61 protein-coding genes and 1 tRNA gene (1 of these 62 cut by a window edge) are annotated in these 54,439 nt (G+C 66.7%); 29 read left to right on the forward strand and 33 right to left on the reverse strand.

All coding sequences use genetic code 11. The annotated features are described in order from the left end of the window. A protein-coding gene (locus MUB46_RS13395) for a DUF1194 domain-containing protein (RefSeq protein WP_261616424.1) crosses the window boundary here: on the forward strand, positions 1–640 show its 3' portion. The gene continues 92 nt to the left of window position 1, outside the view; only the last 640 of its 732 coding nucleotides appear in the window; the start codon falls outside the window, past its left edge; it ends in the stop codon at positions 638–640. Positions 641–698: 58 nt separating this feature from the next. On the opposite strand, the gene MUB46_RS13400 is transcribed toward MUB46_RS13395, so the two are convergent. The 13 genes from MUB46_RS13400 to pcaB all read right to left on the reverse strand — a co-directional run bounded on the left by MUB46_RS13400 (position 699) and on the right by pcaB (position 12,688). Beyond that, a complete protein-coding gene (locus MUB46_RS13400) occupies positions 699–1,802 on the reverse strand; it encodes a branched-chain amino acid ABC transporter substrate-binding protein (RefSeq protein WP_261616425.1) in 1,104 nt (367 codons plus the stop codon). 124 nt (positions 1,803–1,926) lie between these two features. Then, a complete protein-coding gene (locus MUB46_RS13405) occupies positions 1,927–2,286 on the reverse strand; it encodes a DUF6867 family protein (RefSeq protein ID WP_261616426.1) in 360 nt (119 codons plus the stop codon). Between the two features lie 10 nt (positions 2,287–2,296). Then, the gene (locus tag MUB46_RS13410; RefSeq protein ID WP_261616427.1) at positions 2,297–3,052 is read right to left on the reverse strand and encodes an ABC transporter ATP-binding protein; all 756 of its coding nucleotides are present in this window, start codon (positions 3,050–3,052) and stop codon (positions 2,297–2,299) included. Further along, positions 3,049–3,951 carry an ABC transporter ATP-binding protein gene (locus MUB46_RS13415; RefSeq protein ID WP_261616503.1) on the reverse strand — a complete coding sequence of 301 codons (903 nt, stop codon included), beginning with the start codon at positions 3,949–3,951 and terminating at the stop codon, positions 3,049–3,051. Before MUB46_RS13415 ends, MUB46_RS13410 begins: the two co-directional genes overlap by 4 nt. 17 nt (positions 3,952–3,968) lie before the next feature. After that, positions 3,969–5,342, reverse strand: coding sequence for a high-affinity branched-chain amino acid ABC transporter permease LivM (livM, locus tag MUB46_RS13420; RefSeq protein ID WP_261616428.1), 1,374 nt, complete (start codon positions 5,340–5,342; stop codon positions 3,969–3,971). Beyond that, complete coding sequence (locus tag MUB46_RS13425; protein ID WP_261616429.1) at positions 5,339–6,274, reverse strand: ABC transporter permease subunit; 936 nt, start codon at positions 6,272–6,274, stop codon at positions 5,339–5,341. The genes livM and MUB46_RS13425 overlap by 4 nt, the downstream gene beginning before the upstream one ends. A gap of 137 nt (positions 6,275–6,411) precedes the next feature. Beyond that, positions 6,412–7,734: a TRAP transporter large permease gene (locus MUB46_RS13430; protein ID WP_261616430.1), complete on the reverse strand. Its 1,323-nt coding sequence runs from the start codon at positions 7,732–7,734 to the stop codon at positions 6,412–6,414. A 13-nt stretch (positions 7,735–7,747) separates the two neighbouring features. Then, complete coding sequence (locus MUB46_RS13435) at positions 7,748–8,323, reverse strand: TRAP transporter small permease (protein WP_261616431.1); 576 nt, start codon at positions 8,321–8,323, stop codon at positions 7,748–7,750. A 114-nt stretch (positions 8,324–8,437) separates the two neighbouring features. Next, on the reverse strand, positions 8,438–9,469 hold the full coding sequence (locus MUB46_RS13440) for a TRAP transporter substrate-binding protein (protein ID WP_261616432.1): 1,032 nt from the start codon (positions 9,467–9,469) through the stop codon (positions 8,438–8,440). A 219-nt stretch (positions 9,470–9,688) separates the two neighbouring features. Further along, on the reverse strand, positions 9,689–10,063 hold the full coding sequence (locus MUB46_RS13445) for a helix-turn-helix domain-containing protein (protein ID WP_261616433.1): 375 nt from the start codon (positions 10,061–10,063) through the stop codon (positions 9,689–9,691). A gap of 90 nt (positions 10,064–10,153) precedes the next feature. Next, on the reverse strand, positions 10,154–10,543 hold the full coding sequence (gene pcaC / locus MUB46_RS13450; RefSeq protein ID WP_261616434.1) for a 4-carboxymuconolactone decarboxylase: 390 nt from the start codon (positions 10,541–10,543) through the stop codon (positions 10,154–10,156). A 5-nt stretch (positions 10,544–10,548) separates the two neighbouring features. After that, a complete protein-coding gene (pcaD, locus tag MUB46_RS13455; RefSeq protein WP_261616435.1) occupies positions 10,549–11,328 on the reverse strand; it encodes a 3-oxoadipate enol-lactonase in 780 nt (259 codons plus the stop codon). A 16-nt stretch (positions 11,329–11,344) separates the two neighbouring features. Further along, positions 11,345–12,688, reverse strand: coding sequence for a 3-carboxy-cis,cis-muconate cycloisomerase (gene pcaB, locus MUB46_RS13460; RefSeq protein ID WP_261616436.1), 1,344 nt, complete (start codon positions 12,686–12,688; stop codon positions 11,345–11,347). Positions 12,689–12,816: 128 nt separating this feature from the next. Between pcaB and MUB46_RS13465 the strand changes: the two genes are divergently transcribed. The 12 genes from MUB46_RS13465 (at position 12,817) to MUB46_RS13520 (ending at position 24,431) form a co-directional block, all read left to right on the forward strand. Then, on the forward strand, positions 12,817–13,281 hold the full coding sequence (locus MUB46_RS13465; protein WP_261616437.1) for an SRPBCC family protein: 465 nt from the start codon (positions 12,817–12,819) through the stop codon (positions 13,279–13,281). 204 nt (positions 13,282–13,485) lie between these two features. Further along, a complete protein-coding gene (locus MUB46_RS13470) occupies positions 13,486–13,977 on the forward strand; it encodes a (2Fe-2S)-binding protein (RefSeq protein ID WP_261616438.1) in 492 nt (163 codons plus the stop codon). A 33-nt stretch (positions 13,978–14,010) separates the two neighbouring features. After that, positions 14,011–16,374 carry a xanthine dehydrogenase family protein molybdopterin-binding subunit gene (locus MUB46_RS13475; protein ID WP_261616439.1) on the forward strand — a complete coding sequence of 788 codons (2,364 nt, stop codon included), beginning with the start codon at positions 14,011–14,013 and terminating at the stop codon, positions 16,372–16,374. 12 nt (positions 16,375–16,386) lie between these two features. Then, a complete protein-coding gene (locus MUB46_RS13480; RefSeq protein ID WP_261616440.1) occupies positions 16,387–17,178 on the forward strand; it encodes an FAD binding domain-containing protein in 792 nt (263 codons plus the stop codon). Between the two features lie 94 nt (positions 17,179–17,272). Then, positions 17,273–18,199, forward strand: coding sequence for an AAA family ATPase (locus MUB46_RS13485; RefSeq protein ID WP_261616441.1), 927 nt, complete (start codon positions 17,273–17,275; stop codon positions 18,197–18,199). A gap of 6 nt (positions 18,200–18,205) precedes the next feature. Next, the gene (locus MUB46_RS13490; RefSeq protein ID WP_261616442.1) at positions 18,206–19,456 is read left to right on the forward strand and encodes a vWA domain-containing protein; all 1,251 of its coding nucleotides are present in this window, start codon (positions 18,206–18,208) and stop codon (positions 19,454–19,456) included. Positions 19,457–19,604: 148 nt separating this feature from the next. Next, a complete protein-coding gene (locus MUB46_RS13495; protein ID WP_261616443.1) occupies positions 19,605–19,940 on the forward strand; it encodes an XdhC family protein in 336 nt (111 codons plus the stop codon). A gap of 2 nt (positions 19,941–19,942) precedes the next feature. Beyond that, complete coding sequence (locus MUB46_RS13500; protein WP_261616444.1) at positions 19,943–20,572, forward strand: LysE family translocator; 630 nt, start codon at positions 19,943–19,945, stop codon at positions 20,570–20,572. A 7-nt stretch (positions 20,573–20,579) separates the two neighbouring features. After that, entirely contained in the window at positions 20,580–21,263 is a 684-nt protein-coding gene (locus MUB46_RS13505; RefSeq protein ID WP_261616445.1) for an XdhC family protein, read from the forward strand. 2 nt (positions 21,264–21,265) lie between these two features. Next, on the forward strand, positions 21,266–22,885 hold the full coding sequence (locus MUB46_RS13510; RefSeq protein ID WP_261616446.1) for an NTP transferase domain-containing protein: 1,620 nt from the start codon (positions 21,266–21,268) through the stop codon (positions 22,883–22,885). Between the two features lie 150 nt (positions 22,886–23,035). Then, positions 23,036–23,305 (forward strand): usg protein, encoded by a 270-nt coding sequence (locus MUB46_RS13515; protein ID WP_261616447.1) that lies wholly within the window; start codon positions 23,036–23,038, stop codon positions 23,303–23,305. A gap of 145 nt (positions 23,306–23,450) precedes the next feature. Beyond that, the gene (locus tag MUB46_RS13520) at positions 23,451–24,431 is read left to right on the forward strand and encodes a DMT family transporter (protein WP_261616448.1); all 981 of its coding nucleotides are present in this window, start codon (positions 23,451–23,453) and stop codon (positions 24,429–24,431) included. Here MUB46_RS13520 and MUB46_RS13525 read toward each other — a convergent pair. From MUB46_RS13525 to map, 6 genes are all read right to left on the reverse strand, one after another. Beyond that, positions 24,416–25,159, reverse strand: a complete 744-nt coding sequence (locus tag MUB46_RS13525; RefSeq protein ID WP_261616449.1) for a proteasome-type protease — start codon at positions 25,157–25,159, stop codon at positions 24,416–24,418. The genes MUB46_RS13520 and MUB46_RS13525 overlap by 16 nt on opposite strands. Positions 25,160–25,225: 66 nt before the next feature. Beyond that, positions 25,226–26,044: a transglutaminase family protein gene (locus MUB46_RS13530; protein WP_261616450.1), complete on the reverse strand. Its 819-nt coding sequence runs from the start codon at positions 26,042–26,044 to the stop codon at positions 25,226–25,228. A 17-nt stretch (positions 26,045–26,061) separates the two neighbouring features. Further along, positions 26,062–27,003, reverse strand: a complete 942-nt coding sequence (locus tag MUB46_RS13535; protein ID WP_261616451.1) for an alpha-E domain-containing protein — start codon at positions 27,001–27,003, stop codon at positions 26,062–26,064. 39 nt (positions 27,004–27,042) lie between these two features. Beyond that, positions 27,043–28,467, reverse strand: coding sequence for a circularly permuted type 2 ATP-grasp protein (locus MUB46_RS13540; RefSeq protein ID WP_261616452.1), 1,425 nt, complete (start codon positions 28,465–28,467; stop codon positions 27,043–27,045). A 160-nt stretch (positions 28,468–28,627) separates the two neighbouring features. Further along, positions 28,628–29,332 carry a RadC family protein gene (gene radC / locus MUB46_RS13545; RefSeq protein ID WP_261616453.1) on the reverse strand — a complete coding sequence of 235 codons (705 nt, stop codon included), beginning with the start codon at positions 29,330–29,332 and terminating at the stop codon, positions 28,628–28,630. A 3-nt stretch (positions 29,333–29,335) separates the two neighbouring features. Further along, positions 29,336–30,163 carry a type I methionyl aminopeptidase gene (gene map, locus MUB46_RS13550; protein WP_261616454.1) on the reverse strand — a complete coding sequence of 276 codons (828 nt, stop codon included), beginning with the start codon at positions 30,161–30,163 and terminating at the stop codon, positions 29,336–29,338. 153 nt (positions 30,164–30,316) lie between these two features. Between map and MUB46_RS13555 the strand changes: the two genes are divergently transcribed. After that, entirely contained in the window at positions 30,317–31,180 is an 864-nt protein-coding gene (locus tag MUB46_RS13555) for an FkbM family methyltransferase (RefSeq protein ID WP_261616455.1), read from the forward strand. 56 nt (positions 31,181–31,236) lie between these two features. Here the strand turns inward: MUB46_RS13555 and sfsA are convergent, their stop codons facing one another. Beyond that, positions 31,237–31,950, reverse strand: a complete 714-nt coding sequence (gene sfsA / locus MUB46_RS13560) for a DNA/RNA nuclease SfsA (RefSeq protein WP_261616456.1) — start codon at positions 31,948–31,950, stop codon at positions 31,237–31,239. A gap of 123 nt (positions 31,951–32,073) precedes the next feature. Here sfsA and MUB46_RS13565 point away from each other — a divergent pair, with 123 nt between their 5' ends. From MUB46_RS13565 to MUB46_RS13580, 4 genes are all read left to right on the forward strand, one after another. Next, on the forward strand, positions 32,074–32,838 hold the full coding sequence (locus MUB46_RS13565) for a competence/damage-inducible protein A (protein WP_261616457.1): 765 nt from the start codon (positions 32,074–32,076) through the stop codon (positions 32,836–32,838). 13 nt (positions 32,839–32,851) lie between these two features. Then, positions 32,852–33,358, forward strand: a complete 507-nt coding sequence (gpt, locus tag MUB46_RS13570; protein WP_261616458.1) for a xanthine phosphoribosyltransferase — start codon at positions 32,852–32,854, stop codon at positions 33,356–33,358. Between the two features lie 10 nt (positions 33,359–33,368). Next, complete coding sequence (locus MUB46_RS13575) at positions 33,369–33,863, forward strand: MgtC/SapB family protein (protein WP_261616459.1); 495 nt, start codon at positions 33,369–33,371, stop codon at positions 33,861–33,863. A gap of 339 nt (positions 33,864–34,202) precedes the next feature. Beyond that, positions 34,203–34,290 (forward strand) — tRNA-Phe (locus MUB46_RS13580). Positions 34,291–34,386: 96 nt separating this feature from the next. Here the strand turns inward: MUB46_RS13580 and MUB46_RS13585 are convergent. The 8 genes from MUB46_RS13585 to MUB46_RS13620 all read right to left on the reverse strand — a co-directional run bounded on the left by MUB46_RS13585 (position 34,387) and on the right by MUB46_RS13620 (position 41,319). Next, the gene (locus tag MUB46_RS13585) at positions 34,387–35,181 is read right to left on the reverse strand and encodes an FkbM family methyltransferase (RefSeq protein WP_261616460.1); all 795 of its coding nucleotides are present in this window, start codon (positions 35,179–35,181) and stop codon (positions 34,387–34,389) included. Positions 35,182–35,210: 29 nt separating this feature from the next. Beyond that, complete coding sequence (locus tag MUB46_RS13590) at positions 35,211–36,512, reverse strand: cytochrome P450 (protein WP_261616461.1); 1,302 nt, start codon at positions 36,510–36,512, stop codon at positions 35,211–35,213. Then, positions 36,512–37,255: an iron-containing redox enzyme family protein gene (locus MUB46_RS13595; RefSeq protein ID WP_261616462.1), complete on the reverse strand. Its 744-nt coding sequence runs from the start codon at positions 37,253–37,255 to the stop codon at positions 36,512–36,514. The genes MUB46_RS13590 and MUB46_RS13595 overlap by 1 nt, the downstream gene beginning before the upstream one ends. Before the next feature lie 44 nt (positions 37,256–37,299). Beyond that, positions 37,300–37,950, reverse strand: a complete 651-nt coding sequence (locus tag MUB46_RS13600) for a DUF6445 family protein (protein ID WP_261616463.1) — start codon at positions 37,948–37,950, stop codon at positions 37,300–37,302. Between the two features lie 23 nt (positions 37,951–37,973). Then, positions 37,974–39,740 (reverse strand): carbamoyltransferase family protein, encoded by a 1,767-nt coding sequence (locus tag MUB46_RS13605; protein ID WP_261616464.1) that lies wholly within the window; start codon positions 39,738–39,740, stop codon positions 37,974–37,976. Between the two features lie 98 nt (positions 39,741–39,838). Next, positions 39,839–40,150, reverse strand: coding sequence for a hypothetical protein (locus MUB46_RS13610; RefSeq protein ID WP_261616465.1), 312 nt, complete (start codon positions 40,148–40,150; stop codon positions 39,839–39,841). Positions 40,151–40,272: 122 nt separating this feature from the next. Next, positions 40,273–40,761, reverse strand: a complete 489-nt coding sequence (locus MUB46_RS13615; RefSeq protein WP_261616466.1) for a hypothetical protein — start codon at positions 40,759–40,761, stop codon at positions 40,273–40,275. A gap of 144 nt (positions 40,762–40,905) precedes the next feature. Then, positions 40,906–41,319, reverse strand: coding sequence for a hypothetical protein (locus MUB46_RS13620; protein ID WP_261616467.1), 414 nt, complete (start codon positions 41,317–41,319; stop codon positions 40,906–40,908). 351 nt (positions 41,320–41,670) lie between these two features. On the opposite strand from MUB46_RS13620, the gene MUB46_RS13625 reads away from it, so the two are divergent. After that, positions 41,671–43,116, forward strand: a complete 1,446-nt coding sequence (locus MUB46_RS13625; protein ID WP_261616468.1) for a TrkH family potassium uptake protein — start codon at positions 41,671–41,673, stop codon at positions 43,114–43,116. Between the two features lie 58 nt (positions 43,117–43,174). Here the strand turns inward: MUB46_RS13625 and MUB46_RS13630 are convergent, their stop codons facing one another. After that, positions 43,175–43,879, reverse strand: a complete 705-nt coding sequence (locus MUB46_RS13630) for a hypothetical protein (protein WP_261616469.1) — start codon at positions 43,877–43,879, stop codon at positions 43,175–43,177. A gap of 18 nt (positions 43,880–43,897) precedes the next feature. On the opposite strand from MUB46_RS13630, the gene MUB46_RS13635 reads away from it, so the two are divergent. From MUB46_RS13635 to MUB46_RS13650, 4 genes are read left to right on the forward strand one after another with little or no spacing between them, the layout of a single operon-like run. Then, positions 43,898–44,089 carry a hypothetical protein gene (locus MUB46_RS13635; RefSeq protein WP_261616470.1) on the forward strand — a complete coding sequence of 64 codons (192 nt, stop codon included), beginning with the start codon at positions 43,898–43,900 and terminating at the stop codon, positions 44,087–44,089. Then, complete coding sequence (locus tag MUB46_RS13640; protein ID WP_261616471.1) at positions 44,083–45,036, forward strand: ABC transporter substrate-binding protein; 954 nt, start codon at positions 44,083–44,085, stop codon at positions 45,034–45,036. The genes MUB46_RS13635 and MUB46_RS13640 overlap by 7 nt, the downstream gene beginning before the upstream one ends. Before the next feature lie 56 nt (positions 45,037–45,092). Continuing rightward, complete coding sequence (locus tag MUB46_RS13645; protein ID WP_261616472.1) at positions 45,093–45,974, forward strand: ABC transporter permease; 882 nt, start codon at positions 45,093–45,095, stop codon at positions 45,972–45,974. Then, on the forward strand, positions 45,971–46,765 hold the full coding sequence (locus tag MUB46_RS13650) for an ABC transporter ATP-binding protein (RefSeq protein WP_261616473.1): 795 nt from the start codon (positions 45,971–45,973) through the stop codon (positions 46,763–46,765). Before MUB46_RS13645 ends, MUB46_RS13650 begins: the two co-directional genes overlap by 4 nt. A 24-nt stretch (positions 46,766–46,789) precedes the next feature. On the opposite strand, the gene MUB46_RS13655 is transcribed toward MUB46_RS13650, so the two are convergent. Both MUB46_RS13655 and MUB46_RS13660 read right to left on the reverse strand, forming a co-directional pair. Further along, positions 46,790–48,034, reverse strand: a complete 1,245-nt coding sequence (locus MUB46_RS13655) for an FAD-dependent monooxygenase (protein WP_261616474.1) — start codon at positions 48,032–48,034, stop codon at positions 46,790–46,792. A 25-nt stretch (positions 48,035–48,059) separates the two neighbouring features. Beyond that, positions 48,060–48,305 carry a zinc-finger domain-containing protein gene (locus MUB46_RS13660; protein ID WP_261616475.1) on the reverse strand — a complete coding sequence of 82 codons (246 nt, stop codon included), beginning with the start codon at positions 48,303–48,305 and terminating at the stop codon, positions 48,060–48,062. Positions 48,306–48,507: 202 nt separating this feature from the next. On the opposite strand from MUB46_RS13660, the gene MUB46_RS13665 reads away from it, so the two are divergent. From MUB46_RS13665 to MUB46_RS13680, 4 genes are all read left to right on the forward strand, one after another. After that, entirely contained in the window at positions 48,508–49,266 is a 759-nt protein-coding gene (locus tag MUB46_RS13665; protein ID WP_261616476.1) for an alpha/beta fold hydrolase, read from the forward strand. Between the two features lie 7 nt (positions 49,267–49,273). Next, positions 49,274–50,149, forward strand: a complete 876-nt coding sequence (locus MUB46_RS13670; RefSeq protein ID WP_261616477.1) for an alpha/beta fold hydrolase — start codon at positions 49,274–49,276, stop codon at positions 50,147–50,149. Between the two features lie 302 nt (positions 50,150–50,451). Then, a complete protein-coding gene (gene cysE / locus MUB46_RS13675; RefSeq protein WP_261616478.1) occupies positions 50,452–51,288 on the forward strand; it encodes a serine O-acetyltransferase in 837 nt (278 codons plus the stop codon). A 72-nt stretch (positions 51,289–51,360) separates the two neighbouring features. Continuing rightward, positions 51,361–51,570 (forward strand): DUF3126 family protein, encoded by a 210-nt coding sequence (locus MUB46_RS13680; protein ID WP_261616479.1) that lies wholly within the window; start codon positions 51,361–51,363, stop codon positions 51,568–51,570. 259 nt (positions 51,571–51,829) lie between these two features. On the opposite strand, the gene MUB46_RS13685 is transcribed toward MUB46_RS13680, so the two are convergent. Beyond that, positions 51,830–52,522 carry a hypothetical protein gene (locus MUB46_RS13685; protein ID WP_261616480.1) on the reverse strand — a complete coding sequence of 231 codons (693 nt, stop codon included), beginning with the start codon at positions 52,520–52,522 and terminating at the stop codon, positions 51,830–51,832. A 212-nt stretch (positions 52,523–52,734) separates the two neighbouring features. Between MUB46_RS13685 and MUB46_RS13690 the strand changes: the two genes are divergently transcribed. Both MUB46_RS13690 and MUB46_RS13695 read left to right on the forward strand, forming a co-directional pair. Beyond that, positions 52,735–53,052 carry a DUF6949 family protein gene (locus tag MUB46_RS13690; protein ID WP_261616481.1) on the forward strand — a complete coding sequence of 106 codons (318 nt, stop codon included), beginning with the start codon at positions 52,735–52,737 and terminating at the stop codon, positions 53,050–53,052. Between the two features lie 69 nt (positions 53,053–53,121). Further along, positions 53,122–53,649, forward strand: coding sequence for a gamma carbonic anhydrase family protein (locus MUB46_RS13695; protein WP_261616482.1), 528 nt, complete (start codon positions 53,122–53,124; stop codon positions 53,647–53,649). Positions 53,650–53,793: 144 nt separating this feature from the next. On the opposite strand, the gene MUB46_RS13700 is transcribed toward MUB46_RS13695, so the two are convergent. Beyond that, the gene (locus tag MUB46_RS13700) at positions 53,794–54,432 is read right to left on the reverse strand and encodes a transglutaminase-like cysteine peptidase (RefSeq protein ID WP_261616483.1); all 639 of its coding nucleotides are present in this window, start codon (positions 54,430–54,432) and stop codon (positions 53,794–53,796) included. Between the last annotated feature and the right edge of the window lie 7 nt (positions 54,433–54,439).

Below are 54,439 nucleotides of genomic sequence, written 5' to 3' on the forward strand. Positions count from 1 at the left end.
GCTCGCCGATGCCTCGGGCTCGATCGATACCTCGGAGATACGCTTCCAGCGGCGGGGCTACGCGGCCGCCATTACCCATCCGGAGGTGCTCAACGCCATCGCGGGCGGCCTCCTGCAAAAAATCGCGGTCACCTACGTGGAGTGGGGCGACCATACCTCGCAGGCGGTGGTCGTGCCTTGGACCGTGATCGACGGCGCCGACGCTGCCCAGGACTTCGCCGACGCGCTCCTGTCGACGCCGCGGCTCGCCTACGGGCGAAACGCCATCGGCAGCGCGATCCGAAAGGGGCTCGCGCTGATCGAAGGCAACGACATCACGGGCCTGCGGAAGGTGATCGACATCTCCGCCGACAGCGCCAACAGCTGGAGCGGTCCTTCGATCGAGACGACACGCCAGGAGGCACTGGCGGCCGGCGTGACGATCAACGGCCTGGCGATCCTGTGCCGCTTGCAGGGCTGCGGCGGACGGCCGGTCGGCTACGATCTGGAGCGCGCTTTCGCGACCCGGATCATCATCGGGCCGGGCAGTTTCGTCGTGACCGTCGACGGGGAGACGAGCTTTGCGGAGGCTGTGCGGCGCAAGCTGGTGCTGGAGATCTCCGACCGGGGCGATGGTTTCACCGGAATGACGATCGAGTAGCGCAAAAAGAAAGCCCGGCGCGAGGCCGGGCTTTCCGTATCGGTTGTGGCAGTGCCGATTACTGCATGTAATCGTACTTGCCGTCCTTCCACTCGTAGAACACGTAGCCCGGCAGGGTCACGTCGCCCTTGTCGTTGAAGGACAGCTTGCCGAGGACGGTGTCGAAGTCGCCGGCGTTGAGCTTCTCGATGACCGCATCATAGTCGGTCGAACCGGCGGCTTCGGCGGCCTGCGCCCATGCCTGGATCGCGGCGTAGGTGTAGAGTGCGTAGCCCTCGGCCGTCTTGCCGGCCTTCTCCAGTGCCTCGACGACCGGCGCGGCTTCCGGATTCTTGCGCGGATCCGGCGAGAAGGTCATCAGCGTGCCCTGGCCGGCGTCGCCGGTGATCTGCCAGTACTCGTCGGTCACCAGCGCGTCACCCGAGACGAGGACGGTATCCATGCCCTGGTCGCGCATCTGGCGGGCCATGAGGCCGGCCTCGGTGTGGTAGCCGCCGACATAGAGAACGTCGATGTTCTCCTGCTTCAGCTTGGAGACGAGAGCGGTGTAGTCCTTTTCACCGGCCGTGTAGGCCTCGTAAAGGGCTTCCTGCTTGCCGGCCTCGTTCATGTACTTCTTGGTCTCGTCGGCAAGCCCCTTACCGTAGGCGGTCTTGTCGTGAACGATGGCGATGTTCTTGTCCTTGAAGTGTTCGGCCAGGAACTTGCCGGCGGTCTCGCCCTGCTGGTCGTCACGGCCGCAGACGCGATAGGTGCCCGGGCCGGGGCGATTGTCGGTATAGCTCGGGTTCGTCGAAGCCGGGGAGATCTGGATGATCCCTTCCTCGGAATAGACCTGGCTGGCGGGGATCGACGAGCCGGAGCAGAAGTGACCGGCCATCAGCGCGATGTTCTTGCCGACCATCTGGTTGGCGACGGCCACGGCCTGTTTCGGGTCGCAGGCGTCGTCGCCGACTTCCAGAACCAGCTTCTCGCCATTGACGCCACCGGCGGCGTTTATGTCCGCGACGGCCTGCTCGGCACCGGCCTTCATCTGCGCGCCGAAGGAGGCGTACTGGCCGGTCATCGGGCCCGTCGTGGCGATCGTGATATCGGCAAGAGCGGTGCCGGACATGAGGACGCCGAACGAAAGCGCCACACCGGTCAACAGATGTTTCTTCATCAGTTTACTCCCTCTCAAAATTTGGGCCGGGTTCGGCCCCTCGGTTTGTCCGGGACGAAGCCCGGTTAAGAATTTTATTACACGGATCAGAAGCAAAAACCACGGTCTGAGTGCCGCGGCGGAATCAAATGGCGTCCGTTACGCCGGGGCGTTTCTTCCAACCCAAGAAACCGGCCCGCTCATACAGCCAGCGATACTGGGTGACCATCTGGCGCGCGCGCGTTACGCGAAATCCAAGCCCGGCGATCGCGAGAAGAATCGCCAGATTGACCAGGTAGTAGTGAAGCGACAGCAGGGTTTCCTGAAACAGCGCGAAATAAAGAAAGCGAACCGCCGAGGTGAGCAGGATCATGTAGAGGACGATCTGCGCGACCGGACGCCAGGTGATGGCGATCGCGCGGCCCGACAACCACGCGGCGCCGCCGCCGAGGAACACGGTCATAAAGAGGAAAACGCCGAACGAACTTTCCCAGAGAATGCCCATCGTCCGCTCCTCAGTGCCGTCCGCCTTCGAGGTAGGCCGCCCGGACTTCCTCGCGTGCCAATAGTTCCTTGCCGGTGCCGCTCATGGTGATTGCGCCGTTGACCATGACATAGCCGCGATGCGCGAGCTTCAGCGCGTGGTAGGCGTTCTGCTCGACGAGGAAGACGGTCAGGCCCTCATTCCGGTTCAGCTCGCCGATGACCTCGAAGATCTGCTTGACGATCAACGGGGCGAGGCCGAGCGAAGGCTCGTCCAGAAGGAGCAGCCGCGGCCGGCCCATCAGCGCCCGGGCGATCGCCAGCATCTGCTGCTCGCCGCCCGACAGCGTGCCGCCGCGCTGGCTTTGACGGGACTTCAGCACCGGAAACAGCGCGAAGACGCGCTCGAGGTCCTCGTCGAAATGATCCAGATCCGCGGTGATCGCCCCCATCTGCAGGTTTTCCAGCACCGACATGCGCGGAAAGATGCGCCGGCCCTCGGGCGACTGGGCGATCTTCCTGCGGATGATCTCGTGCGTGGCCATCCGCGTGATGTCGACCCCGTCATAGGTGATGGTCCCGTTGCGCGCCTGCGGGTCGCCGCAGATCGTCATCATCAGGGTCGACTTGCCGGCGCCGTTGGCGCCGATCAGCGTGACGATCTCCCCCGGATTGACGTCGATATCGACGCCGCGAAGGGCGACGATCTTGCCGTAGTAGGTCTCGACTCCCCTGATCGACAGGAGCGGGGCCGAAGCGTCGCGAGTGGACTGGCCGTTGCCGATCATGCGTCTTCGGGCCCCTTGGTTACCGTCTCCACTTCGCGTTCGACCTCTTCGACCTCCTCGTCCTCGACGCCAAGGTAGGCGGCGATGACGGCTGCATCGTTGCGGATGTCCTCCGGCGAGCCGTCGGCGATCTTCTTGCCGTAGTCCAGCACGATCACATGGTCGGAAATCTCCATGACCACCGACATGTCATGCTCGATCAGGAGCACCGAGGTGCCGTGCTCGTCACGGATGAAGCGCAGCAATTCGTTCAGTTCGGCCGATTCCCGCGGGTTCAGGCCGGCCGCCGGCTCGTCGAGGCACAGAAGCTCCGGACGCGTGCACATGGCGCGCGCGATCTCGAGCCGGCGCTGGGCGCCGTAGGGCAGGTCGGCTGCCGGATCGTCGGCGCGGTCGACGAGCCGGATCCGTTCCAGCCAGTACTTGGCGAACTCCACGGCATCGCGCTCGGAGTGGCGGAAATGGGACAGGCCGAGCACGCCGCCGAAGGTGAAGTAGGAGGCCAGCATCAACGGATTGTGCTGGGCGACCATGAGGTTCTCCAGCACGGTCATGCCGCCGAACAGCCGGATGTTCTGGAACGTCCGGGCGACCTTCGCCTTGGCGGCGATCTTGAAGTCGGGCAGGCGTTCGAGCAGGTAGGTGTCGCCGTCGGCAAGGCGCATGGACAGCATGCCCTCGGTCGGCTTGTAGAAGCCGGTGATGCAGTTGAACACCGTGGTCTTGCCGGCGCCGTTGGGGCCGATGAGCGCGGTGATGTCGCCGCGGCCGGCGAGGAAGCTCAAATCGTCGACGGCGACGAGGCCGCCGAAGCGCATGGTCAAGTGGTCGACGGTCAGGATCGGCGTGATCTCCGGGCCCGCTGCTGTTGCGGCGTTCGCGCCGTTCGAAGGGGCCATGGTGGCTTGCGTCGCGCTCATCCGTGACCCTCGCCAACATAGTCGCCGGAGATCGCCTTGCGCTGGCCAAGCGATATGGAGGGCTGTCGCGTCGATATCAGCCCGCGCGGTCGCCACACCATGATGACGACCATGGCGAGGCCGAAGATCAGCATGCGGTAGTTCGTCGGGTCGAAGTTCTCGCCGAAGATCGCTTTCAGGAAACTCAGTTCGCGCAGGACCTCGAGACCGCCGATCATGACGACGGCGGCGATGACGACGCCGATCTGGCTGCCCAGGCCGCCGAGCACGACGATCGCCAGGATCAGCGCGGACTCGATGAAGGTGAAGGATTCCGGGCTGATGAAACCCTGTCGGGTGGCGAAGAACGATCCGGCGAAGCCGCCGAACATGGCGCCCGTGGCAAAGGCGGTGAGTTTCGTGCTGGTAGTGTTGATGCCCAGCGATCGGCAGGCGATCTCGTCCTCGCGCAGGGCCTCCCAGGCCCGCCCGACCGGCAGCCGGCGCAGCCGGAGCGTGACGAAGTTGGTGATCAGGGCGAGGATAAGGATCAGGTAATAGAGGAAGATGATGCGGTGCATCGGGCTGTAGTCGAGCCCGAAGAAGGCCGCGAAGCCGTCGTCGCCGCGCGTGAATTCCAGGCCGAAGAAGGACGGCCGCGGAATCCCCGAAATGCCGTCCGGGCCGTTGGTGAACTCGTACCAGTTGAGCAGCACGACGCGGATGATCTCGCCGAAGGCGAGCGTAACGATGGCGAGGTAGTCGCCGCGCAGCCGCAGGACCGGGAAGCCGAGGATGATGCCCCAGAACGCGGCGAGGATGCCGGCGAGCGGCAGACAGATCCAGAAGCCGAGGTCGAAGTAGTGGGCCAGCAGAGCGTAGGAATAGGCGCCGACGGCGTAGAAGGCGACGTAGCCGAGGTCGAGCAGGCCGGCGAGGCCGACGACAATGTTCAGGCCCCAGCCCAGCATCACGTAGGTGAGGACCAGGATCGACATGTCCATCATGTAGCGATCGGACATCGGCAGGAACGGAAGCACGATCGCGGCGGCGAGGAGGGCCGGGCCGACGACGCTGCCCAGGCGTTCGGCGTGCCGGGCGAGCGGCCGGCCGCCCGGTCGGCGGTACCACTTTTCCCCGATCGGGAAACGGACGATCTTGCGCCAGACGAAGACGTCGAGCAGCAGTCGCCCCACGAACACGACCGCGACGGCGCCGATCACCACCGGCCAGTCGGTGATAATGACGAGGCCGCTGCCGCCGGGCTCGACGGTGGTGCGGAGGCCCATGATCGGTGCGGCCAGCGCAAGGGCGACGAGTGCGGCAAGCCCCGCGTCCTTGACGGAGTCGGCTATTCCGCGCTCCGGCGGCGGCGAAGAGACCGTCGTCATACCTTCTCCACCTCCGGCTTGCCGAGGATGCCGGAGGGAAGGAAGATCAGCACGATCGCGAGGATGGAGAAGGCCGCCACATCCTTGTATTCGATGGAGAAATAGGCAGACCAGAAAGTCTCGATCAGGCCGATCAGCAGCCCGCCGAGCATCGCGCCCGGCAGCGAGCCGATGCCACCAAGCACGGCGGCGGTGAACGCCTTAACGCCGGCGACGAAGCCGATATAGAAGTCGATGACGCCGTAGTAGAGCAGGTACATCATGCCGGCGACGGCGGCGAGCGCCGCGCCCATGACGAAGGTCAGCGAGATGGTGCGGTCGACATTGACGCCGATCAGGGCGGCCATCTTGCGGTCCTGCTCGCAGGCGCGCTGGGCGCGGCCCAGAGAGGTCTTCGCGATGATCAGCGAGAAGGCGACCATGAGAATGAGGGTCGTCGCCACGATCAGGATCTGGATATAGGACAGGTTGACGGCGAAATTGCCCTCGGGGGAAACCTTTTCCATGATCGTGAAGTTGCCGGAAATCAGCGGCTGCAGCGGCTTCACGCGCGCGCCCTGGACGACCTGCACGTAATTCTGCAGCACGATAGACATGCCGATCGCCGTGATAAGCGGCGCCAGACGGAACGAGGTGCGCAGAGGCCGGTAGGCAAGGCGCTCCACGGTCCAGCCGTAGGCGGCGGTCAGCGCCATGGCGATCATGAGGACGAGCAGCAGCGCGAAGATCAGAAGCAGAAACGAACTGCCGGCGGTGACACCCAGCAGGATGATGAAGATCAGTGCGATAAACGCGCCGATCATGAAGATGTCGCCATGGGCGAAATTGATCATGCCGATGATCCCGTAGACCATCGTGTAGCCGATCGCGATGAGCCCGTAGATCGAGCCCAGGGTCACCCCGTTGATCAGCTGCTGGAGGAAGTACTCCATACCGCTTCTAACCCCCCTGTGTACGTCGCGCTGTTTGTTGGTGCGCTTACGCAAGTTCAGCCTGTTTGTAGGCCGTAGTACCTCTTATCAAGGCTGCAGGGAGGTGACAATCACACAACTGCCACGGGCCGAGAAAATCAGCCGAGCATCCGTGGCAGGAACAGTATGATCGCCGGAACTAGCGCGAGTAGGGCGATACGGATTATCTCGGCGATCAGGAACGGCACGACGCCGCGATAGGTCTGGCTCAGCGGAATATCCGGCGCCAGCGAGTTGATGATGAAGATGTTCATCCCCACCGGGGGCGTCACAAGCCCCAGTTCGACCGTGATCAGGACCAGGATGCCGAACCAGATGGCGGTCTCTTCGGGCCCCATGCCGAAGTCCAGCGTCATGATCAGGGGGAAGAAGATCGGGATCGTGAGCAGGATCATGGACAGGGAGTCCATGACGCAGCCGAACACCAGATAGGCGAGGAGGATCAGGACCAGCACGATCCAAGGGCTGAACCCGGCTGCGGCGACCCATTCCGCGGTGGTCTGGGGCAACTGCGCGAACGCCAGGAAGGTGTTGTAGACCTGAGCCCCGAAGATGATGAAATAGATCATCGCCGTCGATGTCGCGGTGGCGAGCAGGCAGTGCTTGAGGCCCTTCCAGTCGAGCTCGCCGGAGCGCAGCGCCAGCAGACCGGTGCCGGCGGCGCCCACCGCGGCCGCCTCCGTCGGCGTGAACCAGCCGACGTAGATCCCGCCGATGACGAGCAGGAAGATCAGCGCCACCGGCCAGACGTCCAGGATGGCGGCGATGCGGCCGCGCAGTCCCACCCGTTCGCGGATCGTGGCGGCCGAGGGGTCGAGGCGCACGTAGATCGCGACCACGATCATGAAGCCGACCGCGGCCATGATGCCGGGAACGACGGCGGCAATGAACATCGTGATGATGTTCTGCTCGGTGAGGATCGCGTAGATCACCAGCACGATCGAGGGCGGAATCAGGATGCCGAGCGTCCCGCCGGCGGCCAGCGAGCCGGTCGACAGGGCGCCCGAGTAGCCGTAGCGGCGCATTTCCGGCAGCGCGACCTGAGACATGGTCGCGGCGGTGGCCAGAGACGAGCCGCAGATGGCCCCGAACCCGGCGCAGGCGCCGATGCCGGCCATGGCGATGCCCCCCCGGCGATGCCCGAGAAAAGCCGCGGCCGCCTTGAACAGCGATTCCGACATGCCGCCCTTGGTGGCGAACTGGCCCATCAGCAGGAACAGCGGGATGATCGACAGGCTGTGACCGGAGAAGACGTCGTAGGTCAGCGACTTCAGGCTCGCGAGGATCGGAACCCAGCGGTCGGTGACGATCGCGGTGCCGCCTACGCCGCACAGCAGCATGGCCAATCCGATCGGCACGCGCAGGAAGATCATCCCGAGCAGGATGGGGATCGAGATCAGGGCGATTTCGAAGCGGTCCATCGGCGCTCTTCCCCTACCGGTCCTCGCGGCCGGCGGCGACCTCGTTGATCGAGCGCCACACGGTGTAGAGCGACGTTGCCGCGAAGACCCAGAGGCCGACGGCGGCCCCGGCATAGCCGTACCAGACCGGCATCTGAAGGATCATGGTCGTTTCGTTGTAGCTGAGCTTGTCGGCGAGGCCGAGCTGCAGGCGCCACGCGATCAGGACGGCGGCGCCGGTCATCAGCACGTTGCCGACAAGGGTCAGCGCCGCCTTGGCGCGGTCTCCCAGCCGGGTCAGGAAGACGTCGACGGTGACGTGACCCCGGTTCAGCTGGCACCAGGGCAGGAAGGCGCAGACGGCAACGGCGCAGCCGGCGGAGACCATCTCGAAATCTCCGGGAACCGGTCCCAGTCTGTCGAAGGGATAGACATCGAAGACACCGACCAGAGCGCGGCCGGTGATGCTGAACACCGTCATGATCACCAGCGCCAGCAGCAGGAGGCCTCCAAGCAGGGCCAGCGTTGCTGTAATCGCTCTGACGATCCGTCCGACACCGGCTTCGAGCCCCGGCGCCAGACCGGGCATGGATTCCGCGTCCCTCGCCATGATGCCGTTTATCCCCACCGCCCGACGGGGCGGGCAGTCGAGCCGCCCCGTCGTAGTTCCTGTCGTAGTCTACGCCACCGTTTCGCGAACGGCGGGATTATTCGAGCGTGGTCGTCAGTTGCTGTACTTCTCGATCAGCGCCTTGGCGTCGTCGTACATCGCCTGACCGTCATAGCCCTTTTCATTCATCTCGGCGATCCAGCCTTCGACGACCGGCTGGGAGGCTTCCTGCCAGCGGGCGACCTCGGCCTCGTCGAGCTCGATCATCTTGTTGCCGCGCTCGGTGGCGATCTTCAGGCCCGGCGCGTCGCCTTCGTCCATGACGCGGCCGACCCACTTGGATGCCTCGCGGCCCGAGTTGGCATCGACGATCTTTTTCAGGTCGTCCGGCAGGTTGTCATAGGTGTCCTTGTTCATCGCGAAAACGAAGAAGCTCGTGTAGAAGCCGCGATCGCCCGCGAACGAGGTGTGGGTATCGACGAGCTCGGCCACCTTGAGCGGCGCGGTCACCTCCCACGGGATCACCGTGCCGTCGATGACGCCCTTGGAGAGGGCCTCTGGAACCGCGGGTACCGGCATGCCGACAGGCGTCGCGCCGAGGTTCTCGATGAGCTTGTTGACCATGCGGGTGGGGCCGCGCAGCTTCATGCCCTTCAGATCCTCGAGCTTCTGGACGCCATCGCCCTTGGCGTGGATCAGGCCGGGGCCGTGGGTGTGGACGGCGATGATGTGGACGTCCTTGAATTCGTCCTTCAGGTATTTCTCGTAGTAGTCCCAGGCGGCCTGCGACGTGGCCTCGGCACTCGTCGGCATGAACGGCAGCTCGAAAGCCTCGGTGCCGGGGAAGCGGCCCGGGGTGTAGCCGGGCAGGGTCCAGATCACGTCGGCGACGCCGTCGCGCACCTGATCATAGAGAGCGGGCGGGGAGCCCCCGAGCTGCATGGAGGGATAGAACTCATAGTCGATGCGGCCGTTCGACTCTTCCTTGAGCTTCTCGGCCCAGGGAACGATAAAGTTCTTCGGCACCGGCGCCGGTGCCGGCAGGAACTGGTGGATCTTAAGCACGACGTCGGCGGCCGAAGCCGGCAGGGCCGGCGCGGTCATCATCGCGACCGCGGCCGCGATGGCGAAAACAGCACGTTTCATGATGTCCTCCCAAATCAATCGTCGAACATCCGCGCGGGACGCTGCGTGGGCGACGATTTCCTGACGGGAAGGCTAGTTGGCGGGACCAACCATCGCAAGCGACACGGCGGCTCACCCACCGGAATTTGGTCGGAAACCGATCATTTGTTCGAATTGCGGACAATGCAGGCGGCAAAAAGGCCCTGTTTTTGCATTGAAATTAAAGAAAGAGGGAGTCCGCTAGCTGTCCTGTTCGGTCTTCTGCGCCAGCATGTCGAGGCTGAATTCGATCCGCTCGATCAGACGGCCCATCTCATCGTGGTGGCTGCGCAGCCGTTTGAGTTCGCCCTTCAGGAGCGCGATCTCGTGGCGGCCGCCCGGCGGGACGGTGCCTTCACCGCCGATCAGCCAGGTCGGCGTGACGTCGAGGACCCCGGCCAGCATGAACAGGCGGTTGGCCCGCGGGGCGCTGCGGCCGTTCTCCCAGGAGGCGAGGGTGCGGGTGGTGACTCCGAGACGACGCGCGACCTGAGCCGTCGAAAGGCCGGCGGCTTCGCGCGCGCTCTTCACCCGGTCCGCGGTGGTCGATGGTTTGGACGCCTTCCTGCGGGCCATCACAAACTCCTCGTCTTGTGTCGCGGCCGGATGACCGCCACTTCGCCAATAGCATTCACGGGATGCGGGCTTGCGACCGTTTGCGGCGTTTCATGAGCCGGATGCGTCCATTTCGGCAAAGACTTCCTTGGCGGCCTTGAAGGCGGCGTTGGCCGCCGGCACGCCGCAATAGATCGCCGATTGCAGGAGCGCCTCGATCACCTCCTCGCGCGGCACGCCGCAGTTCACGGAGGCGCGCAGGTGCATCTTGAGCTCCTCGTGATGGCCAAGAGCGAGCAGCATGACGATGGTCAGCAGGCTGCGGGTGCGCCGGTCGAGGCCGGGGCGTTCCCAGATCTCGCCCCAGGCATAGCGGGTGATCAGGTCCTGGAAATCCCGGTCGATGTCGCTGGTGCGGGCGATGGCACGGTCGACGTGGGCGTCGCCGAGCACGGCGCGGCGGTTCGTCATGCCGTTCGCGTGGCGGGTCTTGTCATCCATCGTTGTCAGGCTTTCAGAAAGGTCGAGACGGTTTCGTTGAATTCGGCTTCCTGCTCGATGTTGGACAGGTGGGCGGCGTCCAGCACGACGAGGCGCGATCCCTTGATCGCGGCGTGGATCTCCTCGGCGTTGGCGACCGGCGTCGACGGATCGTGCCGGCCGGCGACGACCAGCGTCGGCAGATCGATCGCCGCGATCGCGTCGCGCAGGTCGATGTCGCGCAGGGCGGCGCAGCATCCCGCGTAGCCGGCGCCCGGCGTCGCCTTGATCATCGCGCGGATGCGGTCGACGGCGGCCGGCTGCTCGTCTTGGAACCGCCTGGTGAACCAACGGTCGACGACCGGCTCGACAAGCGGAGCCATGCCGGTGGACAGCACCGTGTCGATGCGCTGCTGCCATGTTTCGATGTCGCCGATCTTGGCGCCGGTGTTGCAAAGGACCAGCTTCTCGAAGCGCTCGGGCGCGTTCACGCCGAGCCACATCCCGGTGACCCCGCCCATCGAAAGCCCGCAGAAATACGCCTCGTCGACGCCGGCAGCATCCATCACCGCGAGGGCGTCGCGGCCGAGGTCGTCGAAGCTGTAGTCCCCCGACGGCGCGTCCGACTGCCCGTGGCCGCGGGTGTCATAGCGCAGGATCCGGAAATCGCGGCCGAACATGGCGGTCTGCGCATCCCACATCCGTAGATCGGTGCCCAGCGAGTTCGAGAACACCAGCCACGGCCCGTCCGGGCTGCCGGAGATTTCGTAGTGGATCGTTGCCCCGTTCGCGGCGGTCTCGGGCATGGCTGGCCTCCTTTTGTCAGTTTCGTATTGTCTTCCAGCGCGAGACGACCGTGTCGACCGTCGCTTCGGCGATGCCGAGATAGGTGGACGGATCGAGCGCGGTTGCGATCCCCTCCAGACCCAGACCGTCGACGATCTCGTCGGTCTCCCGGCAGATGTCCGCAAGTGGGCGATTTTCCGCGATGGCGCGCCTGGCGGCGGCCTCGACGACGTGATGGGCCTCCTGCCGGCCGAGCGTCGGCGCCAGCGCCATCATCAGCGCCTCCGACATCAGAGTGCCGTTGCCGATGTCGAGGTTGGCGCGCATGCGCTGCGGCCGCACCTCGAGATCGGCGATCGTCTCGGTGACGTGGCCGAGCGCGCCGGCGGCGATTTCGAACAGATCCGGCAGGATGGTCCATTCCGCGTGCCAGCCGCCGGCGCCGCGCTCGTGCTCCTGGGGCATGGCCGAGAGGAGGGCGGAGGCGAGGCCGCTCGCCCGCATCGCATTGGCGCGCACGGCGGGAGCGGCCACCGGATTGCGCTTCTGCGGCATGGTCGAGGAGCCGCCGCGGCCGGATCCGGCCGGCTCGGCGGCCTCGCCGACCTCGGCCTGCATCAGCAGGGCGATGTCGCCGGCGATCTTGGCGAGGGCTTCGGTGAGGATCGCGAGTTCGGCGCCGATCCGGGCGCCGCGGTCGCGAGCGGTGTGCCAGGCGATGTCGGGAACCGGCAGATCGAGCCGACGCCCGAGCTCTTGCCGCACCGTGGTGGCCTTGCTCCCGATCGCCGCGAGAGTGCCGACGGCGCCGCCGAACTGCAGGACTAGTCCCTGCTCGGCAGCGGTTTTCAGGGCCGCGCGGCAGCGCATCACCATGTCGAGCCAGCCGGCGACCTTGAAGCCGAACGTGATCGGCAACGCCGGTTGCAGCAGCGTGCGGCCCGGCATGACCGTGGAGCGATGGGCCTCGGCCTGGGCGGCCAGCGCATCGCCGAGCGCCAGCGTTTCCCTGTCGATCAGCGCCATGGCCTCGCGGAACATCAGCGCATTCGCCGTGTCGATCACGTCCTGGCTGGTGGCGCCCCAGTGGACGCAGCCGCGGCCGGGTTCGGCACAGTGGGCGGTCAGCGCCTTGACGAAGGGGATGGCCGGATTGCCGGCGCGCCGGGTCGCATCGCCGATTGCCGCCATGTCCGGTTCGAAGCTGGCGCAGGCAGCTGTTATCGCGGCGGCCGCGTCGGCGGGGATCAGGCCGGCGTCCGCCTCGCTTGCCGCCAGCGCCGCCTCGAAGGCGAGCATGGCACGAACGCGTTCTCGGTCCGAGAGCACGGTCTGCATCTCGGCGGAGGCGAAGAGCGGGGACAGCAGATCGGATCGCACGGGCGCCGCCGGACTGATCGGGACAAGGTTGGCGGACTTTAGTCGCAGGCGGGCGCGAATGTCACCCGTCGACTTCCTTTCGCGGCGGTTCGCGCTAAACTCCGCGCCAAAGAGGGAGGTTTGCACACATGGCTATGACGATGACTGGCGAGTACACGATTCCTGCCGACCGGCAGACCGTGTGGAACGCGCTCAACGACCAGGACGTGCTGGCCGCCAGTATTCCCGGTTGCGAGAGTTTCGAGAAAAAGAGCGATACCGAGTTCAGCGCTGTGGCGACCGTCAAGATCGGCCCGGTGAAGGCGAAATTCAAAGGCGACGTCACGCTGTCGGATATCGACGCGCCGAACAGCTACAGGATATCCGGCCAGGGGCAGGGCGGGGTCGCCGGCTTCGCCAAAGGCGGCGCCACCGTCTCGCTGAAGGATGGCGAGGACGGCGGCACGGTCCTCACGTACGACGTGGAAGCCCATGTCGGCGGCAAGATCGCGCAGGTCGGCCAGCGCCTCATCAACGGTGCGGCGAAGAAGACCGCCGACCAGTTTTTCGAGAATTTCCGCAACCGGTTAAGCCCGGACCAGAATGCGGCCTGACGCGCCGCAGCGTCACCCTTGACCATTTGTCGGCTTGACCGGCTTCTGGAATGGGTAAAAAATCGGCGCAAAACAATATGCGTAGCAGGGAGGCCAACAAAAAATAAGCAAGATTCGCGGGATTTACCCGCATTCTCATTGAATATTTTCCCGGCACACACACGGAGTTCAGGCCGGTTTCCGACCGCCTGAGGGAGGAACGAAATGCCGAAAATATCGATGACCGTGAATGGTCAGGCGGTCTCCGCCGATGTGGAGGCCCGCATGCTTCTCGTGGACTTCATCCGCGAGCGACTCAGACTTACCGGTACACATGTCGGTTGCGATACCAGCCAGTGCGGCGCCTGCGTCGTCCACGTGGACGGACGCGCGCTGAAATCGTGCACGACGCTCGCCGCCCAGTGCGACGGCGCTTCGGTGACGACGATCGAGGGGCTCGCCAAGGGTGACCAGCTTCACCCGATGCAGGAAGCCTTCCGCGACAATCACGGCCTGCAATGCGGGTTCTGCACGCCGGGCATGATCATGTCGGCCGTCGACATGGTGAACCGGCACGGCGGCAAGCTCGACGAGGCGACGATCCGCCACGAGCTCGAAGGCAACCTGTGCCGCTGCACGGGCTACCACAACATCGTCAAGGCAATTGCTCAAGGCTGCGAGGCGATGGCCTCAAGCGGCCGTATCGCAGCTGAATAATATCGATAATTCAAGTCTCTGGGAGGAGACGTCATGAGTGCGACCGGAATCGGTGCCCGTGTGAAACGGGTCGAGGACCAACGCTTCATCACCGGCAAGGGCCATTATGTCGACGACGTGAACCGGGAAGGGCAGACCTACGCCTATTTCCTGCGCTCGCCGCACGCCCATGCCCGGATCAAGGGGATCAACGCGAGCCAGGCGACCGCCATGGCCGGAGTGCGCGCCGTCCTGACCGGCGAGGATCTCGCCGCCGACGGGATCGGCCCGCTGCCGTGTGGCTGGATGATCCATTCCAAGGACGGATCGCCGATGGTCACGCCGGGCCATCCGTGCCTGGCCCAGGGTAAGGTGCGCTATGTCGGCGACCCGGTCTGCGTCGTCATTGCCGACTCCATCGAGCTTGCCCGTGACGCGGCCGAGCAGATCGACGTCGACTACGAGGTGCTGCCGGCCGTCGTCGACGTGGCCAAGTCGCAGGAGTCAGGCGTCGTCGTCCATGACGAAGCGCCGCGCAACACCGCCTTCGAGTGGGAGCTCGGAGACAAGGGGGCGGTCGAGGCGGCCTTTGCCAAGGCGCATCACGTCACCAAGATCGATCTCGTCAACAACCGCCTGATCCCGAACGCGATGGAGCCGCGGGCGGCCGTTGCCGAATACGATTCCGGTGCCGGCCACACAACCGTGTGGACCACCAGCCAGAACCCGCATGTGGCGCGTCTGGTCATGTCGGCGTTCCTCAACGTCTCGCCGGAACACAAGCTGCGCGTGATCGCGCCGGACGTGGGCGGCGGGTTCGGCTCGAAGATCTACGTCTATCCGGAAGAAACGGTGTGTGCCTGGGCGTCGAAGAAGATCGACAAGCCGGTCAAGTGGACGGCCGATCGCACCGAGGCGTTCCTGTCGGACGCGCACGGGCGCGACCACGCCACCCGCGCCGAGCTGGCAATGGACGAGCGGGGGCGGTTCCTGGCGATGCGGGTGAAGACGCTGGCCAATGTCGGCGGCTACATGAACCTGTTCGCCTCCTCGGTGCCGACCTACCTGTACGCCACGCTGCTGTCGGGCCAGTACGATATTCCGGCGATCTACGCGGAAGTGGACGCGGTCTACACCACGACGACGCCGGTCGATGCTTATCGCGGCGCCGGACGCCCGGAGGCGACTTTTGTGGTCGAGCGGCTGGTGGAGGTTGCCGCCCGTGAGATCGGCGTGGACCCAGCGACGCTGCGCAAGCGCAACTTCATCCGCAAGTTCCCGCATCAGACGCCGGTGATCATGGCCTATGACATCGGCGACTATAACGCCTCGCTCAGCAAGGCGATGGAGGTCGCCGACTACAAGGGCTTCGGCAAGCGCAAGCGCGAGGCGGCACGGCGCGGCAAGCTGCGGGGTATCGGCTTCTCGACCTATATCGAGGCCTGCGGCATCGCGCCTTCGCAAGCGGTCGGATCGCTTGGCGCCGGCGTCGGCTTGTGGGAATCCGCCGAGGTCCGGGTCAACCCGGTCGGCACGGTCGAGGTCCTGACCGGCTCGCACAGCCACGGCCAGGGTCACGAGACGACCTTCGCCCAGCTGGTCGCCGACCGTCTCGGCATTCCCTTCGAGAACGTCTCGATCGTCCATGGCGACACCGACAAGGTGCAGTTCGGCATGGGCACCTACGGCTCGCGCTCCGGCGCGGTCGGCATGTCGGCGATCTCCAAGGCGCTCGACAAGGTCGTGGCCAAGGGCAAGAAGATCGCCGCCCACCTGCTCGAGGCGGCGGAAGCCGACATCGACTTCAAGGACGGCAACTTCACCGTGAAGGGCACCGACAAGGCGATCGACTGGACGTCGCTGGCGCTCGGCGCCTATGTGGCGCACAGGTTCCCGCCCTCGGAGATCGAACCGGGCCTGAAGGAGACGTCGTTCTACGACCCGACGAACTTCACGTTCCCGGCCGGTTGCCACGTCTGCGAGGTGGAGATCGACCCCGACACCGGGGTCACCGATATCGTCAACTGGGTCGCCGTCGATGATTTCGGCACGGTCATCAATCCGATGATCGTCGAGGGTCAGGTGCATGGCGGGATCGCACAGGGGGTCGGCCAGGCGCTGCTGGAAGGTACCCGCTACGACAGCGACGGCCAGCTGCTTTCGGGCTCGTTCATGGACTACACCATGCCGCGCGCCGACAACCTGCCGAGCTTCACCGTGGACACGACCGTCACGGAGTGCCCGTCGAACCCGCTTGGGATGAAGGGGTGCGGCGAGGCCGGGGCCATCGCGGCGCCGGCGGCCGTCGTCAACGCCGTCACCGACGCGCTCGGCCACGAGGACCTGGCAATGCCCGCAACGCCACAGGCTGTCTGGCGGGCGGCCCGGAAAACCGCGCAGCGCGCGGCCGCCGAATAAGGAGGATCGCAGATGTATCCGTTCAACTATCATCGGCCGGCGACGGTCCGTAAGGCGGCCGGGCTGTTGGCCAAGATGGAGGACGCCAAGGTCCTCGCCGGTGGCCACACATTGCTGCCGACCATGAAGCAGCGGCTGGCCTCGCCGTCGGATATCGTCGATCTCGGCGGTATCGAAGGGCTGGCGGGAATAGAGCAGAAAGGCCGCAAGATCCACATCGGGGCGATGACGCCGCATGCCGACGTCGCCAATTCCGATGTCGTCAGGGAGGCGATCCCGGCGCTTGCCCAGCTTGCCGGCGGCATCGGCGATCCGCATGTGCGTGCCCGCGGCACCATCGGCGGCTCGATCGCCAACAACGATCCGAACGCCGACTACCCAGCCGCCTGCCTGGGCCTCGGCGCGACGATCGTCACCAACAAGCGCAAGATCGAGGCCGACGATTTCTTCGTCGACATGTTCGAGACGGCGCTGGAGCCCGGCGAGATCGTCACCAAGGTGATCTTCCCGATCCCGCGCAAGGCCGGCTACGCGAAGTTCCCGAACCCGGCCTCGCGCTACGCGCTCGTCGGGGTCTTCGTGTCGAAGCGCGGCAAGGAGGTCCGTGCGGCGGTGACCGGCGCCGGCTCGTGCGTGTTCCGCTCCAAGGACCTGGAAGCCGCCCTGTCGACCCGGTTCGCGCCGAAGTCACTCGAAGGGGTGAGCGTCCCCTCCGACGGCCTCAACAGCGACATCCACGCCAGCGCGGACTACCGGGCGAACCTGATCGCCGTGATGGCGCGGCGCGCGGTGGCGGCGGCGTGAGCCGCCGACAAACGCGACCTATGTGCTAGATTGCGGTCGGCGTCCACACGGACGCCGGCCGTTTCACACTTCGCCGAACAGTCGGGAGCCCGCCGTGGCCGACCAGAGTCCCGAGATTCCGCAGTCCATCGATGCGACGCTGACGCTGCTTGCCTCGGCCGACTATGTCGCCGACCGGTCGCTGGCGACCGTCCTCTATCTGGCGTTGAAGATGGGGCGGCCGCTGTTTTTGGAAGGCGAGGCCGGCGTCGGCAAGACCGAGATCGCCAAGGTGCTGGCCAAGGCGCTCGGCCGGCGGCTGATCCGGCTGCAGTGCTACGAGGGCCTCGATGTATCGTCGGCCGTCTACGAGTGGAACTATGCCGCCCAGATGATCGAGATCCGGGTGGCGGAAGCCGAGGGCGTCGTCGACCGCGCCCGGCTCGGCGAGGACGTGTTTTCCGAACGGTTCCTGGTCAAGCGGCCGCTGCTGGAGGCCCTGGAGCCGGACACCGCGGGGCCGCCGGTGCTGCTGATCGACGAGCTCGACCGCACCGACGAGGCCTTCGAGGCGTTCCTGCTGGAGGTTTTGTCCGATTTCCAGGTGACGATCCCGGAGATCGGCACCGTGACGGCCGCGCGGCCGCCGATCGTCGTCATCACCTCCAACCGCACCCGCGAGATCCACGACGCGCTGAAGCGGCGCTGTCTCTACCACTGGGTCGACTATCCCGATGCCGCCCGCGAACTCTCGATCGTCAAGGCGAAGGTGCCCGAGGCGCCGCAGAAGCTAAGCCGCGAGGTCGTCGCCTTCGTCCAGGCGATCCGCAGGGAGGACCTGTTCAAGGCGCCCGGCGTGGCCGAGACGCTCGACTGGGCGACGGCACTGACCGAGCTGAACGCCGTGGCGCTCGATGCCGCCACCATCTCCGATACGCTCGGTGTCCTGCTCAAGTATCAGGACGACATCCAGCGGATGCAGGGCTCCAAGGCCAAGGAACTGCTCGACCAGGTGCGCGCGGAGTTGCGCGCCGCGGGGTAGACGAGGATGACGGACCGCCCCGATACGACATCCCTTTCGGCCGACGAGGCCGAAGCCTTCGAAGGCCGGCTTGCCGACAATATCGTTCATTTCGCCCGGGCACTGCGGACCGCCGGTATGCGCGTCGGGCCGGGCAGCGTGGTCGACGCCATCCGGGCGGTGGAGACCGCGGGCATCGGCGAGAAAGCCGATTTCTACTGGGTGCTGCATTCGGTTCTGGTCAAGCGGCACGAGGACCACGACCTGTTCGACCAGGCGTTCCGGCTCTACTGGCGCAAGCGCGCGCTGCTCGAACGGCTGATGTCGCAGCTCCTGCCGCCGTCGCCGCCGGTGCCGCGCGACGACGCCGAGGAGGTCCGCTCGCGTGTCGCCGAGGCGCTTTTGAAGAACGAGCAGAAGCCGGAGGCGCCGAAGCCCAAGCTGGAAATCGACGCCAAGATGACGCTGTCGAGCCAGGAAGTTCTTCAGCGCAAGGATTTCGAGCAGATGTCGGCTGCCGAGATTGCGCAGGCGCGGCAGATGATCGCCCGCATGATTCTGCCGTTCGACAAGGTGAAGACGCGGCGGCTGGAGCCGTCGCCGCGCGGCCGGCAGATCGATCTGCGCCGTTCGCTGCGATCCAGCATCCGTGGCGGCTCGCACGGCATGATCGACCTGAAGCGCCTGGCGCCGGCGCGCAAGCATCCGCCGCTGGTGGCGATCTGCGACATTTCCGGGTCGATGACCCAGTACAGCCGGATGTTCCTGCATTTCCTGCACGCGCTGACGGAAGCGCGCGGGCGGGTGTTCAGCTTCGTGTTCGGCACGCGGCTCACCAACATCACCCGACAGCTCAAGGCGCGCGATCCCGACGAGGCGCTGGAGCGCTGCTCCGACATCGTCGAGGACTGGGCCGGCGGCACGCGCATCGCCACCTGCCTGCACGCGTTCAACCGCGACTGGTCGCGCCGGGTGCTGGGGCAGGGCGCGGTGGTGCTGCTCGTCACCGACGGGCTGGAGCGTGACGGGCGGGAGGAGCTGGCCTTCGAGATGGACCGGCTGCACCGCTCCTGCCGGCGGCTGATCTGGCTCAATCCGTTGTTGCGCTACGACGGCTTCGAGGCGAAGGCGGCCGGCATCGTCACCATGCTGCCGCATGTCGACGAGTTCCGCACGATCCACAATCTCAATGCGATGGCCGACCTCGTGCATGCCCTGGACGCGCGCCGGCCGGGCGGGGCCGATCCCATGCGCTGGCTCAGGGGAGAGGCGGCGTGACGTGCCTTCGTCGGTGCGGTGCCCTTGAGTGCCGAAGGGTAGGACGGCCGGATGGAACCGGGATCGACCTGTCAGCCCGACGGGCAGGGCCCTATTTCATGGTCGTGCCGCAACGGCATTTCCGCGCGTGTCCCGTCAGGAGGTCCCCATGAGCGAACTTTCCATCAATCCGCTCGACGATCCGCTCGCCATCGCCGAGGCTTGGCGCAAGGCCGGCCGCAACGTCGCTCTTGCCACCGTGGTCGAAACCTGGGGCTCTGCGCCGCGTCCCGTCGGCAGCCATCTCGTGATCGACGCCGACGGGAATTTCGAAGGCTCGGTGTCGGGCGGCTGCGTCGAAGGCGCGGTGATCGCCGAAGCCGTCGACGTGATCGGGAGCGGTGAGCCCAGAACCCTCGAATTCGGTGTCGCCGACGAGACCGCCTGGCGGGTCGGCCTGTCCTGCGGCGGGCGGATCAAGGTCTTCGTCGAGAAGGTCGACTGATCATGCCTTCGACCGAGTTGCTGATCGCCTTTGCGCTGGCGACAGCCATCTTCGCCTACATGCCCGGTCCGGCGATGCTCTATACCGCCGCGCAGACGCTGGCCCGGGGTAAGCGGGGCGGCCTCATGGCCGCGCTCGGCATTCACGTCGGTTGCTATGTCCACGTTCTGGCAGCGGTTTTCGGACTGGCGGCGTTGATGAAGCTCGTGCCCGAGCTCTATGTCGGGCTGAAGCTTGCCGGCGCGCTGTACCTCGCCTGGCTCGGCGTCGCGATGATCCGTGGCGCAAAGGGCGAGAACCCCGCGGTCACGATCACCGCGCGCTCACCGCGCAGGGCCTTCGTCGACAGCATGTTGGTCGAGATCCTCAATCCGAAGACCGCGGTGTTCTTCGTGGCCTTCCTGCCGCAGTTCGTCGATCCGGCCGCGGGCCTGCCCGTCTGGGCGCAGCTTCTGGTCCTCGGAACGATCGTCAACTTCGCCTTTTCCTCCGCCGATATGGTCGTCATCGCGCTTTCGTCGGTGGCAATGGCCCGCCTGAAAGCAAGCCGGCGCGCGCAGAGCGTCGGCCGGGCGATCGGCGGAACGATCCTGATCGGGCTCGGGGCCCGGCTCGCGATGGAACGGAGTTGAGGGGCATATGAAACTGGACCTTCTCGCCCAGCTGAACGCCGACCGCGCCGCGCGCAGGGCGGTGATCTTGATCACCGACACGGAGACGGGCGAACAGCGGCTCATCCGCGAGGACGATATCGCCGGATCCGACCGCGCCGATCTCTATCGCGGCCTGATCCGCTCCGGCCGCTCGCGGCCGCTGAAGCAGGAGGAAGGCGGCGGATTCGCGAACGTGCTGGTGCCGCCGGCCAAGCTCGTGCTGATCGGCGCCGTCCATATCAGCCAGGTGCTGGCGCCGATGGCCGGCATGCTGGGCTACGACGTCACCATCGTCGATCCGCGCACGGCGTTCGCCACCATGGAGCGATTTCCGCAGGTCGATCTGGTGGCGGAATGGCCGGACGCGGCGTTGCCGGACGTGGGCGTCGACCGCTGGACGGCCTTCTGCGCGCTGACCCATGATCCGAAGATCGACGATCCCGGCCTCCTGCACGCGCTGGAGAAGGGCTGTTTCTATATCGGTGCGCTCGGCAGCAAGAAGACCCACGCCCGCCGGGTCGAGCGGCTGACCGGGGCGGGGATCGCGGACGCCGACATCGCGCGCATTCACGCGCCGATCGGGCTGGCCATCGGTGCCCAGAGCCCGGCGGAGATCGCCGTGTCGATCATGGCGCAGATCACCGCCGCGCTCCGGCTCGGGGAGGGGTAGACATGCTGTTCGGCCCATTGGGGCTGTCGGACGCCGAAGGCGCGATCCTCGCGCACTCCCAGCGGACCGGCTCGGGAACGATCAAGAAGGGCACCGTTCTTTCGGCCGATCACATCGCCGCCCTTCGGGCCGCCGGTCTGACGGAGGTCGTCGCCGCCCGCCTGGAGGCTGGCGACGTGCACGAGGACGAGGCGGCGGCGCGGCTGGCCGAGGCGGTTGCCGGGGTCAATGTCCGCGTCGACCGGGCCTTCACAGGGCGCGCCAATCTGTTTTCGCAGAAACCCGGCATATTGACCGTCGACCGCGCCGCGATCGACGCGTTCAACCGTATCGACGAGGCGATCACAGTCGCGACGCTCGACGCATTCGCCCCGGTCGTGGACGGAACGATGATCGCGACGGTGAAGATCATTCCGTTCGCGGTTCCAGGCCCGTCGGTTGAAAAGGCGCTTCGGACCGTTCCGCCGCGCGGCCTTTTCTCGGTCGCGCCCTACAAGCCGACGACGGTTGGCGTCGTTTCGACGGTTCTGTCCGGCACCTCGGAGAAGATGCTGAAGAAGACCGCGCGCGTGCTGGCCGACCGCGTCGCGCCGGCGGGAGCGGTGCTTCTCGAGGAGCTCCGTGTGCCGCACGAGCCCGCGGCCGTCGCCGCGGCGCTGGCCGACCTGAAGGGCAGGGGCGCCAATCTGCTGCTCGTGTTCGGTGCGTCGGCGATCGTCGATCGTGGCGACGTCGTCCCAGCCGGCATCGAGGCCGCCGGCGGCACGATTCACGATTTCGGCATGCCGGTCGATCCGGGCAATCTGCTTTTGATCGCGGACATGGCCGGAACGGCGGTGGTCGGGGCGCCGGGCTGTGCCCGCAGTCCGCGCGAGAACGGTTTCGACTGGGTGCTGCAGCGCCTGCTCGCCGGGATTCCGGTAAGCCGAGAGGATGTCACGGGCATGGGCGTCGGGGGGCTGCTGATGGAGATCGAGAGCCGGCCGCAGCCGCGCGCGGGGCAGGAGGTCGAGACGCAGACACCGAAGGTTGCCGCGATCCTGCTGGCCGCCGGCCAGTCGCGGCGGATGGGCGGGGCGAACAAGCTGATCGAGCAGATCCGCGGCAAGCCGATGGTGAGGATCGCGGCGGAAGCCGTACTGGCCTCCGCGGCGCGGCCGGTGTTCGTCGTAACCGGCCATCAGCCGGATCAGGTCGAGGCGGCGCTTGCCGGGCTCGACGTCACCTTCGTCAACAATCCGAACTACGCCGAGGGGCTTTCGACCTCGCTGAAGACGGGCATCGAGGCGCTGCCCGCCGATGTCGACGGGGCGGTGGTCTGTCTCGGCGACATGCCCGCGGTCGAAGCGAGCGTGATCGATCGGCTGGTCGATGTCTTCGCACCGGCGGACGGCAGGGCCGTCGTCGTTCCCACGGTGAAGGGCAAGCGGGGCAACCCGGTCTTGTGGGGACGGCGGTTCTTCCCGGCGCTGACCGCGATTCGCGGCGATGTCGGCGCGCGCCACCTGATCGGCGAGAATGCCGAGCTCGTCACCGAAATCGAGATCGCGGGCGACGCCGTGCTGACCGACGTGGACACGCCGGAGGCGCTGGCGCGCATCCGGAACGGGCAGACTGCCTAGGATTGAATCACTTGCAGTCCGAATTTGGCAGCACTCTCAAAAGCGTGCTGCTAAAATATTGATTTTAAAGGAATATTAGTAATTCGCATCTTGAATTGGGTTCTATAGGCAGGGAGACTGTTTGCGTCAATAGCCACCAAGGAGACGCCAATGGTCGATTTCCAGTTCGAGGCCCAGGTCAAAGGCTACGGTCTGACGACGGCCAATATCCTCTATCGGCTTCCCGACCATCCGACGCTGCTGCAAGAATTTCTCTGGCAGCACTACGACATGGCCCCCGACTTCCCCGAACTGTTCAAATTCCTCGAATTCTGGGATCGCGAGATCGAAGGCCCCGTCCATTCGGTGACGATCGCCCACAAGCGGCTCGTCGGTCCCAGCGAATGGCGCGGCGCGAAGGGGCTGTTCGGGCTGCATTAGGCGGCCAGAAGCAGACAGCCAGTATCGTCAGCCGCCGCTGCCGGCTGTCCGCCGGGCTCTCCGGCCGCTATAGAGGATATGGGACTTCCACGCGGTCCGGGGGCGGTTTCGTGATGCCAGTGACGATTGCCGCGGATCGCGGCCAATGAGTGCGCGCGGCGAAGGAGCGGATGCGTCCGGCCGGTCGGCGGAGGCGAGTTCCGACGCCATCCCGATGTCGACCTTCCTCCTGCTCGGCGTGCTGGCGCTGGTCTGGGGCTCCGTCTTTCCGGCGATCAAAGTCGTTCTGGCCGAAATGCCGGTGCTGACGTTCCGGGCGCTGTGCCTGATCGCCGGTGGCCTCGGCGTCGCGGCGTTGGCCACGATGCGCGGCCGGTCGCTCGCCGTCACCTGGCCGCAGCTTCGGTGGCTTGCTGTCCTGAGCCTCTTCAACAGCCTCGGCTGGAATATCTTCACCGCCTACGGGCTCCTGTACCTGCCGGCGGGCAGGGCGATCATCATCGGCTACACGATGCCGCTCTGGTCGGTTATCGCCGCGGCCCTGATCCTCGGCGAACGCATCACGGCGACGAAGGTCATCGGCCTGGTCCTCGGCTTCGCGGGGCTCGCAGTGCTGGTCGGTCCGGATCTCGTCACCTTCGGCGACGCGCCGATCGGCGTCGGCCTGGTCCTGTGCGCGGCGATTTCCTGGGGCATCGGCGTGGTGCTGTTGAAGTGGCGGGACATGGGGATGGCGACGACGGTGCTCGCCGCCTGGCAGCTGGGGCTTGCTTCGCTGCCGCTGATCGTCGCGGCCGCCTTCGTCGACGACTTCGACTGGCGGATGAGCGGCGAGGGATGGTTCGCGCTTGCGCTCGTGGTGTTCGGCGGGATGGTGACGGCTCACCTGTTGTGGTTCACCATCGTCAAGCGCTTGCCGGCTTCGATTGCCTCGATCTCGACCCTGGTCATCCCGGTCATCGGTGTCATCGTCGGTTCGCTCTGGCTCGGCGAGACGGTGGGAGCGGCCGAAATCGGCGCGCTGGCGCTGGTCGTCGCCGGTCTGTTCGTCGTGCTGGTGCTGCCGTCGCTCCGGGGAAAACGCCTGCGGCGCCCAAAACCCGGTCCGAATCAGTCGTTGCCGTAAGGCGGTCTCGGAATGGCCTTGTGGGCGGCCTGCAGCGCGCTCGACCATCGATCCTGCAGGTCGTGGAAATAGGGATCGCCGACATCGACGCGGTGGATCAGCTCGGAGGCAAGCGCATCGCGGCGATAGACCATGAGATCGAGCGGCATGCCGACGCTCAGGTTGGAGCGCATGGTCGAGTCCATCGAGACGAGGCCCAGCTTCAGAGCGTCGTAGAGATCGGTTTCGTGGCCGATCGCCCGGTCGAGGATCGGCTTGCCGTACTTGTGTTCGCCGATCTGCAGATAGGGCGTATCGGCGGTCGCCTCGATGAAATTGCCGGCGGCGTAGACCATGAACAGGCGCAGCCGTCCGCCGGCGATCTGGCCGCCGACGAGGAAGGTGACGTCGAAGCTCGCCTGCTGCTGTTCCAGCGATCTGCCGTCGACGTTGTAGACCTCGCGGATGGCGCGCCCGACGAACTGGGCCGCCTTGAACATGCTCGGCTGCGTCCAAATCGTCTCCAGGCCGCCGGTTTCGGCGTCCTCGATCCCTTCGGTGATCAGGCTTACGACAGCCTGGGTCGCCGCCAGGTTGCCAGCGGAGGCGAGGGCGATGACGCGGTCGCCCGGTTTCTCGAAAACATGCAGTTTCTTGTAAGTGGCGATGTTGTCGACGCCCGCGTTGGTGCGGGTGTCGGCGATCATCACCAGGCCCTCGTCAACGAGGATGCCGACGCAGTAGGTCATGGGAATCGCAGCCAGACGACACGGTGGCCCATATATGGCAGCCTGCCCGACGAAAAAACAGGGGCCTCACTGCTGGACCGCCATGTCCGCGGTGTGGACGTTGACGGCCAGCGATTCCGTCTGCCCGCCGGCCTGGGCGCCGCGCACCGGGGCGGCCCCGAGGTAATCGAGGCCGATGGCTACCCGGACATAGCCCTCGGTGACGCAGACGCCGTTGGAGGGATCGAAGCCGACCCAGCCGAGATCGGGCACGTGGGCCTCGGCCCAGGCATGCCCGGCGTCGCTGGAGACGGTGCCGTTGGACTGGACCAGATAGCCGCCGACATAGCGGGCGGGAATGGCGAGGCTGCGCGCGGCGGCGATGAAGATATGCGCGAAATCCTGGCAGACGCCATGTCCGAGCTCGAAGGCGTCGGAGGCCGTGGTGCCGCTGTCGGTGCGGCCGGTGTCATAGCGGATGTGCGCGTGCAGGTCGGCCAGCATGTCGTGCAGCCCCGCCAGCCGCTCGCTGTCGTCGCGCCGGAACTTGCGCGCGTAGTCCGCGATCGCCTCGTTCGGCTCGGTCAGGTCGGTCTCGCGCAGATAGAGCGCCAGCGGCAGCCGCTCGACGGCGCCACGGACGACGCCGGCGGTCTCCTCGGTCTCCACCTCGCCCTCGACGCTGATCGTCAGCGCCTCGAAGTGGTCGTGCAGGGTGAAGGAATGGACGACGTTGCCGAAGGCGTCCGCCGTCTCGATCAGGCGGCAGTCCTTGTCGACCTCGATGCGCCAGCGGCGCACGTGCTGGCCCTCGTGGCTTCGCGGCGACAGCCGCAGCTTCTGGATGACGTATTTCGGCGGCGTGGCGTAGGCGTAAACCGTGTCGTGCCGCACCTGGATGCGCATGCGTGCCTCTGTCCCGTTCAGATGAGGTATTGATCGGCGATCAGCGCGCCGAGCCTGTTGTTTTCCGTGATGAATTCGGTCAGGAACTCGTGCAGGCCGCCCTGGAAGATGTCGTCGGTGCGGGCGTTCCTGAGCTGGGCGCAGATCCGGCGGGCATGGCGCTGGCTCTCGCCCTGGCGGCCGTAGTCGCGCGCCAGTTCGTCCAGGAACATGGTCAGGTTGGCATAGCAGCTTGCCAGCGAGCGCGGCATTTCCTCGCGCAGGATCAAAAGATCGGCGATCAGCCAGGGCTGCAACTTGTCCCGATAGACCCAGTGATAGGCGGTCAGCGCCGAGACCGAGCGCAGGATCGTCGACCACTGGAAGAAGTCGAGGCCGCCGCCGACATGCACCGAAGGCGGCAACAGCACGTGATACTTCACGTCGAGGATGCGCGCGGTGTTGTCGGCGCGTTCCAGATAGACGCCGAGCCGCGAGAACCAGTAGGCATCGTGGCGCAGCATGGTGCGATAGGCCGCGCCGTCGACCCGCAGCGAGGTCTCCTTGACCCAGGCGATGAAGCGGTTCAGCCCCGACGGCGACACGTCGTCGGTGCGGTAGCGGTGCAGTTCCAGCCAGGCCGAGTTGATGGCTTCCCAGGTATCCGTGGTCAGCGCGGTGCGCACGGCGCGGGCGTTGGTGCGCGCCATGCGCAGGCAGTTGCGCACGGAGGACGGGTTGTCTTCGGAAAACGCCAGATACTCGAACACGTTCTCCGCCGTCGCCTCCTGCCCGGTCGCGGCGAAGGCCTGGTCGCAGGCGGCGGCAGCCAGCGCGGACTGCCATTCGTTGGAGTCCGTATCCTCGGCGATCGGCACCGCGGCCATGCGGGAGGCGGCGTGCAGAATGCGCGCGATACTCTCGGCGCGTTCGACGTAGCGCGACATCCAGAACAGGTTATCGGCGGTACGGCTCAGCACTGTGACGGTCCCCCCGGCGCGTATGCACGTCGTTTCGCCTCAGACATTGACCACCCAGGTGTCCTTGGTGCCGCCGCCCTGGCTCGAATTGACCACCAGCGAGCCCTCGCGCAGCGCGACGCGCGTCAGGCCGCCGGGAACGATCCGCACCTGGTCGGTGCCCGACAGGACGAAGGGGCGCAGGTCGACGTGGCGCGGCGCCAGGCCTTCCTCCACCCAGGTCGGGCACGTCGACAGCGCCAGCGTCGGCTGGGCGATGAAATTCTCCGGCTCCGCCTTCAGCTTGGCGGCGAACGCCTCGATGGTCTTCTTGTCCGACGCCGGACCGACCAGCATGCCGTAGCCGCCGGAGCCGTGGACTTCCTTGACCACGAGCTCGGGCAGGTGATCGAGCACGTAGGCCAGCGCGTCCGGCTCGCGGCAGCGCCAGGTCGGCACGTTCTTCAGCACAGGCTCCTCGCCCAGATAGAACTTCAGGATCTCCGGCATGTAGCTGTAGATCGCCTTGTCGTCGGCGATGCCGGTGCCGACCGCGTTGGCGAGCGAGACGTTGCCGGCCTCGTAGACCGACATCAGGCCGGCCACGCCGAGCGCGGAATCGGGGCGGAAGGTGAGGGGATCGAGGAAATCGTCGTCGACCCGCCGGTAGATGACGTCGACGCGCTGCAGGCCTTCGGTGGTGCGCATGTAGACGAAATTGTTCTGCACCACCAGGTCGCGGCCCTCGACCAGATCGACGCCGAGCTTGTCGGCGAGGAAAGAGTGTTCGTAGTAGGCGCTGTTGTAGGGCCCCGGCGTAAGCAGCGCGATGGTCGGCTCCTTGGGGGCGCTTTCCGGGGCGATCGATTGGAGCGTCGCCAGGAGTTCGTCGGGATAGTTCTCGACGGGCCGCACGTTGTAGCGGGCGTACAGCTCCGGAAACAGCATCAGCATGACTTCCCGGTCCTCGAGCATGTAGGACACGCCCGACGGCGTGCGGGCATTGTCTTCGAGGACGTAGAAGGTATCGGGGTCGACGCGGACGATATCGATGCCGGCGATCGGCACATAGACGTTGCCGCGGACCTTGTGGCCCATCATCTCCGGCCGGAACGCCGGATTGGCGAAGATCAGCTCCGGCGGCAATATGCCGGCCTTGAGGATCTCCTGGCGGGAATAGATGTCGGCCAGGAAGGCATTGATCGCCTTCACGCGCTGTTCGAGCCCGTATGCGAGCCGGTTCCATTCGTCGCTTGTGATGATCCGCGGAACCACGTCGAAGGGAATGATGCGCTCTTCGGCGCGGGCCTCGCCGTACACGGCGAAGGTGATGCCGATGCGGCGGAACAGAAGTTCGGCCTCCGCGCGGCGCTGCTCGATCAGCTCCTCGGGCGCTTCGGCGAGCCACTCCGCAAGCCGCTGGTATGGCGCGCGGCAGCCCTCGCCATCCAGGCCGTTCATTTCGTCAAACGATTTCGAACCCATGTCCTCCCCTGGTCCGTATTCGGATAACTATGACCCCCGAGATTCGTTCCCGCAATGCCCGCGCCAGATTGCAGGGGCGATTCCCGACAGCCTTCGGCCGCTCTTGGTCAACAATGGGGCAGAACGAGATTCCGCTGCCGAATTTCCGCGCAGAAGGGCTTCAGATCAGCTTGAGGCCGCGCAGGCTGGCGTGGCCGTCGCGGCCGACGATGACGTGATCGTGCACGCTGACGCCGAGCGGCTGGGCGATGTCGATGATGGTCCTGGTCATCTCGACGTCGGCGCGGGAGGGCGTCGGATCGCCGCTGGGATGGTTGTGGACGAGGATGATCGCCGTTGCCGACAATTCCAGCGCCCGCTTTATCACCTCGCGCGGGTAGACCGGCGTGTGATCGACCGTGCCGGTCTGCTGCAGCTCGTCGGAGATGAGCTGATTGCGCTTGTCGAGGAACAGGATGCGGAACTGCTCCTTTTCGGCGAAGGCCATCGCCGTGCGGCAGTAGTCCAGGACCGCCGACCACGAGGACAGCACGGGACGCTTGCGCACCGTGCCGCGCGCGAGGCGCTCGGCCGCGGCCTGGATGATCTTCAGGTCGGTGACGACCCGCTCGCCCACGCCGTCGACCTCGCGCAGGCGCTCCGGCGGCGCGGCGATCACCTCGGCGAAGGATCCGAACTTGGCGAGCAGGCGCTTGGCCAGCGGCTTCGTGTTGATGCGCGGCAGGGCCGAGAACAGGACGAGCTCGAGCAGCTCGTAGTCGGGCAGGGCGCCGGCGCCGCCGTTGACGAAACGCTCGCGCAGGCGTTGGCGGTGGCCGGCGTGATCGGGATCGGGCTTGCGAAGTTCTTCCTCGAAGCCCGTCATGCGTCAGGCCGTCAGATAGGGCGGCTTGTGATATCCGGCCGGGGACAAGGTGAAGATCTCGACCCCGTCCTCTGTCACACCGACGGTGTGCTCGAACTGCGCCGACAGCGAGCGGTCGCGCGTCACCGCCGTCCAGCCATCGCCCAGCACCTTCACGTGGGGCCGGCCGAGATTGATCATGGGCTCGATGGTGAAGAGCATGCCCGGCTTGAGCTCGACGCCTTCGCCGGGGCGGCCGTAGTGCAGGATGTTCGGGACATCGTGGAAAACGCGCCCCAGGCCATGGCCGCAGAAGTCGCGCACGACGCTGGTGCGCTCGGCTTCCGCGTAGGTCTGGATGGCCGCGCCGATATCGCCGGTGGTGTTGCCCGGCTTCACCGCGGCGATGCCGCGCATCAGCGATTCCCAGGTGACCTCGATCAGCCGTTCGGCCCGCCGCGAGATCTCGCCGATCGGGTACATGCGGCTGGAGTCGCCGTACCAGCCGTCGAGGATCAGCGTCACGTCGATATTGACGATGTCGCCCTCGCGCATCGGCTTGTCGTTCGGGATTCCGTGGCAGACGACGTGGTTGATCGAGGTGCACACGGAGCGCGTGTAGCCGCGATAGAAGAGGGTGGCCGGATAGGCGCCGTGGTCGCGAGCGAACGCGTAGATCAGGTCGTCGAGCGCGCCGGTCGTGACGCCCGGCTGCGTATGCTCGGCCATCAGATCGAGCGCCTTCGCCGTCAGCTGGCCGGCCTTGCGCATGCCTTCGAACGCCTCGGCGCCGTACAGTTTGATGTCACCGGTGTTGCGCGCCGGGGCGATATCCGCGTCTACGTAATTCATTGGCCTCCGTCAGCCGCCCCGACCCGGGCGGCGGTCCCGCAGCTTCAATCCCTGTCCGGAATCTAATCTAATGCCAGTGCGGCGCAAGGCATTGCAACGAGCAAGGCATCGGGCATCCTTGCGCCGGCACCAACGATATGGTCTTTCGCGGCGATGATCGCAACACTACAGCCCGGCCAGGGCACTGCCCAGGACACCGCGCCGTTTGGCACCTATGCACCGACGCCCATGCAGGCGCGGCTGATCGCGTTCGCGCGGCGCCAGCCGGAAACCTGGCTCGGCAAGCGGCTGGCGTTTCTGGCCCGCCGTCTCGTCATGCTGGGCCTCGACCATCCCCTCGACGTCGAAGTGTTCGGCCAGAAGATGCGACTCAATCCGTTCAACAACGTGTCGGAGAAGCGGATCCTGTTCACGCCGCAGTATTTCGACCAGGCGGAGCGAGAAATCCTGCGCGAGCGCGTCGGCGAGGACTTTGTATTCGTGGATATCGGCGCGAATGTCGGCGGCTATTCGCTGTTCGTCGCCGGCCAGGCCGGGCGGGGCGCCCGCATCCTGGCGATCGAGCCGCAGCCGATCGTCTTCGACCGGCTCGTCTACAACATCGGCCTCAACCCGACCGGCACGATCAAGGCGATCGCCTGCGCGCTGGCCGACAAGGAAGGCGAGATGACGCTGTTCCTGCCCGCGCGCAACAAGGGCGAGGCGAGCGTCAAATATGTCGGAACACCCGGCGGCGACGACCGCTCCGTGCAGGTGCCGGCGCGCACGCTGATGAGCCTGCTCGCCCAGGAGAACATCGACCATATCGATGCGATGAAGATCGACGTGGAAGGCGCAGAGGACCTGATCCTGGTGCCGTTCCTGGCCGAGGCGCCGCGGCCCCTGCTGCCGCGCCTCATGATCATCGAGAACGCCCGCGACCGATGGGAGACGGACTGCATCGCGCTGCTGCAGAAGGCGGGCTACCGCCAGACCGCGGAGACGCGGCTCAACCTGGTGATGGAGCGGCCCGACTAGCCGGCCCGGCTAGCCGGCCCGACTGACCGCCCGCTTTAGCCCTCGAAGGGTAGGACTTAGCCTCGAAAGGGGAGGGCGCCGGTCACGTCGATGCCCTCGGCGGTGATCGCGCAGCCGTAGGCGAGGACCTCGACGCCGGCCTCGCGGGCGCGGTCGAGCGCCGCGCCGTAGGCCGGATCGATGTCGCGGGCGATCGCCACCGTCTCGGTGTCGCCGCGCTGGACGAGATAGAACATCGTCGCGCGGGCGCCCTGTCTCACCATCTCGGCGAGTTCGTCCAGGTGCTTGGCGCCGCGTGCGGTGACCGAATCGGGGAATTCGGCGAGCCCCGGCTCACGCACCAGGTGGACGTTCTTGACCTCGACGTAGCAGTCGGGCCTGCCGTCGTCGCCGAGCAGGATGTCGATGCGGCTGTTCTTGCCGTATTTCACCTCCCGGCGCAGGCTGGCATAGCCTTCCAGTTCCGGCACCGCGCCGGCCGCGATCGCCTCTTCGACGAGGCGGTTGGGGTGGCCGGTATTGATGCCGACCAGCGCCGGCCCGTGGCCGGCGTCGACCTCGACGATCTCCAGCGACCAGGCGAGCTTGCGGTTGGGATTGTCGGATTTCGACAGCCAGGCGGCGATGCCGGGATCCTTGAGGCCCAGCATCGAGCCGGGATTGGCGCAATGGGCGGTGACGACCTCGCCGCCGTCCAGTTCGATGTCGGCGAGGAAGCGCTTGTAGCGGCGCACCAGGCGGCCGCGGACGAGGGGGGAGGAAAATCGCATGATAGGGCTATGCCGCGTCGCCGCCGCCAAGGCAAGGGCCACCGTCAACTTGAGCTGTCCACTTGAGCAGACGAGAGCGCTGGGCTAGATCAGCCGCCACCATGACTTGGCGCGGGTGAGAGCATGAGCGACGGGCGCACTGAGAGTGGCGGCGAGCCGGTGACGGCCGCCGTTCTGGTGATCGGCGACGAGATCCTGTCCGGACGCACCAAGGACAGGAACATCGGCTATATCGCCGAGTACCTCACCAATATCGGCGTCGACCTGCGCGAGGCGCGGGTGGTGCCGGACGTGGTCGAGGAGATCGCCGACGCGGTCAACGCGCTGCGGGCGCGGTACACCTACGTGTTCACGACCGGCGGCATCGGCCCGACCCACGACGACATCACCGCCGACGGCGTCGCCCACGCGTTCGGGCTGCCGGTCATCCACCATCCCCGCGCGGTCGAGATCCTGACCGCCTATCTCGGCGACCGCCTCAACGAAGCGCGGCTGAGGATGGCGCGGATGCCGGAAGGGGCCGAGCTGATCGAGAACGCGGTGTCGAAGGCGCCGGGCTGGCGGATCGGCAACGTCCACGTGATGGCCGGCATCCCCTCGGTGATGCAGGCGATGCTGGACGCAATCGCGCCGACGCTGAAGACCGGACAGAAGATGCTGTCGGTGACGGTCGAGGGACGGGGCCTGAAGGAGGGCGATGTCGGCGGGCCGCTCACCGAGATCCAGACGGCCCATCCCGGCGTGATGATCGGCAGCTACCCGCGTTTCGACGGCAAGCGGTTCACCACGGCGCTGGTCGTGCGCTCGCGCGATGCCGCGCTGATGGCGGCGGCGCAGGCCGATGTCGAGGCGCTGGTCGCCCGGCTGCAAGCAGAGATCGAGGACTAGAAAGGACAACACCATGTCGGGGCCAGCGGACAAGGCATTCCCGGTCTCCTGGGACCAGTTCCACCGCGACGCGCGGGCGCTGGCCTGGCGGCTGGCGGGGATCGGCACGTGGCAGGCGATCGTCTGCGTCACGCGCGGCGGGCTGGTGCCCTCGGCGATCGTCGCGCGCGAGCTGAACATCCGCGTCATCGAGACGATCGGCGTCGCCTCCTACCATGACTACAAGACGCAGGGTGACCTCCAGGTGATCAAGGAGGTGAGCCCGCAGGTGGTGGGGCTCGACGGCGGCGACGGCTCGGCCGTACTGATCGTCGACGACCTGGTGGATACCGGGAAAACGGCGAAGATCGTGCGCAACATCCTGCCGAAAGCGCATTTCGCCACCGTCTACGCGAAACCAATGGGCCGCCCGATGGTTGATACCTTCATCACCGAAGTGAGCCAGGATACCTGGATCTACTTCCCGTGGGACACCGGCCTCGCGTTCCAGCCGCCGATCGCGGAGCCGCCGAACCGCTGAACGGAGACCCATGATCGAGAGCCTGTCAGCCTTCTACAGCGCTAACCTGGGCATCTCGGCAGTCATCATCCGGCTCGCCGCGGCGGCCGTCTTCGGGCTGATTATCGGCCTCGACCGCGAATACCGGAACGTTCCGGCCGGGCTGCGCACCCACATGCTGGTGTCGCTGGCCGCGGCCACCTTCGCCATCCTCGCCTTCGAGATCGTCGAAAGCGCAAAGGCCGAAGGCGTCACCAACCCGGACCCCGTGCGGATAATCGAGGCGGTGACGGCGGGTGTCGCGTTTCTGGCGGCGGGCACGATCATCCGCGGCAATCACGGTATCCAGGGGCTGACGACCGGTGCGGCGATGTGGCTGGCCGGCGCGGTGGGGCTCGCCTGCGGCATCGGCGCCTTCTTCGTCGCCGTGGTCGCAACCGGATTCGGGATGGCCATCCTCACGCTGATCCGCTGGGTCGAGCACGCCGCCGACCTCAAATCGAATCGCTCCGACGCGAATCCCTGACCGGCTGCCCGTTTGCGGCCGCGGCGAGAGACGGTTTCGACAGGGCGCGAGGTTCCTTGGCGCGCGGTTTTCGCGACGCTATAGATAGGCCGGTCACGCGGGCGTGGCGGAATTGGTAGACGCAACGGACTTGAACGAGACTTGAGTGCTTCCGGGGAAACCCGGAATGCAGAACTGCTCAAATTCGGGGAAACCTGTCAGATGGCGATCCCGAGCCAAGCCCGTGGGAACGGTTGTTCCAGCGGGAAGGTGTAGAGACTAGACGGGCAGCACCTAAGCGCCGGGACGGGCGTAGGGTGAAGGGATAGTCCAGACCACAAACCCGCCGCGGTGCTGTGTGCAGGGCGGGGCGGCGAAAGCCGTAGCTGGTATGAAAATCCGTAGGGCAGCAATGCCCGTGGGGGTTCGAGTCCCCCCGCCCGCACCAGTATCTCCGAAAAGCGTGGACTTTTGTCTCCGGCGTGTCCCCGACTCCGGACGGGGCGGCGCTCGCTTCCGTCGCGTCGTGTGGGTGGCCGGGCGCCTATTGGGTCGGCGCCGGCGTCTCTTCGGGCGCCGGAATTTCTTCTGGCGGCGGTGTCGCGGCCGGATCTCTTTCAAACAAAACCGTGACCCGACCCACCGTGTCGTCGCGATCGATGACCTCGGCGCGCGTGAACCCGAGCCCGGTCAGGTGCCCGATCACCGTGTGCGGCGGGGCCTGATGTCGATAGCGGACATGGAAGTTCACCTCGGCGACCACCCCGTGCGCGTTGCGAAGGGTTTCGGCGGCGCCGCGCAAGACGACCATTTCCGCGCCTTGCGCATCGATCACCACGAGACCGACATCGGCATGCGCCCATCCGACCTGGGCCACCAGATCGTCGACACGCGCCGACGGGACCAGTCTGGCAGTCGGCGTGCCGAAGGCGCCGGTCAGCGGTTCGAGCAGGGACGACAGCACCGGGAACGGGCTGACGAAGAACGGCCGTATTCCCGCTTCGTCGCTTGCGGCGGCATGCAGCACCCGGATATCGGGGGCGGTGACGCCCCACTGGTCGGTCAGGCGTTCCAACCACGCCCGCCAGAACCAGGCGTGCATGGACAGTCGCGGGATCACCGCCGGGTTTGCCTCGACCAACAGGATCTTGCGGAATCCGGATGCGATGTAGAGCTCGAGTTCCTCGCCGGTATGGGCCCCGACATGCACGACGCCGGCCCCCGCATCCGGCCGAGGAAACCGGATGGCGATCGGGTCGAAACGGCCCGGCGGCGGCTGGACATCCATCACCTCGGTTTGTGGCGCGGCGGGGCGGAAGCGGACGCGTCCGGTTGGCATCGGTCGCGGCCGTCGTCTATCGAGCGGCGTCATGCGGATCGCTCCGGTTCTTGGTCGTGCGCCGGGCACATGGCGGGCAATCGCGAGGCGGCGGCGCACGGCCGGTGAAGGTCCAGCCGGGTCCTGGCCCGGAACAGGGCCAGCTCGCGCCACGGTCGCTGCGGCCATGCCGCGGTGCGGTTCGCGAGGATCGGCGCGAGCGCCCGGATGGCCTCCGCGCCGGCCATGCGGGCCAGGTTGACGCCGACGCAGGCGTGGATGCCGCCGCCGAAGGATTGATGCCGAAAGCGGTCCCGGTCCAGGCGGAAGACGTCGGCGTCGTCGGTGGCTGCGGGATCGCGGTTGACCGCGCCGAGGGCGCAGAGCACGAGATCGCCGCGGTTGAACCGGTGGCCACCGACCCGGGTCTCGTCCAGGACCACCCGGCCCGCGAACTGCACCGGCGACTCGAATCTGAGCGTTTCCTCGATCGCGCGCTCCGGCGTCGCTTGGTCCGCCGCGAGTGCGGCCAACTGATCGGGATGCATCAGCAGGCAGCTCGCGGCGTTGATCACGAGGTTTCCCAGCGTCGCCTGGCCGGTCGCAACCAGCAGGATCAGGGAATGGATCGCTTCCCGGATGGAGCAACGCCCTTCGCTGGTGGCAGCCCTGAGGGCGGACAGCAGGGTGGCGCTCGCCGCGCCGTCCGACTGTTCCCAGCGGTCCGTCAGGTAGCGCGTCATCGTCTGAATCGCGCTCGCGGCGGCAGGCTGGACACCCGGGGCGGGATGAAAGTCGAGCAACCGGGAGATCGGGGCGGCCGTTTCGGCGAGGCACCGGCCGTCGGTGGCGGGGAGACCTACGACCAGCCCTATCACGGCCGCGGCGTAGGGGACGGCGTAGTCGGAGACGAGGTCGAACACGGGCATCGCGCCGGCGGCGGCCGCATGGTCGTCCGCCAGCCGCCGGCAATCGGTGCGCCAGGTCTCGACCCGCTCGCGCCGCAGCGCCTCCGACAGCACCGATCGCAGTCGCGTGTGTACCGGCGGATCGCGGAACATCACCCAATTGTCGATCACCGAGGACAGGGGCGGTGCGGCGACCGGACCGCGCCCGATATCCCTTGCCGTGCTCTTGCCCGTTTGCTTGCCCCGGTGGGTCTCCCGCCCGAACGCGGGATCGCGCAGCACGTGCCGCACCAGGTCCGTGTCGAACACGTACCAGGCGCCGCGCGCCCGCGTCGCCGGCGACTTGCCCCAATGGACCGCCGCCGCGCGGCGATAGGCGCTGTAGGCGGCGTCGGGGGCCGCGCGAAAGGCGTCGGTAAAGGGATCGAACCGGGGCAGGCGCATCACGCCGTCCGGTGGCTTGCCGGATGATGTCGTGCCTGTCCGGACAGATTGGACCGGGCGGGGTCCCGCGTGACCCAGTAGAGTTCCGCGAAATACGCCCGCAGCAGCGTGCCGACGGTGCGCAGCGCCTGTTCCATCACCTCGAAGGGATAGCCACGTGCGCGCAGCACGCGGCCGGCGACCTCCAGCATCATGTCGTAGTGGTCGTCGCGCTCGTCGATCTTGATGTGTGCGCGCGCGCCCTTGACGTGCCGCTCGGAAAACGCGCTGGCGGCGCGCGCGACGGCGAGCGGCGAGGCCCGTTCCGAGTTCCATTCGGCGAAGACCGAATAGGCGACCGCAGGCAGTGATCCGATCCGCAGGACGTTCTGCTCGATCGTGCGGATCAGGTCGACCGTCGCGGCCAGCGGCTGGGTGGACACCACCTGCGCTTCATCGATCCCGTGCTGCTCCAGGTCGGCGAGATAGAGCTTGTCGTGGTTCATCTCCTCCTCGATGTACTCGCCCCAGAGCCGGGCCGCGCGGTAGTCCTCGCGCGCCATGGCGCACAGCGCGAGCGCATCGGTTGCCGCCGTGCCGCGGATGCGATGCACGGTCTCGATGCGATGGCGCACGTAGTAGGCCTCGTCGAGGGCTTCGTCCTCGCGCGACAGGTGCTGGGCGTACGGAACCGTACTTGCGAAGAGGCGGGCCTCGTCGGTGAGGATGGCGTCGATCCGCCGGGCAAATGGATTATCGGTCATGGCGTGATCCCCTTCCGTTCGGCCGACGGCGGCGCGCCGTCGGTTCACATGACGACGTCGAAGAAGAAGTTCTGGGTCAGACGGCCATCGGTCTGGCGCGCTCCGAACCCGCCCAGACGGGCGTGGAACAGCCGGCTGTCGAACACCAGGCAGCGGTTGAAGCGCATCGGAACGACGGAGAGTTCCCGCCACTTGCTGTCGATCTCGAACCCGTCATCCGTGATCATCGACAGGAACTCGGGGACGGTCTTGCCGTAGCGCTGGCAGGCCTCCGCCATCTCCGGCGAGGCGACGTTGGGCATGTGATCCCAGCCGAGTTCGCGGTGGCGATAGAAGGCCGTTCCGCCCTGGCACTGGGCGTCCGGGTTCAGGTAGACGATGCCGGAGTACTGGCTGACGCTGGAGTCGAAATGGATCCAGGTCTTGCGGAAGCCATCGGCGGGCGCGCCTTCGGTCTCGAAGATCAGCCGGAACTCGCCGATCGGGGCGTTGCGGCGCAGCACCCGACCGAGCCGCCGGGCGAGCAGCTCCAGGCCGGCCTCGGCGAAGGGATGGTCGGCGGTGGACAGGTAGCCCTTGTAGTAGAGCTTCTCCGCCTCGGCGGTGTTCTCCGCGTACTCCAGCTTCGTGGCGAACTCCCGTACCCGCAGCGGATGGGGATAGAAGTCGTCCAGGACCCGCACAAAGCCCGCCATCGCGTCACCTCTTCGGCCAGCGTTCAGTACCGGCGCCTCTTCTCCAGAAAGACGCCGTCCAGGTACAAACCGTCCAGATCGAGGCGGATCAGCGCATCCAGCGCGTGGTCCGGCGTCTCGACGATCGGTTCGGATTTTCCGTTCAGGGAGGTGTTGAGCAGCATCGGCACGCCGCTGATCCGTCCAAAGGCCGACAGAAGGGCGTGGAACGGCTCGTTCTGGTCCTTCGTGACCGTGTGCAGGCGGCAGGTGTTGTCGACGTGGGCGATGCTGGGGAAGGCCGAAACGAAGTCCTTCTTCATCTCGTGGATGAATATCATGTACGGCTCTTCGTGTTCTATGTGGAAGAAATCCCGGGCCCGGTCGACGGTTATGCTGGCCGCGTAGGGCCGGTACTGCTCGCGCTTCTTGACGTTTGCGTTGAGGTGCGAGCGCAGGCCGGGCTTGCGCGGATCGGCCAGCAGGCTGCGATGCCCGAGCGCCCGCGGGCCGAACTCGGAGCCGCCGGTGAACCAGGCGATCAGGCGGCCGGCGTCGAGCGCCCTGGCGACCTGGCCGAGATCGGCGTCATCGATGATCCGGTAGGACGAGGCGAGGCCGGGGCGGGCGGCGATCGCCTGTTCGATCTCGGTTCGCGAATAGGGCCGGCCGAGCGCGCCCGGCCACCGTTTCCGTCCGTCGTTCCCGTTTTTTTTGGGGCCCCCTTTTCCGCCGGCCCCCCTATTTCCTCCAGGCCAGCGGCCGCCGAGGGCGCCAAGCCCGTAGAAGGCGGCGCCGATCGCGGTGCCGTCGTCGGTGGCCGCGGGCTGGACGAAGATATCGTCGAGGTCGACCTCGCGGCGGATGCGGCTGTTGGCGACGCAGTTGAGCCCGACGCCGCCGGCGATCGCCAGCTTGCGTCGGCCGGTCAGGCGGACGGCGAGCCGCGCCAGGTGAACCATGATCTCCTCGACCGCCTCCTGGGCGGCGCGGGCGACGGCGGCATATTCGGGAGACGGGTTCTCGGAATTGGCGTTCGGCGGGCCGAAGCGGTGCGCGTAGAAGCCCGGGTTGAGGTCGAGGCCGACGGTCTGGATCGCCGGGCTGATCTGGTAACCGGCGTCGGTGAGGCTGTAGAAGCGCCGCAGGGTCGGCAGGTGTTCCAGCGACCCGTAGGGCGCCAGCCCCATGGTCTTGCCGGCGTCGAAGGGCGTGCAGCCGAGCCACAGCGTCGCCATCTCGTAGAGCGCGCCGATGGAGTTGCAGTTCTCGTAGAGCCGTGCGGGCCGGTCGGTGACCTTCAGCACCGGCACGAGCGTGCCGTCGCGGCCGTCGAAGATGGTGGCGCGCTCCAGAAGCGGCACCGACGTGCCGTCGGACAGGCGATGCTGGCCGGCGACGCTGCCGCCCTTGTCGACCACCAGGACCGCCGTCTCGTCAAAGCCGGACGGGGCGAAGGCGCTGAGGCCGTGCGCCAGATGGTGTTTGATCGTGTAGAGCCGGCTGTGGGGCGAGAACGGGGCCTGCAGCACGCAATCGGAGACGGTGAGGTTGCGCAGGCTGTCGGGCCCGGCGACGACCGCGTTCGTGAACACGACGGCGTCCAGGTCCTCGACGTCGATCCCAGCCGCCCGGCAGCAGTAGTCGATGCTGCGTAGCGGCATCGACGTGAAGATCCGGCCGAGCGGATCAACCGGACAGGAATGCTTTTCGCGGTCCAGGCGCTCCTCGGCGATGGCGACGACCGACCCGTCGCTGCCGACGAGGCAGGCGGCGCGATCATGCGACAGGTTCACCCCCAAGGAATACATCGCTCGCTCCGTACAGGCGCGGGCATTACGCCCTGTCGCTCCCAATTTGCCCGCTCCCAATTGGGCCGCTCCCAATTCGCCGGGTCTCGACGGGGCTTTCAGCCGGCGTGCCGCGCGATCTGTCCCATCGCCTGATGGTCTTCCGCGCCGCTGCTGCCGGTAACGGGCGCCTGCCACGTCGCGCCCAGGAGCATCCGCGTCTCGAGGACCGCGCGAACGACGTTGAACAGCGCGAACAGCCCTTCGCCGCCGTCCTGCAGCAGCAGCGTGAGCACCCGGCCTTCGCGTTCGTCGAAGCCATAGCGCTCGGCCGCGGTCTCGCCCTGGTCCAGCAGGTCCTGGGTGAAACGCGCGTCGAAGCAGGCCCGGACCAGCACCTTTTCCAGTTGTGCGAAACCGCCGTCGTCCATCGTCGATGCGTCCTCTTCGAGTGCGGATTTCCCGGTCTGATGCGTGCCACAACCTCTCCCGGGCACCAGCCCGCCAGGTGAGCCGCGGCGGTGCCGCGGGAGAAGCCGTGGACGGGAAGAACCTACTTCACGACGTCCATGAAGACCGGCCCGGCCAGGCTCGGCACGGCGACGCGCACGACCTGGCCCGTGAGGCCGCCGAGGCCCGGCGTCATGGTCGCAAGACCGGCGAGACCCGGCGTCGCGGTCGCGAGCCCCGCCAATCCGGGCGTCATCGTCCCGAGGCCGGCAAGGCCCGGCGTTGCTGTCGTGAGGCCAGCCAGGCCCGGAGTCATGGTCGCCAGACCGGCGAGACCGGCGAGACCGGGAGTCGCGGTCGCGAGTCCGGCCAGACCGGGCGTCATTGTGGCGAGCCCCGGGGTCATCGTTGCGAGGCCGGCGAGGCCCGGCGTTGCTGTCGTGAGGCCGGCCAGACCCGGTGTCATGGTCGCCAGCCCGGCAAGACCGGGCGTCATGGTCGCCAGCCCGGCCAGGCCCGCGAGCCCCGCCAGTCCGGTAAGGCCGGCAAGGCCGGGGGTCATCGTCGCCAGGCCCGGAGTCATCGTCGCCATTTGTCCAAGTCCAAACATCGCCACACTCCTTCTGATGGGGTCCTACAATCAAGCCGGGTGGTCAGGCGCCGGTGCCGTTCAAAATGGCCCCCGGCCATCCCGATCAATCACGCCGATGCAACCGGTGGTCCGGTTCGTCGGCCCTCAAGGCAGCTGGAACGCCACCCCGGGCATCTGTTCGCTGACGGGAACGAAGGTCGGTGCCGGATCGGCGATCTCCTCGACCTTCCCGGTGATGACGTTCACGGTCACCATGAAGCGCATGGGAAACAGACAGATCTTCGGAAGCACGCAGGTGAATTCGAAAACGACGCGCTGAACTTCCGGAATCGAAACCCCGCCAAGGCAATAGGCCCGCGTGAACGCCTCGTTGTCCAACAGGTGCTTGACGAAGTGGTCCTGAACGTCCGCGTCCTTCAGCGCGATCAGGACACAGGCAAGGCACGGGTCGTCGGGCCGTTCCGAGAGGGCGGCCTCTCCCTGCGCGATGCATTCGGATAGGGACTTCTTGAGAGCGTCGGCCTTCTTGTCGTCGGTGGTCGCGCGCTGTTCAGCCATGCTCATCCTCCCCCGCGTTCTCGGTCCAAGCCGACCTTGAGACTTTGCTGTCTCCTTAGCCAACTTATACGAGTGTATATTATAATATGCAAGCTATAGTTTTACGGGTGGTTCGTTGCACCCGTGGCGCCTTGCGCCGGAAACACGCGAAGCCAGAGGGGCGGGGAGGGCGGGTGATTCCGCGGGTGACTTGCGGGTTCGACACCGGCCGGGCGTGCCGGTATTTTATCGCCGACCGGCGCGGATGCGGGGACTGAGTCGGCGGTCCCGCGATCTACCAGTGGGGCGGCCATTCGTGGAGGCCCATTGGGGGACGGCGTCGTCGGACCGCTGCATCATGAGAGCTCCCGCGTGATCTTCCTGCTTCCGGTTCTCCACGTTACGGGCCTGCTGACGGCGGGGCTGGGGCTTGCCATGCTGCTGCCCGCCATCGTCGATGTGGCCGCCGACAATCCGGACTGGCAGATCTTCGCCGCCGCCGCGCTTTTGACCTGGACGCTCGGCACGCTGATGGCGCTGGCGACGCGGCGGCCGGACACGATGCGCATGACCGTCCGGCAGGCGTTTCTGATGACGGCGACCGTGTGGGTCGCGCTGTCGGCCTTCTCGGCACTGCCGTTTCTGGCGCTGGGGCTCGATTTCGACGATGCCCTGTTCGAGGCGGTTTCCGGGTTCACGACGACGGGATCGACCGTCATCGTCGGCCTCGACCATCTGCCGCCGGGCCTGTTGCTGTGGCGCGCGCTTTTGCAATGGATCGGCGGCGTCGGCATCGTCGTCATGGCGATCATCATCCTGCCGTTTCTCCGGGTCGGCGGCATGCAGCTGTTCCACACCGAAAGCTCCGACCGGTCGGAGAAGATCGTGCCGCGCCCGGTCGAGCTCGTCGGCTACATCGTCTCGGTCTATGTCGGGCTGACCGTCGCCTGCGCCGTGTCCTACATGATCGCCGGCATGCCGCCGTTCGATGCGGTCTGCCACGCGATGACCACGCTTTCGACGGGCGGCTTCGCCAACTACGACGCGTCGATGGGCCATTTCCGATCGGCGCAGATCGAATGGTTCGCCGTTTTCTTCATGCTCGCCGGCGCATTTCCGTTCGTCGCCTACATCACGATGCTCAAGCGCGAGTCCTTCAGCCTCTGGCGCGATCCACAGGTCCGCGTGCTGATGACGCTGGTCGTCGCGATCAGCCTGGTGCTCGGCGTCTGGGTCGCGCGGTCGCAGGGCATGGCGGTATCCGATGGGGTCCGGCTGGCCGCCTTCCATGTCGTCTCGATCGTCACGACGACCGGGTATGCGACCACCGATTACCTGCAGTGGGGCGCGCCGGCGGTCGCATTGTTCTTCCTGCTGACCTTCGTCGGCGGCTGCACCGGGTCGACGGCCGGGGGCATCAAGATCTACCGGTTTCAGGTTTTGTGGGCGACGGTGAAAGCCCATGTCCAGCGGCTGGTGCGGCCAAGCCGCCTGGTGACGTTGCGGTTCGGCGGTCGCCGGTTGCCTGAGGACGTTCCCGCGTCCGTCCTGGCGTTTCTGGCCGTCTATATCGGCACCGCCGCACTCTTCACCCTGCTGTTGGCGATGACCGGGCTCGATTTCGTCACCGCGATCTCGTCGGCGGCCACCGCCATCGGCAACGTCGGTCCCGGTCTCGGCCCCATCGTGGGACCTGCCGGCAACTTCACGACGGTTCCGGACCCGGCCAAATGGGTGCTGACGGCGGCGATGCTGCTCGGCCGGCTGGAGCTCTTCACGCTGATCGTGATGCTCGATCCGGAATTCTGGCGGGGGTGAGGGGCCAGGGGCCCGATCCGTCGACTATGCCGACGAACCGGGGCCGAAGGGCGGGCGGCTAGTTCGTCTCGCGCTCGCGGTAGATCACCTTTGCGCCGTACAAGGTCGCCTGGCCGGCCGACAGGCGGATGTTGTCGATGCGATAGTTCCAGCCCTTCTGCAGAACGTGCACCGCTTTGATGGGGACGGTCTCTACCGCCGTTCCGGAGGACGAGGAGGTCTCCTTGATGATCTGATAGGTGGGAACCGTCGGTTTGTAGCGCGTAAAGGACGCGTCGATGGACGATCCGTTCGGGTTCACGTAAACGATAATCTTCAGGATCTTGGTGCCTGCCGGCAGGCGCAGGCCGGCATTGAAGTATTCGGAGCCGGCCGTGGCGCAAACGCCGCCGTCGCCACAGTACTTGTATTCGGCGCCGGTCCCGACCGGCGAGAAATCGACGGCCGTTAGCTGCATGACCCGCTTCTTGCCGTAGGTCGCTTTCTCCGCAGCGGCCGACTCGATGAGCGGTGCGCTGGAGCCCTTGCCATCGTTTTGGGCCGCTGCTGCCGGGCCGGTACCGGCGGCCGTGAGAAGGGCGGTAGCGATGCCAGCGGCAATGATGAATTTTCCCGACTGAAGTGGCGTGGGCCTCATATCGATCTCCTTGGTCGTTGAAGTGAATCTCGCGCTATTTCTTGTGTTTCTGAATATATCCCGCGCGAAAATGCCTGTTGGGTTGTGATATTTGCCGGATCGAGCGTTGCTCGTTAATTTCAGCAAACAGGGAGTTCTGTTAAATTGAAATACATCGCAAATCAATTTCCGCGGGGTTTCAGTTTGGTTTCAGTTCTTTCGGTTCGCAGCGAACGGAACGGCCCGGCCGCGCATGCGGCAGTTGACTTCCGCGGCGCGGCGGTGTTCGACACATACGAGGGACAGGCGGATGTGGGTCCGCTGATCGACCGCATAATGGGAGGACAGGCATGTTGAAATATTTCGCCGCGGCTGCGGCAATCGGCCTTCTCGCCGTTCCGGCGAAGGCTGCGGAGGTCACCGTGGCGGTGACGGCCATCGTCGAGCATCCTGCTCTTGATGCCGCCCGCGACGGCATTCGCGACGGTCTGGCTGATGCCGGCTACAAGGTCGGCGACAACCTGACGTTCGTCTACGAGTCCGCGCAGGGCAATCCGGCGACCGCCGCCCAGATCGCCCGCAAGTTCGTCGGTGATGCCCCGACCGTGATCGTGCCGATCTCGACGCCGTCGGCCCAGGCCGTCGTCGCCGCCACCAAGGATATCCCGGTGGTGTTCACCGCCGTCACCGATCCGGTCGGCGCCGAACTCGTCACGGACGCGGCGATGCCCGGCGGCAACGTCACTGGCGTTTCCGACCTGTCTCCGCTTGCCGACCACCTCGCCCTGATCAAGGAGATCAGCCCCGACGCCAAGCGCATCGGTATCATCTTCAATCCGGGCGAGGCGAACTCGGTCGCGCTGGTCGAGAAGCTCAAGGAGCTTGGCGGGCCGGCCGGATACGAGATCGTCGAGGCGAGCGCCACCAAGACCGCCGACGTCCAGCAGGCGGCCCGCTCGCTGGTCGGCAAGGCGGATGTGATGTACATCCCGACCGACAACACGGTGGTTTCCGCGCTCGAGGCCGCCGTGCAGGTGGCCGAGCAGAACGGCATCCCGCTGTATGCCGGCGACACGGACTCGGTACCCCGCGGCGCGATCGCGGCGATCGGCTTCAACTACTACGACATCGGTCTCCAGACGGCGACGATCGTTGCCAAGGTGCTCGATGGCGCGAAGCCCGGTTCGATCCCGGTCATGCAGGCCCAGGGGACCAATCTGGTGGTCAATCCCGGGGCCGCGAAGAAGATGGGCGTGACCATTCCCGACGCGGTCGTCAGCCGCGCCAACACGGTCGTACAGTGACGCATTTTGGTCCGGCCGCCTCGCGGCCGGACCGTTTTCACGGATAGTATTCCCGCATGAGCGAGATCGCATTCCTCGGCGCCGTCGAGATCGGGCTTGTCTATGCCTTCGTCGCCATAGGCGTGCTTCTCGCGTTCCGGGTGCTCGATTTTCCCGATCTGACGGTCGACGGCTCGTTTCCGCTGGGGGCGGCGGTCGCCGCCGTGATGATCACCAGCGGCATCGATCCCTGGACGGGCTGTCTGGCCGCGATCCTCGCCGGCGCGCTCGCCGGCCTCGTCACCGCGTTCCTGAACCAGCGCTTCGGCATCCTGCATCTGCTCGCCTCGATCCTCACCATGATCGCGCTGTTCTCGATAAACCTGCGGATCATGGGACGGCCGAACGTGGCGCTCATCAATCAGGAAACGGTGCTGTCGCCGTTCTACGGCCTGGGGATGCCGGATCATTACGTCCGGCCGCTCGTGATCCTTGTCCTGGTCGTTATCGTTGCCTTCCTGGTCGCGCGGTTCCTGGCGTCCGACTTCGGCCTTGCCATGCGGGCGACCGGCGTCAACCCGAAGATGGCGCGCGCGCAGGGCGTGCGCACGAGCGTGCATATCTATGTGGGCATGGCGCTCGCCAACGGTCTCGTGGGCCTGGCCGGTGCGCTGTTCGCGCAGACCAACGGCTTCGCCGACGTGACGACGGGCATCGGCACGATCGTGGTGGGGCTGGCCGCGGTGATCGTCGGCGAGACCCTGTTCCGCCCGCGCACCATCATGTGGGCCCTGATCGGCTGTATCGTCGGGTCGGTGCTCTACCGCATCGCCATCCAGTTCGCGCTGGGGGCCGATGCCATCGGCCTGAAGGCCTCCGATCTCAATCTGGTCACCGCGCTGCTGGTCGCCGTGGCATTGATCCTGCCGCGCCTGCGCGGCCGAAAGGTCGAGACATGATCCGCGTCACTGGCCTCGACATCATCTTCGGCAAGGGAACGCCGCTGGAGAAGCGGGCGCTTCGCGGCGTCGATCTTACGGTTCCCGATCACCAGTTCGTCTCGGTGATCGGCTCTAACGGCGCCGGCAAGTCGACGCTTCTGGCGGCAATCGCCGGCGATGTGCTGCCGGAAACCGGCAAGATCGAGATCGGCGGTCAGGACGTCTCGCGGCTGCCGACGGCGATCCGCGCCGCCAAGGTCGCGCGCGTCTTCCAGGACCCGCTGGCGGGAAGCTGTGGTCGGCTGACGATCGAGGAAAACCTGGCGATCGCCGCCGCGCGCGGCAGGCGGCGGGGGCTCGGCCTCGCCATCTCCCGGAGCCGCCGCGACCTGTTCCGGCAGCGGCTGGCCGAACTCGGCCTGGGCCTGGAAAACCGGCTGGACGACCAGATGGCGCTGTTGTCCGGCGGCCAGCGGCAGGCATTGGCGCTGGTCATGGCGACGCTGTCGGATGCCGACGTGCTGCTGCTGGACGAGCATACCGCCGCGCTCGACCCGGCGATGGCGGAGTTCGTGCTCGATCTCACCCGCCGCGTGGTCGGCGAGCGCAAGGTCGCCACGCTGATGGTGACGCATTCGATGCGCCAGGCGCTCGATCTCGGCGATCGCACGGTGATGCTGCACGAGGGCAAGATCATCCTCGACGTGGCCGGCGATGAGCGGGCGAGCCTCGATGTCGAGGACCTGATCCACATGTTCCGCAAGGTGCGCGGGCAGGATATCGACGACGACAGCCTGCTGATCGAGTAGGCGGTTCGTCCGCGCGGCGGGAGGCTAGGCGCCCGCCGTCCGCCCCCAGCCGTAGAGCCAGTCGAAGCGGGCGAGCAGGCGCTGCGGGCCCAGCAGGCCCAGCGCGGCGTCGCGGCCGGCGGCAGCGATGCCGCCGAGATGGTAGATTTCGCCGTTGGAGCGGGCGTCCTTCTGCACGCGGGCGGTGCGGCGCATGCGGCGGTTCTCGTAGAGGCGGAAGGCCTGGGGGACGTCGTAGCCATCGGCCAGAACCTGTCCCAGTACCCAGCCGTCCTCGATGCCCATCGCCGCGCCCTGGGCCATGAACGGCAGCATCGGATGGGCGGCGTCGCCGGCCAGGGTCACCGGCCCCAGCCCCCAGCGCGACAGCGGCTCGCGGTCGGCCAGCGCCCATTTGACCCAGTGGTCCGGGGCCTCGACGAGCGCGCGGGCTAGACGGTGCCAGCGGGCGTAACGGCACAGAACATCCTCACGCTTTCCCGGTGCGCTCCAGCCCGGCTCGGTCCAGTCGTCGGCGAAGATCGCGACCACGTTGACCTCGGCGCCGCCGCGCACACCGTAGTGGACGAGGTGGGCGTCGCGGCCGAGCCAGAGCCCGGTTTCCCAGGGATTTATACCGGCGGGAACCGCGTCGGCGGGAACGGTGGCGCGCCAGGCAACCTTGCCGGAATAGACCGGATCGGCCTCGCCGGAGACCTGGCGGCGGACGGCGGACCACAGCCCGTCGGCGCCGATCAGCCCGTCGGCGCGAATGTCGGTATCAGCGTCGGCGCCGGCGTCGGCCCGGGCGTCGGCTCCGTCGGCGAAATGTAGGGCGACGTCGGCTTTGCCGATGCGGAAGCCCTCGAGGTGCGACGACAGCCGGATGTCGATGTTCGGATTGGCGTCGATCGCGGCGACGAGGGCGGCCTGCAGGTCGGCGCGATGGACGACGCGGTAGGGCGCGCCCCAGCGGGCGGTGGCGGTGTCGCCGAGCGGGATCCGCGCGATCACCCGGCCGTCGCGGCCGCGGCGCATCAGGATGGCCTCGGGGGCGACCGAGCGCGGCAGGATGGCCTCGGCGACGCCGAGGGCGTCGAGGACGCGCCAGGCGTTGGGGGAGACCTGCAGGCCGGCGCCGACCTCTTCCAGCCGGGTGGCCTGCTCGTAGATGGTGACGCGTGTCGGGACGCGGGTAGGGCCGTTTGTATCCGGGCCGGCGATCGCCAGGGCCGTGGTCAGCCCGGCGATGCCGCCGCCGGCGACGGCGATATGGCGGTCGGCGGCCATGGCAGGCGGTTTTCGGGCGGCCGGCTCAGGCCGCGTCGGCGCGCCAGGCGCTTTCCGCCGGCACCGACTCGGCGGGCTTGAGCGCGGGGTCGTGCTTGTAGTGCGTCGAGCAATAGGGGCAGACGATCTCGTCCTCGTCGCCCATGTCGAGATAGACATGGGGATGGTCGAAGGGCGGCAGCGCGCCGATGCACTGGAACTCGCGGGCGCCGATGCGGATGCTGGACACGCCGCCGGCGTTGTGGAAGTGCGGTATCACGTGGTCGGCCATCCGGATCGTCCTCGATTTGCATTCACGGCGATTTGCAATTGCAGCGCCCTGCCTACGCGGCGCCTGCGCGGCGAAGCGGACCATAGCGACATAGGCGGCCGCTTCCTAGTGGTTGCCCCCGGTAATTTCCGGTTTCCCTTCGCGTCAACGGAAGCTAAAAAGGCCGTTCAGCAAAGCGAAGGCGTTTCAGCGAAAGCGAACCATGGACACCCACCATTTCGACTCGAACGGCGTCGATATCGCCTATATCGACGAGGGCGAGGGATCGCCGGTCCTGCTGATCCACGGCTTTGCGTCCAATATCAGGGCCAACTGGGTCGATACGGGCTGGGTCGACATCCTGAAGAAGGCCGGCCACCGGGTGATCGCCATCGACAACCGCGGCCACGGCAGGAGCGAGAAGCTCCATGACCTCGCCGACTACGGCGCGCCGATCATGGCGGAGGACGCCTACCGGCTGCTCGCGCATCTGGGCATCAAGACGGCTGCCGTCGTCGGCTACTCGATGGGCGCGCGGATCACGGCGTTCCTGGCGATCAACCACCCCGAACGCGTCAGCCGCGCCGTCTTCGGCGGACTGGGCGTCGGCATGGTGCGTGGCGTCGGCGCGCCGGAACCGATCGCCGAGGCGCTGGAAGCGGCGTCGCTCGACGACGTGAGCGATCCCAAGGGGCGGGCCTTCCGCTATTTCGCCGAGCAGACCGGCAGCGACCTGAAGGCGCTGGCCGCCTGCATCCGCTCCGCGCGGGTGCGGATCACTCCGGAACTGCTGGCCGGCCTGCCGATGCCGGTCCTGGTGGCCGTGGGAACGGACGACGACATCGCGGGCAACCCGGACGAGCTTGCGGCGATGATGCCGAAGGGCCGGGCGTTCCATATCCAGGGCCGGGACCACATGAAGGCCGTTGGGGACAGGAGCCACAAGGCCGCGGTCGTCGACTTCCTGGCGGAAGGGCACTGACGTGGGCATGCGCGAAAGCGAACCGATTTCCTTTGCCGGTGCGGAAGGCAACCGGCTGGCGGCCGATCTCTGGGGCGAGGGGAACGGACCGGTCGCGGTGCTGCTGCACGGCGGCGGCCAGACGCGCCATTCCTGGGGCGGAACGGCGGCGCAGCTCGCCCAGTCCGGCTGGCGGGCGATCACCGTCGACCAGCGTGGCCACGGCGAGAGCGCGCGCAGCGAGCCGGGGCACTACAGCTTTCGCGACTTCGCCGACGATGCCGGCGCCGTGTTCCGTCAGGTCGGCGAGCGATACGGGACGGCCCCGGTGGCGATCGGCGCCTCGCTGGGCGGCCTGAGCTCGCTGCTGGTCGCGGGCGAGGCCAGCGCCCCGCCGATGGCGGCGCTGGTGCTCGTCGACGTGACGCCGCGGATGGACCGGAACGGCGTCGCCGGAATTCTCCAGTTCATGGGCGCGCGCATGGAGGCCGGATTCGGCACCCTGGAGGAGGCTGCCGACGCGGTGGCCGAGTACCTGCCGCACCGGCCGCGGCCGCGCTCGCTGGATGGGCTGCGGAAGAACCTGCGCCTCGACCCGGACGGACGCTACCGCTGGCACTGGGACCCGCGCTTCCTGTCCGGTCCCAGGCCGGTGTCGGGCGGGGGCGAAGGTGACCAGGACGCCCTGATCGCGGCCGCGTCGCGGATCGCCGTTCCCACGCTGCTGGTGCGCGGCCGGATGAGCGAGCTGGTCGGCGAGGAGCATGCCAAGGAGTTCCTCTCGCTGGTGCCGCACGCCGCCTATGCCGACGTCAGCGGCGCCGGGCACATGGTGGCCGGCGACCGCAACGATATCTTCGCCCGGGCCGTCCTGGATTTCCTCGATCGGCTGGAAGCGGCCTGAAATCGGTTGAAATCGGGGTTGGCGGAGGCCGGATTCCCGAGTCGGAAGAATCGCTTGGCGGCATCCGGTGAGACGTCGATTCATCGTCTTAAGAGTCTGATTCAGCGAATGAATGTTCTGAATCAACAAATCCGCCGGTGCCTCTGTCCGGGTTGTCGTTTGACGGGTTTTCCAGACCCCGCGCTCGGCACGGGGCACCTATTCGTTGACGATCGCACTCTTCCTTTTTTAGTAACCCGCAACACATATGCTAGGTTAGCGATATAAACAGCAGGGGCCGTCGAAGGCCCGCGGAGGTGGCCATGGTTAGCGGATCACAGAGGCTCGAGCGCAAACTGCCGATCGCCACGTGCGATCCGGTGTGGCAGCGCATCCGCGAGGAAGCCGGAGAGATCCTGGAGCGCGAGCCGGCACTCGCCGCCTTCGTCCTGGAAACGGTGCTCAATCACGATACGCTGGAAGAGGCGGTGTCGTTCCGCGTCGCCTCCAGGCTCGACCACAACGCGCTCGGCAGCCAGTTCATCGCCCATGAGTTCCGCGAGGCGCTGAAGGACCAGCCGGGCATCGGCGAGGCCTTCCGGGCCGATCTCGCCGCCGTCTACGAACGCGATCCAGCCTGCCACCGCTACATAGAGCCGCTGCTCTACTTCAAGGGCTTCCACGCGCTGCAGGCCTATCGGCTGGGCCACTGGCTGTGGACGACCGGCCGCCAGGACTATGCCGCCTATCTGCAGAGCCGGGTATCGTCGGCGTTCAGCATCGACATCCATCCCGGTGCCCGGATCGGGCGCGGCATCTTCATCGACCATGCCCACTCGATCGTCATCGGCGAGACCGCCGTCGTGGAGGACGCCGTGTCGATGCTGCACGACGTCACGCTCGGCGGCACCGGCAAGGAGTCCGGCGACCGCCATCCGAAGGTGCGCTTCGGCGTGCTGATCGGGGCAGGGGCCAAGATCCTCGGCAATATCGAGGTGGGCGCGTGCTCGCGTGTGGCCGCGGGCTCCGTGGTTCTCAAGGATGTGCCGCCGAAATCGACGGTTGCCGGCGTGCCGGCAAAGGTCGTCGGCAAGGCGGGGTGCTCGGAACCGGCACTGTCGATGGATCAGATGATCGACGGGCGCGGCGACAACGGTTAGAACGCAGGCGTCGAGCGTCGGCGGAGTCGCCGCCGGCACACCAATCCTGACAAGACCAAAAAGGGGTACCTCTTGGAACCAAGAGAAATCACCAAGCTAGAGGCGTATCTGCAGAAGACGTTCAAGCTTCCGGCGATCCAGGTGAAAGCACGCCCGCAGAAGGATGATTCCGCCGAGGTCTACATCGGCGACGAATTCATCGGGGTGATCTTCCGCGACGACGAGGACGAAGACCTCTCGTATAATTTCCAGATGGCAATCCTGGATTTCGATCTCGCCTGACCGGGCCATTTCGGCCGGGTAACCGCCGGACAAGAGCCTTTCGTGGTCGGATCGGATCAGGTCCGTTCGCGATACGGGAGGCGATCCGGCGAGACCAGCGGCGCTGACTATCGGCGGCGCTGGATATCGGCGGCACGCGATGCCGTCGATGCCAACCGTCCGCGGCGCGTAAGCCTTTCGGACAATCACGCCGGATAATTACTTCGGACATTCACGCCGGACAGGCGCGTCTACCGGGTCCTGGCGTGCAGGACCGTCTCTATCCCCGCATGAAGGACGCGACCGTGTCACGCATGGCCGCGTCGATGGCCCGCCAGCGCGACAGAAGGTGGCGGCGGAACCGGTAGATCACCTCGATTCCGTTATCGGTCCGGAATTCCACTGTGCAGCTTGCGGGCACGCCGCCGCCCTCCGGGGCGCAGCGCGCGGCAAACGACCTGGACGGGTCGCCGGCGGTGTACAGGATTTCGCCGTCGTAGCCGTGGCCTTCTGCGAAGGACGTGGCGATCAGACCGTTCGGACCGCTGGCCGGCGGATAGGTCAGCAGCCGCGAATAGACGAGGCGCAGGCGCTCCTCCGGCGACAGCAAGCCGTTGGAGGGCCGCAGCGTGGCGTAGAGGATCGTCGAGCGGTCGTCATTGTTGCGGAACGATTCGGCGCGCAGTTCCGACAGGCCCTCCATCGTCGGCCAGTGCATCCGCAATTCCAGCTCGGACACGCTGCCGCGCGCGAACGGATGGTTGCGGATCATGTTGCGCGGCACGGTGAGCGCGACCGGACCGACCGAGAGCGCGATCGGGGTCGGGTCGATTTCCGTGTCCCATCCGCCGACCAGGGTGTCGTAGGTCGTCAGCGCGAGCCGGCCGAGAACCAGCACGGCCACGAAACTCAACGCATAGAGAAGCGCGGTAAGCGGTACCCGCGGGTCCCGGCGCATGACGAGGTGATGCATCGACCAATCCTGACGCGACGTGCCTGCGACGTCCGACATGAGACCAAGAAAGCCATTAACATGGTTAATGTTCCGTTGCCGGGACGACCTGTCCCGGCCTGGATCAGCCTGGGCCGCAGATCGCGACGATCGGGGCGGCACGGCTCTTGCCGTTTTCAACCCCGTCCGCGAGCCGCAGTCCGGTTCGCCACATGCTTGCGGGGATGATGAAAATGCTCGAAAGCGTCATGATCTACGTCTATCTGGTGCTGGTCGGCCTGGTGGCCGGCGGTGTCACGGTCAGCGGCTACCGGCTGGTGACGAATGCCCAGCCGAGCTTCCAGGCTCGTCCGACGACGGCGACCGGCGCCGCCGGCCAGGTTCTGGTGCTGGTGTTCGGTGGGCCGCTGGTGCTGATGCGCAACGCCGTTCGCGGGCGCCTGATCGAGCACAGGCCGGTCGGATTCCTGGTCGCCACCACCGTGATCTCCAGCCTGTGGTGCTTCTTTTCCGGCGTGTTTGTCGCCCATCTTCTCGGGCAGTTCGCCTGACGCCTTGCCGCCGCCCCGCCCGACCGCCTAAACAGGGCGGATCAACGGGACGCCAAGGGGAGGCACGACATGACGGTCTATTCGCTCGACGGGGTAAGCCCCGATCTGCCGCAGGACGGGCGCTACTGGATCGCGCCGGATGCCAGCGTGATGGGCAAGGTGCGGCTGAAGGTAGATGCCAGCGTCTGGTTCGGCGCCGTGCTGCGCGGCGACAACGAGTGGATCGAGATCGGCGAACGCTCGAACGTCCAGGACGGCTGCGTCTTCCACACCGACATGGGCTTTCCCCTGACCATCGCCGACGACTGCACCATCGGCCACAAGGCCATCCTGCACGGCTGCACGATCGGTCCGTGCTCGCTGGTCGGCATGGGGGCGACGGTGCTGAACGGGGTGACGGTGGGCGAGAACTGCCTGATCGGCGCCAACGCGCTGGTGCCGGAGGGCCGCGAGATCCCGAACGGGTCGCTGGTGCTCGGCAGCCCGGCGAAGGTCGTGCGCATGCTCACGGAGGCGGAAATCGCCGGCCTGAAGGTTTCCGCCCAGCACTATGCCGACAATGCGCGCCGCTACGCCGCCGGCCTCAAGGAACTCTAGGACGCCAAGACCCCCAAAAAAGGTGGAGCCGGCCCTGGGGGGAAGGGCCGGCTCCGAAAGACCCGGTCTCGACGGACGGAGGGGTGGGGACACGACCGGGTCAAAACTCCTGGTTCAAAGCACTCCTGTCGGCTCGTGCCGGGCTCAGCGGCGCGTGGTGCCGCCGACGGCGATATCCGGGCGGTCGACCTGCCGGCGCAGCGACACCCAGCGGTTGGGATCGACCTTGGACTGCCGCTTCAGGTACTCGTAGGGCGTGTCGCGCCAGAAGCGGATGTCCGCTTCCTGATTGTCCAGCACGAGGTCGCCGGCGGCGGTGGTCACGGTCAGCACCGCGTGGCCGCCCTGGGCGTCGCGAACGACCGTGATCAGCAGCGCGGAGGCCGGCCAGCCGCGGTCCAGCAGCAGACGCCGCTTCAGCAGCACGTAGTCCTCGCAGTCGCCGCGATCATACGGATAGGTCCACATCTCAGGGACGCCGTACAGGGCCTGATCGGTGACCGGGGCGATGGCCTTGTTGACGAGGTCGTTGACCTCGGTGAGCTCCTGCAGGCGGGCCGGCGACAGGGTCGGGCGGTGCACGCCGGCGGCCTGCATGTCGCAGTCGTCCGGGTTCTGGCGGCAGAACTGGACGTAGCCGATCGGCGGGCGCGTGGCGGCGAATTCCGACATGCGCGTCTCCGCGGTGTCCTGTCCGGCGTTCGCTCCGGGATTCGGGGAAGCGTGGGCGGTGGCGCCGAGCAAACCGAGAAACAGCACCGATGCCGCGAAATGAAACTTCATCTGACAG

This window comes from Microbaculum marinisediminis, from assembly GCF_025397915.1.
GTDB classification, from domain to species: Bacteria; Pseudomonadota; Alphaproteobacteria; order Rhizobiales; family Tepidamorphaceae; genus Microbaculum; species Microbaculum marinisediminis.

Bases quoted from the DNA above. Each gene is read 5' to 3' on its own strand.
- MUB46_RS13400 (WP_261616425.1), bottom strand. From the start codon at position 1,802: ATGAAGAAACATCTGTTGACCGGTGTGGCGCTTTCGTTCGGCGTCCTC.
- MUB46_RS13405 (WP_261616426.1), bottom strand. From the start codon at position 2,286: ATGGGCATTCTCTGGGAAAGTTCGTTCGGCGTTTTCCTCTTTATGACC.
- MUB46_RS13410 (WP_261616427.1), bottom strand. From the start codon at position 3,052: ATGATCGGCAACGGCCAGTCCACTCGCGACGCTTCGGCCCCGCTCCTG.
- MUB46_RS13415 (WP_261616503.1), bottom strand. From the start codon at position 3,951: ATGGCCCCTTCGAACGGCGCGAACGCCGCAACAGCAGCGGGCCCGGAG.
- livM (WP_261616428.1), bottom strand. From the start codon at position 5,342: ATGACGACGGTCTCTTCGCCGCCGCCGGAGCGCGGAATAGCCGACTCC.
- MUB46_RS13425 (WP_261616429.1), bottom strand. From the start codon at position 6,274: ATGGAGTACTTCCTCCAGCAGCTGATCAACGGGGTGACCCTGGGCTCG.
- MUB46_RS13430 (WP_261616430.1), bottom strand. From the start codon at position 7,734: ATGGACCGCTTCGAAATCGCCCTGATCTCGATCCCCATCCTGCTCGGG.
- MUB46_RS13435 (WP_261616431.1), bottom strand. From the start codon at position 8,323: ATGGCGAGGGACGCGGAATCCATGCCCGGTCTGGCGCCGGGGCTCGAA.
- MUB46_RS13440 (WP_261616432.1), bottom strand. From the start codon at position 9,469: ATGAAACGTGCTGTTTTCGCCATCGCGGCCGCGGTCGCGATGATGACC.
- MUB46_RS13445 (WP_261616433.1), bottom strand. From the start codon at position 10,063: ATGGCCCGCAGGAAGGCGTCCAAACCATCGACCACCGCGGACCGGGTG.
- pcaC (WP_261616434.1), bottom strand. From the start codon at position 10,543: ATGGATGACAAGACCCGCCACGCGAACGGCATGACGAACCGCCGCGCC.
- pcaD (WP_261616435.1), bottom strand. From the start codon at position 11,328: ATGCCCGAGACCGCCGCGAACGGGGCAACGATCCACTACGAAATCTCC.
- MUB46_RS13465 (WP_261616437.1), top strand. From the start codon at position 12,817: ATGGCTATGACGATGACTGGCGAGTACACGATTCCTGCCGACCGGCAG.
- MUB46_RS13470 (WP_261616438.1), top strand. From the start codon at position 13,486: ATGCCGAAAATATCGATGACCGTGAATGGTCAGGCGGTCTCCGCCGAT.
- MUB46_RS13475 (WP_261616439.1), top strand. From the start codon at position 14,011: ATGAGTGCGACCGGAATCGGTGCCCGTGTGAAACGGGTCGAGGACCAA.
- MUB46_RS13480 (WP_261616440.1), top strand. From the start codon at position 16,387: ATGTATCCGTTCAACTATCATCGGCCGGCGACGGTCCGTAAGGCGGCC.
- MUB46_RS13490 (WP_261616442.1), top strand. From the start codon at position 18,206: ATGACGGACCGCCCCGATACGACATCCCTTTCGGCCGACGAGGCCGAA.
- MUB46_RS13495 (WP_261616443.1), top strand. From the start codon at position 19,605: ATGAGCGAACTTTCCATCAATCCGCTCGACGATCCGCTCGCCATCGCC.
- MUB46_RS13500 (WP_261616444.1), top strand. From the start codon at position 19,943: ATGCCTTCGACCGAGTTGCTGATCGCCTTTGCGCTGGCGACAGCCATC.
- MUB46_RS13505 (WP_261616445.1), top strand. From the start codon at position 20,580: ATGAAACTGGACCTTCTCGCCCAGCTGAACGCCGACCGCGCCGCGCGC.
- MUB46_RS13510 (WP_261616446.1), top strand. From the start codon at position 21,266: ATGCTGTTCGGCCCATTGGGGCTGTCGGACGCCGAAGGCGCGATCCTC.
- MUB46_RS13515 (WP_261616447.1), top strand. From the start codon at position 23,036: ATGGTCGATTTCCAGTTCGAGGCCCAGGTCAAAGGCTACGGTCTGACG.
- MUB46_RS13520 (WP_261616448.1), top strand. From the start codon at position 23,451: ATGAGTGCGCGCGGCGAAGGAGCGGATGCGTCCGGCCGGTCGGCGGAG.
- MUB46_RS13525 (WP_261616449.1), bottom strand. From the start codon at position 25,159: ATGACCTACTGCGTCGGCATCCTCGTTGACGAGGGCCTGGTGATGATC.
- MUB46_RS13530 (WP_261616450.1), bottom strand. From the start codon at position 26,044: ATGCGCATCCAGGTGCGGCACGACACGGTTTACGCCTACGCCACGCCG.
- MUB46_RS13540 (WP_261616452.1), bottom strand. From the start codon at position 28,467: ATGGGTTCGAAATCGTTTGACGAAATGAACGGCCTGGATGGCGAGGGC.
- radC (WP_261616453.1), bottom strand. From the start codon at position 29,332: ATGACGGGCTTCGAGGAAGAACTTCGCAAGCCCGATCCCGATCACGCC.
- map (WP_261616454.1), bottom strand. From the start codon at position 30,163: ATGAATTACGTAGACGCGGATATCGCCCCGGCGCGCAACACCGGTGAC.
- MUB46_RS13555 (WP_261616455.1), top strand. From the start codon at position 30,317: ATGATCGCAACACTACAGCCCGGCCAGGGCACTGCCCAGGACACCGCG.
- sfsA (WP_261616456.1), bottom strand. From the start codon at position 31,950: ATGCGATTTTCCTCCCCCCTCGTCCGCGGCCGCCTGGTGCGCCGCTAC.
- MUB46_RS13565 (WP_261616457.1), top strand. From the start codon at position 32,074: ATGAGCGACGGGCGCACTGAGAGTGGCGGCGAGCCGGTGACGGCCGCC.
- gpt (WP_261616458.1), top strand. From the start codon at position 32,852: ATGTCGGGGCCAGCGGACAAGGCATTCCCGGTCTCCTGGGACCAGTTC.
- MUB46_RS13575 (WP_261616459.1), top strand. From the start codon at position 33,369: ATGATCGAGAGCCTGTCAGCCTTCTACAGCGCTAACCTGGGCATCTCG.
- MUB46_RS13585 (WP_261616460.1), bottom strand. From the start codon at position 35,181: ATGCCAACCGGACGCGTCCGCTTCCGCCCCGCCGCGCCACAAACCGAG.
- MUB46_RS13590 (WP_261616461.1), bottom strand. From the start codon at position 36,512: ATGCGCCTGCCCCGGTTCGATCCCTTTACCGACGCCTTTCGCGCGGCC.
- MUB46_RS13595 (WP_261616462.1), bottom strand. From the start codon at position 37,255: ATGACCGATAATCCATTTGCCCGGCGGATCGACGCCATCCTCACCGAC.
- MUB46_RS13600 (WP_261616463.1), bottom strand. From the start codon at position 37,950: ATGGCGGGCTTTGTGCGGGTCCTGGACGACTTCTATCCCCATCCGCTG.
- MUB46_RS13605 (WP_261616464.1), bottom strand. From the start codon at position 39,740: ATGTATTCCTTGGGGGTGAACCTGTCGCATGATCGCGCCGCCTGCCTC.
- MUB46_RS13610 (WP_261616465.1), bottom strand. From the start codon at position 40,150: ATGGACGACGGCGGTTTCGCACAACTGGAAAAGGTGCTGGTCCGGGCC.
- MUB46_RS13615 (WP_261616466.1), bottom strand. From the start codon at position 40,761: ATGGCGACGATGACTCCGGGCCTGGCGACGATGACCCCCGGCCTTGCC.
- MUB46_RS13620 (WP_261616467.1), bottom strand. From the start codon at position 41,319: ATGGCTGAACAGCGCGCGACCACCGACGACAAGAAGGCCGACGCTCTC.
- MUB46_RS13640 (WP_261616471.1), top strand. From the start codon at position 44,083: ATGTTGAAATATTTCGCCGCGGCTGCGGCAATCGGCCTTCTCGCCGTT.
- MUB46_RS13645 (WP_261616472.1), top strand. From the start codon at position 45,093: ATGAGCGAGATCGCATTCCTCGGCGCCGTCGAGATCGGGCTTGTCTAT.
- MUB46_RS13650 (WP_261616473.1), top strand. From the start codon at position 45,971: ATGATCCGCGTCACTGGCCTCGACATCATCTTCGGCAAGGGAACGCCG.
- MUB46_RS13655 (WP_261616474.1), bottom strand. From the start codon at position 48,034: ATGGCCGCCGACCGCCATATCGCCGTCGCCGGCGGCGGCATCGCCGGG.
- MUB46_RS13660 (WP_261616475.1), bottom strand. From the start codon at position 48,305: ATGGCCGACCACGTGATACCGCACTTCCACAACGCCGGCGGCGTGTCC.
- MUB46_RS13665 (WP_261616476.1), top strand. From the start codon at position 48,508: ATGGACACCCACCATTTCGACTCGAACGGCGTCGATATCGCCTATATC.
- MUB46_RS13670 (WP_261616477.1), top strand. From the start codon at position 49,274: ATGCGCGAAAGCGAACCGATTTCCTTTGCCGGTGCGGAAGGCAACCGG.
- cysE (WP_261616478.1), top strand. From the start codon at position 50,452: ATGGTTAGCGGATCACAGAGGCTCGAGCGCAAACTGCCGATCGCCACG.
- MUB46_RS13685 (WP_261616480.1), bottom strand. From the start codon at position 52,522: ATGCATCACCTCGTCATGCGCCGGGACCCGCGGGTACCGCTTACCGCG.
- MUB46_RS13690 (WP_261616481.1), top strand. From the start codon at position 52,735: ATGCTCGAAAGCGTCATGATCTACGTCTATCTGGTGCTGGTCGGCCTG.
- MUB46_RS13695 (WP_261616482.1), top strand. From the start codon at position 53,122: ATGACGGTCTATTCGCTCGACGGGGTAAGCCCCGATCTGCCGCAGGAC.
- MUB46_RS13700 (WP_261616483.1), bottom strand. From the start codon at position 54,432: ATGAAGTTTCATTTCGCGGCATCGGTGCTGTTTCTCGGTTTGCTCGGC.